The organism is Enterococcus sp. DIV0774 (assembly GCF_050539095.1).
GTDB classification, from domain to species: Bacteria; Bacillota; Bacilli; order Lactobacillales; family Enterococcaceae; genus Enterococcus; species Enterococcus faecalis.
Genome location: NZ_CP172923.1, coordinates 1,273,873 through 1,331,543, shown reverse-complemented (window position 1 = coordinate 1,331,543; position 57,671 = coordinate 1,273,873). Strand labels below are relative to the sequence as shown.

General features: G+C 37.7%; 51 protein-coding genes (1 of these 51 running past the window's edge). 31 read left to right on the top strand and 20 right to left on the bottom strand.

Annotated elements, in window-relative coordinates; genetic code table 11:
* From IGL86_RS06480 to IGL86_RS06390, 19 genes are all read left to right on the top strand, one after another.
* On the top strand, positions 1 to 517 hold the end of the coding sequence (locus IGL86_RS06480) for an ethanolamine ammonia-lyase subunit EutB (RefSeq protein ID WP_002357506.1). Its footprint begins 848 nt before the window's first position; the window shows 517 of its 1,365 coding nt (coding positions 849-1,365); its start codon lies beyond the left edge, outside the window; the stop codon is at positions 515 to 517.
* A 17-nt stretch (positions 518 to 534) separates the two neighbouring features.
* The gene (gene eutC, locus IGL86_RS06475) at positions 535 to 1,446 is read left to right on the top strand and encodes an ethanolamine ammonia-lyase subunit EutC (protein ID WP_002363986.1); all 912 of its coding nucleotides are present in this window, start codon (positions 535 to 537) and stop codon (positions 1,444 to 1,446) included.
* 13 nt (positions 1,447 to 1,459) lie between these two features.
* Positions 1,460 to 2,113 (top strand): ethanolamine utilization microcompartment protein EutL, encoded by a 654-nt coding sequence (gene eutL, locus IGL86_RS06470; protein WP_002357509.1) that lies wholly within the window; start codon positions 1,460 to 1,462, stop codon positions 2,111 to 2,113.
* Between the two features lie 13 nt (positions 2,114 to 2,126).
* A complete protein-coding gene (locus IGL86_RS06465; RefSeq protein ID WP_002357510.1) occupies positions 2,127 to 2,645 on the top strand; it encodes a BMC domain-containing protein in 519 nt (172 codons plus the stop codon).
* The gene (locus tag IGL86_RS06460; protein WP_033625903.1) at positions 2,636 to 4,114 is read left to right on the top strand and encodes an acetaldehyde dehydrogenase (acetylating); all 1,479 of its coding nucleotides are present in this window, start codon (positions 2,636 to 2,638) and stop codon (positions 4,112 to 4,114) included. The genes IGL86_RS06465 and IGL86_RS06460 overlap by 10 nt, the downstream gene beginning before the upstream one ends.
* A gap of 123 nt (positions 4,115 to 4,237) precedes the next feature.
* Complete coding sequence (locus IGL86_RS06455) at positions 4,238 to 4,528, top strand: BMC domain-containing protein (RefSeq protein ID WP_002357513.1); 291 nt, start codon at positions 4,238 to 4,240, stop codon at positions 4,526 to 4,528.
* A gap of 67 nt (positions 4,529 to 4,595) precedes the next feature.
* The gene (locus IGL86_RS06450; RefSeq protein WP_002357515.1) at positions 4,596 to 5,165 is read left to right on the top strand and encodes a hypothetical protein; all 570 of its coding nucleotides are present in this window, start codon (positions 4,596 to 4,598) and stop codon (positions 5,163 to 5,165) included.
* Positions 5,166 to 5,168: 3 nt separating this feature from the next.
* Positions 5,169 to 5,804: an ethanolamine utilization phosphate acetyltransferase EutD gene (gene eutD / locus IGL86_RS06445; RefSeq protein ID WP_002357516.1), complete on the top strand. Its 636-nt coding sequence runs from the start codon at positions 5,169 to 5,171 to the stop codon at positions 5,802 to 5,804.
* A 14-nt stretch (positions 5,805 to 5,818) separates the two neighbouring features.
* A complete protein-coding gene (locus tag IGL86_RS06440; protein ID WP_010823696.1) occupies positions 5,819 to 6,418 on the top strand; it encodes a TIGR02536 family ethanolamine utilization protein in 600 nt (199 codons plus the stop codon).
* A 12-nt stretch (positions 6,419 to 6,430) separates the two neighbouring features.
* Complete coding sequence (locus IGL86_RS06435) at positions 6,431 to 6,694, top strand: EutN/CcmL family microcompartment protein (RefSeq protein ID WP_002357519.1); 264 nt, start codon at positions 6,431 to 6,433, stop codon at positions 6,692 to 6,694.
* Positions 6,695 to 6,706: 12 nt separating this feature from the next.
* Positions 6,707 to 7,807 (top strand): ethanolamine utilization protein EutH, encoded by a 1,101-nt coding sequence (gene eutH, locus IGL86_RS06430; protein ID WP_002357520.1) that lies wholly within the window; start codon positions 6,707 to 6,709, stop codon positions 7,805 to 7,807.
* 12 nt (positions 7,808 to 7,819) lie between these two features.
* Positions 7,820 to 8,263, top strand: a complete 444-nt coding sequence (locus tag IGL86_RS06425) for an ethanolamine utilization protein EutQ (protein WP_002357522.1) — start codon at positions 7,820 to 7,822, stop codon at positions 8,261 to 8,263.
* Between the two features lie 87 nt (positions 8,264 to 8,350).
* A complete protein-coding gene (locus IGL86_RS06420; RefSeq protein WP_002363980.1) occupies positions 8,351 to 8,779 on the top strand; it encodes a CoA-binding protein in 429 nt (142 codons plus the stop codon).
* 204 nt (positions 8,780 to 8,983) lie between these two features.
* A complete protein-coding gene (gene parE, locus IGL86_RS06415; RefSeq protein ID WP_033625905.1) occupies positions 8,984 to 11,041 on the top strand; it encodes a DNA topoisomerase IV subunit B in 2,058 nt (685 codons plus the stop codon).
* 12 nt (positions 11,042 to 11,053) lie between these two features.
* A complete protein-coding gene (parC, locus tag IGL86_RS06410; RefSeq protein ID WP_002357527.1) occupies positions 11,054 to 13,516 on the top strand; it encodes a DNA topoisomerase IV subunit A in 2,463 nt (820 codons plus the stop codon).
* Positions 13,517 to 13,805: 289 nt separating this feature from the next.
* Positions 13,806 to 16,052 (top strand): formate C-acetyltransferase, encoded by a 2,247-nt coding sequence (gene pflB / locus IGL86_RS06405; RefSeq protein WP_002357529.1) that lies wholly within the window; start codon positions 13,806 to 13,808, stop codon positions 16,050 to 16,052.
* Between the two features lie 76 nt (positions 16,053 to 16,128).
* A complete protein-coding gene (gene pflA / locus IGL86_RS06400) occupies positions 16,129 to 16,893 on the top strand; it encodes a pyruvate formate-lyase-activating protein (protein WP_002357530.1) in 765 nt (254 codons plus the stop codon).
* Between the two features lie 95 nt (positions 16,894 to 16,988).
* Entirely contained in the window at positions 16,989 to 17,915 is a 927-nt protein-coding gene (locus IGL86_RS06395) for a manganese-dependent inorganic pyrophosphatase (RefSeq protein WP_002360265.1), read from the top strand.
* Between the two features lie 71 nt (positions 17,916 to 17,986).
* Positions 17,987 to 18,871 (top strand): DUF1803 domain-containing protein, encoded by an 885-nt coding sequence (locus IGL86_RS06390; protein ID WP_033625907.1) that lies wholly within the window; start codon positions 17,987 to 17,989, stop codon positions 18,869 to 18,871.
* Positions 18,872 to 18,929: 58 nt separating this feature from the next.
* On the opposite strand, the gene IGL86_RS06385 is transcribed toward IGL86_RS06390, so the two are convergent.
* Positions 18,930 to 19,481 (bottom strand): DUF2179 domain-containing protein, encoded by a 552-nt coding sequence (locus tag IGL86_RS06385; RefSeq protein ID WP_002361848.1) that lies wholly within the window; start codon positions 19,479 to 19,481, stop codon positions 18,930 to 18,932.
* Positions 19,482 to 19,661: 180 nt separating this feature from the next.
* Between IGL86_RS06385 and cls the strand changes: the two genes are divergently transcribed.
* The 4 genes from cls to IGL86_RS06365 all read left to right on the top strand — a co-directional run bounded on the left by cls (position 19,662) and on the right by IGL86_RS06365 (position 24,964).
* Positions 19,662 to 21,122 (top strand): cardiolipin synthase, encoded by a 1,461-nt coding sequence (cls, locus tag IGL86_RS06380; protein WP_010707571.1) that lies wholly within the window; start codon positions 19,662 to 19,664, stop codon positions 21,120 to 21,122.
* Positions 21,123 to 21,404: 282 nt separating this feature from the next.
* The gene (locus IGL86_RS06375; protein WP_033625909.1) at positions 21,405 to 23,285 is read left to right on the top strand and encodes a beta-glucoside-specific PTS transporter subunit IIABC; all 1,881 of its coding nucleotides are present in this window, start codon (positions 21,405 to 21,407) and stop codon (positions 23,283 to 23,285) included.
* Positions 23,285 to 24,694 carry a glycoside hydrolase family 1 protein gene (locus tag IGL86_RS06370; RefSeq protein ID WP_033625911.1) on the top strand — a complete coding sequence of 470 codons (1,410 nt, stop codon included), beginning with the start codon at positions 23,285 to 23,287 and terminating at the stop codon, positions 24,692 to 24,694. The genes IGL86_RS06375 and IGL86_RS06370 overlap by 1 nt, the downstream gene beginning before the upstream one ends.
* 108 nt (positions 24,695 to 24,802) lie before the next feature.
* Complete coding sequence (locus tag IGL86_RS06365) at positions 24,803 to 24,964, top strand: hypothetical protein (RefSeq protein ID WP_002361843.1); 162 nt, start codon at positions 24,803 to 24,805, stop codon at positions 24,962 to 24,964.
* 59 nt (positions 24,965 to 25,023) lie between these two features.
* Here IGL86_RS06365 and IGL86_RS06360 read toward each other — a convergent pair whose 3' ends face one another.
* Positions 25,024 to 26,004 carry a LacI family DNA-binding transcriptional regulator gene (locus IGL86_RS06360; RefSeq protein ID WP_002366709.1) on the bottom strand — a complete coding sequence of 327 codons (981 nt, stop codon included), beginning with the start codon at positions 26,002 to 26,004 and terminating at the stop codon, positions 25,024 to 25,026.
* An 18-nt stretch (positions 26,005 to 26,022) separates the two neighbouring features.
* A complete protein-coding gene (locus IGL86_RS06355; RefSeq protein ID WP_033625926.1) occupies positions 26,023 to 27,483 on the bottom strand; it encodes a sucrose-6-phosphate hydrolase in 1,461 nt (486 codons plus the stop codon).
* Positions 27,484 to 27,725: 242 nt separating this feature from the next.
* Between IGL86_RS06355 and IGL86_RS06350 the strand changes: the two genes are divergently transcribed.
* The 4 genes from IGL86_RS06350 (at position 27,726) to IGL86_RS06335 (ending at position 34,064) form a co-directional block, all read left to right on the top strand.
* A complete protein-coding gene (locus IGL86_RS06350) occupies positions 27,726 to 29,399 on the top strand; it encodes a glycoside hydrolase family 13 protein (RefSeq protein ID WP_002404311.1) in 1,674 nt (557 codons plus the stop codon).
* Between the two features lie 16 nt (positions 29,400 to 29,415).
* Complete coding sequence (locus IGL86_RS06345) at positions 29,416 to 31,344, top strand: sucrose-specific PTS transporter subunit IIBC (protein ID WP_033625913.1); 1,929 nt, start codon at positions 29,416 to 29,418, stop codon at positions 31,342 to 31,344.
* A 272-nt stretch (positions 31,345 to 31,616) separates the two neighbouring features.
* Positions 31,617 to 32,498: a helix-turn-helix domain-containing protein gene (locus tag IGL86_RS06340; RefSeq protein ID WP_002363971.1), complete on the top strand. Its 882-nt coding sequence runs from the start codon at positions 31,617 to 31,619 to the stop codon at positions 32,496 to 32,498.
* Positions 32,499 to 32,630: 132 nt separating this feature from the next.
* Positions 32,631 to 34,064: a cryptochrome/photolyase family protein gene (locus tag IGL86_RS06335; protein ID WP_033625914.1), complete on the top strand. Its 1,434-nt coding sequence runs from the start codon at positions 32,631 to 32,633 to the stop codon at positions 34,062 to 34,064.
* 212 nt (positions 34,065 to 34,276) lie between these two features.
* Here the strand turns inward: IGL86_RS06335 and IGL86_RS06330 are convergent, their stop codons facing one another.
* From IGL86_RS06330 to IGL86_RS06310, 5 genes are all read right to left on the bottom strand, one after another.
* Positions 34,277 to 35,713, bottom strand: coding sequence for a catalase (locus tag IGL86_RS06330; protein ID WP_033625915.1), 1,437 nt, complete (start codon positions 35,711 to 35,713; stop codon positions 34,277 to 34,279).
* Between the two features lie 302 nt (positions 35,714 to 36,015).
* Positions 36,016 to 37,026, bottom strand: coding sequence for a hypothetical protein (locus IGL86_RS06325; RefSeq protein WP_033625917.1), 1,011 nt, complete (start codon positions 37,024 to 37,026; stop codon positions 36,016 to 36,018).
* A 139-nt stretch (positions 37,027 to 37,165) separates the two neighbouring features.
* Positions 37,166 to 37,591, bottom strand: coding sequence for an 8-oxo-dGTP diphosphatase (locus IGL86_RS06320; RefSeq protein WP_002394459.1), 426 nt, complete (start codon positions 37,589 to 37,591; stop codon positions 37,166 to 37,168).
* 88 nt (positions 37,592 to 37,679) lie between these two features.
* Positions 37,680 to 39,458: an ABC transporter ATP-binding protein gene (locus tag IGL86_RS06315; RefSeq protein WP_002360293.1), complete on the bottom strand. Its 1,779-nt coding sequence runs from the start codon at positions 39,456 to 39,458 to the stop codon at positions 37,680 to 37,682.
* Entirely contained in the window at positions 39,451 to 41,199 is a 1,749-nt protein-coding gene (locus IGL86_RS06310) for an ABC transporter ATP-binding protein (protein ID WP_033625918.1), read from the bottom strand. The genes IGL86_RS06315 and IGL86_RS06310 overlap by 8 nt, the downstream gene beginning before the upstream one ends.
* Before the next feature lie 136 nt (positions 41,200 to 41,335).
* Here IGL86_RS06310 and IGL86_RS06305 point away from each other — a divergent pair, with 136 nt between their 5' ends.
* Positions 41,336 to 42,154 (top strand): helix-turn-helix transcriptional regulator, encoded by an 819-nt coding sequence (locus IGL86_RS06305; RefSeq protein ID WP_002357554.1) that lies wholly within the window; start codon positions 41,336 to 41,338, stop codon positions 42,152 to 42,154.
* 54 nt (positions 42,155 to 42,208) lie between these two features.
* Here the strand turns inward: IGL86_RS06305 and IGL86_RS06300 are convergent, their stop codons facing one another.
* Positions 42,209 to 42,736 carry a GNAT family N-acetyltransferase gene (locus tag IGL86_RS06300; RefSeq protein ID WP_002357555.1) on the bottom strand — a complete coding sequence of 176 codons (528 nt, stop codon included), beginning with the start codon at positions 42,734 to 42,736 and terminating at the stop codon, positions 42,209 to 42,211.
* A 19-nt stretch (positions 42,737 to 42,755) separates the two neighbouring features.
* Positions 42,756 to 43,256: a GNAT family N-acetyltransferase gene (locus IGL86_RS06295; protein ID WP_002382331.1), complete on the bottom strand. Its 501-nt coding sequence runs from the start codon at positions 43,254 to 43,256 to the stop codon at positions 42,756 to 42,758.
* A 176-nt stretch (positions 43,257 to 43,432) separates the two neighbouring features.
* Here IGL86_RS06295 and IGL86_RS06290 point away from each other — a divergent pair, with 176 nt between their 5' ends.
* Positions 43,433 to 44,041, top strand: coding sequence for an NUDIX hydrolase N-terminal domain-containing protein (locus IGL86_RS06290; protein WP_002363964.1), 609 nt, complete (start codon positions 43,433 to 43,435; stop codon positions 44,039 to 44,041).
* Between the two features lie 47 nt (positions 44,042 to 44,088).
* Here the strand turns inward: IGL86_RS06290 and IGL86_RS06285 are convergent, their stop codons facing one another.
* The 4 genes from IGL86_RS06285 to IGL86_RS06270 form a co-directional block, all read right to left on the bottom strand.
* A complete protein-coding gene (locus tag IGL86_RS06285; RefSeq protein WP_002369384.1) occupies positions 44,089 to 45,429 on the bottom strand; it encodes an NADH oxidase in 1,341 nt (446 codons plus the stop codon).
* 297 nt (positions 45,430 to 45,726) lie between these two features.
* Positions 45,727 to 46,170, bottom strand: coding sequence for a Fur family transcriptional regulator (locus IGL86_RS06280; protein ID WP_002397308.1), 444 nt, complete (start codon positions 46,168 to 46,170; stop codon positions 45,727 to 45,729).
* Positions 46,171 to 46,308: 138 nt separating this feature from the next.
* Entirely contained in the window at positions 46,309 to 47,241 is a 933-nt protein-coding gene (gene cysK, locus IGL86_RS06275; protein WP_033625920.1) for a cysteine synthase A, read from the bottom strand.
* A 228-nt stretch (positions 47,242 to 47,469) separates the two neighbouring features.
* A complete protein-coding gene (locus IGL86_RS06270) occupies positions 47,470 to 48,330 on the bottom strand; it encodes a glucosaminidase domain-containing protein (protein WP_002357562.1) in 861 nt (286 codons plus the stop codon).
* Between the two features lie 354 nt (positions 48,331 to 48,684).
* Here IGL86_RS06270 and IGL86_RS06265 point away from each other — a divergent pair, with 354 nt between their 5' ends.
* Positions 48,685 to 49,875: an MFS transporter gene (locus IGL86_RS06265; RefSeq protein ID WP_033625922.1), complete on the top strand. Its 1,191-nt coding sequence runs from the start codon at positions 48,685 to 48,687 to the stop codon at positions 49,873 to 49,875.
* A 50-nt stretch (positions 49,876 to 49,925) separates the two neighbouring features.
* On the opposite strand, the gene tkt is transcribed toward IGL86_RS06265, so the two are convergent.
* Together tkt and IGL86_RS06255 are read right to left on the bottom strand one after the other, a co-directional pair.
* Entirely contained in the window at positions 49,926 to 51,920 is a 1,995-nt protein-coding gene (tkt, locus tag IGL86_RS06260; RefSeq protein WP_010775843.1) for a transketolase, read from the bottom strand.
* 71 nt (positions 51,921 to 51,991) lie between these two features.
* On the bottom strand, positions 51,992 to 52,234 hold the full coding sequence (locus tag IGL86_RS06255; RefSeq protein WP_002382327.1) for a DUF896 family protein: 243 nt from the start codon (positions 52,232 to 52,234) through the stop codon (positions 51,992 to 51,994).
* 150 nt (positions 52,235 to 52,384) lie between these two features.
* Between IGL86_RS06255 and lexA the strand changes: the two genes are divergently transcribed.
* On the top strand, positions 52,385 to 53,005 hold the full coding sequence (gene lexA / locus IGL86_RS06250; RefSeq protein ID WP_002357566.1) for a transcriptional repressor LexA: 621 nt from the start codon (positions 52,385 to 52,387) through the stop codon (positions 53,003 to 53,005).
* A 13-nt stretch (positions 53,006 to 53,018) separates the two neighbouring features.
* On the opposite strand, the gene queG is transcribed toward lexA, so the two are convergent.
* The 4 genes from queG to IGL86_RS06230 are packed head-to-tail and all read right to left on the bottom strand — an operon-like array spanning position 53,019 to position 57,578.
* On the bottom strand, positions 53,019 to 54,188 hold the full coding sequence (gene queG / locus IGL86_RS06245) for a tRNA epoxyqueuosine(34) reductase QueG (RefSeq protein ID WP_002366694.1): 1,170 nt from the start codon (positions 54,186 to 54,188) through the stop codon (positions 53,019 to 53,021).
* Positions 54,189 to 54,211: 23 nt separating this feature from the next.
* Positions 54,212 to 54,706, bottom strand: coding sequence for a trimethoprim-sensitive dihydrofolate reductase (dfr, locus tag IGL86_RS06240; protein WP_002360302.1), 495 nt, complete (start codon positions 54,704 to 54,706; stop codon positions 54,212 to 54,214).
* Positions 54,707 to 54,723: 17 nt separating this feature from the next.
* The gene (locus tag IGL86_RS06235) at positions 54,724 to 55,671 is read right to left on the bottom strand and encodes a thymidylate synthase (RefSeq protein ID WP_002374843.1); all 948 of its coding nucleotides are present in this window, start codon (positions 55,669 to 55,671) and stop codon (positions 54,724 to 54,726) included.
* A gap of 17 nt (positions 55,672 to 55,688) precedes the next feature.
* Positions 55,689 to 57,578, bottom strand: coding sequence for an ABC-F family ATP-binding cassette domain-containing protein (locus IGL86_RS06230; protein WP_002366692.1), 1,890 nt, complete (start codon positions 57,576 to 57,578; stop codon positions 55,689 to 55,691).
* Positions 57,579 to 57,671: the final 93 nt, after the last annotated feature.

Below are 57,671 nucleotides of genomic sequence, written 5' to 3'. Positions count from 1 at the left end.
GATGTATTTTGAAACAGGTCAAGGCTCAGAACTTTCTTCTGAAGCGAACTTTGGCGCAGACCAAGTGACAATGGAAGCGCGTTGTTATGGCTTAGCCAAAAAATTTGATCCGTATATTGTAAATACCGTTGTCGGCTTTATTGGACCAGAATATCTTTACGATTCAAAACAAGTCATCCGCGCTGGTTTAGAAGATCATTTCATGGGCAAATTAACTGGAATTTCAATGGGTTGTGATGTCTGCTACACCAACCATATGAAAGCTGATCAAAATGATATGGAAAACTTAGCAATGTTATTAGCAACAGCTGGTTGTACGTATATCATGGGGATTCCTCATGGCGATGATGTCATGTTAAATTATCAAACAACTGGGTTCCATGAAACTGCGACGATTCGTGAAACATTAGGCTTACGTCCAATTAAAGAATTTGAAGAATGGATGGAAAAAATGGGCTTAATGGAAAACGGAAAATTAACAAGTCGCGCTGGCGATGCATCTGTATTTATTAAATAAACGAGGTGAGAATACAAATGAACGAAAAAGAATTAAAAGAAATGATTGCCGGAATTTTAACAGAAATGGTCGCTGACAATCAAGCGGTTTCGACTGCCACTGTGACTGCTGAAGAAAAACCAGTCACAACACACGTCACTGAAACGACAGAAATTGAAGAAGGCCTAATTCCTGACATTACTGAAGTAGATTTACGTAAACAATTACTATTGAAAAATGCCGTAGATCCTGAAGCACTATTAAAAATGAAAGCTTTCTCGCCAGCTCGTTTAGGCGTTGGTCGTGCAGGGACGCGTTATATGACTAGTTCAACATTACGTTTCCGAGCGGACCATGCGGCAGCACAAGATGCGGTCTTTTCAGACGTAAGCGAAGACTTGGTAAAAGAAATGAATTTTATTTCTACAAAAACAATCTGTAACAGTAAAGATGAATATTTAACACGTCCAGATTATGGTCGTCAATTTGATGAAGAAAATAGTGAAATCATTCGGAAAAATACGACACCAAAAGCCAAAATCCAAATGGTCGTAGGGGATGGCCTTAGTTCAGCTGCTATCGAAGCGAATATTAAAGAAGTCCTACCAGCAATTAAACAAGGATTAAACATGTACAACTTAGATTTCGACAATGTAGTTTTTGTTAAATATTGTCGCGTGCCAGCAATGGATAAAATTGGTGAAATCACTGACGCTGATGTTGTTTGCTTGCTAGTTGGCGAACGTCCTGGTTTAGTAACAGCTGAATCTATGAGTGCCTACATTGCTTACAAACCAACTGTCGGTATGCCAGAAGCACGGCGGACAGTTATTTCAAATATTCACAAAGGTGGGACACCGGCTGTTGAAGCAGGGGCCTACATTGCCGAAATTATCAAAAAAATGTTAGACAAGAAAAAATCTGGTATTGATTTAAAAGAAGCTGAATAAAGGAGGATTTCTCATGAAAAATGATCGTCTAGGCGCAAATGTCCTAAGTATGAAAGTCATTCCCAATGTCGATCCGGCATTAGCAAAAGAATTATCATTGAAACCAGAACATCGCTCATTAGGAATTGTTACTTCCGATTGTGATGATGTCACTTATGTTGCATTAGATGAAGCAACCAAAGCCGCCGATGTTACTGTAGTTTACGGTAAAAGTATGTATGCTGGCGCAGCAAATGCTTCAACCAAATTAGCCGGTGAAGTGATTGGCATTATTGCTGGTCCGAGTCCTGCTGAAGTCAATAGTGGCTTGAGTGTCATTACGCAAGTCATTGAAGAAGAAGCCAGCTTCTATAGTGCTAACGAAGATGACAGTATTGTTTATTTTGCACATGTAGTATCAAGAACGGGTAGCTTTTTATCTGAACAAGCGAATATTCCTGAAGGTGAAGCGATTGCTTATCTGATTGCACCACCGCTAGAAGCAATGGTTGGCTTAGATGCAGCAATGAAAGCTGCCGATGTTCAAATGGGTGTCTTTTATGGCCCACCTTCTGAAACGAACTTTGGCGGTGCCTTATTGACAGGTAGTCAATCTGCATGTAAAGCTGCTTGCAGTGCGTTTGAACAAGTCATTCAAAATATCGCTGACAATCCGTTGAGTTATTAAGGATGTGACCTGAATGAAAGCATTAGGAATGGTCGAAGTCAAAGGATTTTTAGGTGCCATTAGTGTGGCCGATGCGGCATTGAAAGCCGCCGACGTTACTTTGTTAAAAGCTGAAATTATTAATGGCGGTTTAACAACTGTGGAACTGATTGGTGACGTTGCCGCGGTTCAAGCTGCCGTTGAAGTAGGAACGGAAGTAGCTAAAGAATTAAATTGTTTAATTGCTCATCATGTGATCTCACGGGTTGATGCTCAAACGGAAGTGATTTTATCAGATCCAGAACCCAAGTCAGCACCTGAACCGATGGAACAAGTAGAAGTAATTGAAGAAGAGATTGAAACACCAGATTTGGAAGAACACACAGGCACACGCCAAAAATTAGAAACACAACGCGTGGTTGATTTACGCAAACAAGCCTACAAAATGAACCTAAGTAGTTTAAAGAAAAGTGAGATTAAATTTGCCAATAAAGAAGCTTTAATTCAAGCAATCATGGCTGAAATAGAAAGAAGTGAAGACGAGTGGAATTAGTAGATAAAGACTTACGTTCCATCCAAGAAACAAGAAATTTAATCAGAAAAGCCAAAGAGGCACAGCAAGTATTAGCAACATTTTCGCAAAAACAAATCGATGCGATTGTCCAAGCGGTTTCAGAGGCTACATTTAACCAACGAGAAAAGTTAGCGAAAATGGCCAATGAAGAAACAGGATTTGGTATCTATGAAGATAAAATCATCAAAAATGCTTTCGCTTCAAGAGTAGTATATGACGAAATGAAGGACAAAGCTACAGTTGGTGTGATCCATGATGATGCTGCCAAAAAAGTCACTGAAATTGCTGTCCCAGTGGGTGTAATTGCAGGATTAATTCCTTCTACCAACCCGACATCAACAGTCATTTACAAAGCATTAATTTCATTAAAAGCTGCCAACAGCATTGTTTTTTCACCACATCCCAATGCGTTGAAATCGATTATTGAAACAGTGGAAATTATCCAAAAAGCGGCTATTGCTGCAGGGGCACCAGAAGGTTGTGTCTCGGTCATCAAAACGCCAACCATGCAAGCGACCAGCGAATTAATGAAAAATAAAGAAACAAATTTAATTTTAGCTACTGGTGGAAACGCAATGGTTAAAGCAGCGTACTCTTCTGGAACACCAGCAATCGGTGTTGGGCCTGGTAATGGACCAGCCTACATCGAACGAAGCGCAAATGTTCCTCATGCAGTGAAACAAATAATGGATTCAAAAACTTTCGATAACGGTACAATTTGTGCATCGGAACAATCAATTATTGTTGAAACTGTCAACCGTGAAGCGGTCAAAGAAGAGTTAATTAAGCAGGGCGCGTATTTCTTAAGTCCAGCCGAAGCCGACAAATTAGCTAAATTTATTTTACGACCAAACGGTACAATGAACCCGCAAATCGTGGGTCGTTCCGTTCAACATATTGCTTCATTAGTTGGTTTATCTATTCCAAAAGATCGCCGCTTAATTGTTGCCGAGGAAACACATGTAGGCTTGAAATATCCATTTTCAAGAGAAAAATTGGCACCGATTATTGCTTTCTATACAGTTGAAAACTGGGAAGCAGCTTGCGCGTTATCAATTGAAATTTTGAAAGGTGAAGGTGCGGGTCATACGATGGGTATTCACACAGAAAACAAAGAAGTCATTCGTGAATTTGGCTTAAGAAAACCCGTCTCTCGTTTGCTTGTTAACACCTCTGGTACACTTGGCGGCATTGGTGCTTCAACTAACTTAGTGCCAGCATTAACACTTGGCTGTGGCGCAGTTGGTGGCAGCTCAACTTCTGATAATATTGGGGTTGAAAATCTGTTCAATTTACGTCGTGTTGCATATGGCGTGCGTGATTTAGAAGAGATTCGTCAAGAATTTGGTCAAACATCAACCACATCTGTGGCTACTTCTTGCGAAACAACCAATCAAGAAGAACTAGTAAATGCCGTGGTGGCTCAAGTTTTAGCTCGCTTAAACTAACAAGAAACGAGCGAGTAAGAGTAAAACAAATGAATTATTGGATTTAGGGTTTGGGACCTAAGTCAAATTGCTAATTGTCCCAAATTTTTAAAAATAAAACATACATCTTAGGAGGAAATTATAATGTCAAGTACAAATGCTTTAGGAATGATCGAAACTCGTGGTTTAGTAGGTGCTGTTGAAGCAGCCGATGCAATGGTGAAAGCGGCAAACGTTACTTTAATTGGAAAAGAACAAGTCGGTGGCGGTTTAGTTACAGTAATGGTTCGCGGTGACGTTGGTGCCGTGAAAGCAGCAACAGATGCTGGTGCTGCTGCAGCAGAACGTGTTGGCGAATTATTATCTGTCCATGTAATTCCACGTCCACATACAGAAGTAGACGCTATTTTACCACACGCAACAACTGAATTATAATTTTGATTTTTTGGGGCAGAGGTAGGTTCATTACTTCTGTCCTAAACTTTCATTGAGGAGGGGTGTTATGACAGTTATTACAGAAGATATGCTTCGCAACAAAAGGCTAAAAAAAGAACTAGAAGATGGCACGGATTTTGTGTTTCCTGTAGGCAGTTTTCTGACGCCAGCCGCCAAAAGCTATCTACGCGAGCATCGGATTAATAGCAGCTTCTCTTCAACAAACCCATTGCTTTCTGAGGTTCATTCAGTGAAGGCCTCCTCACAAAAACAAAAACAAGAACATTTATCAAAAGAAACAATTTATGAGATTCGGCACTTAAGCCATCTATTGTATTTGCCTTTCTTAACGAATGAAGCGTTATCAACAGAAGGTTGGTTATATTTCGAACAACAACAACAGTGGTTAGAGAAGTTTATTTTAGAACAGTCGATTGTAATGGAACCAGTCATTTTGGAATCAAAGGTAACTATTCTAACTAACCAACAGAGACAATGGCGCTATTCCTCAAAAGAAATTCAATTACAACTAGATAAAATTATTCTCCAGTTAAAAGGAGAATCACAACTGTTCGGCCTTTTTCAATCTTGGGCTACAGAATTAATTAGCACCATGGCTGAAATATCACGAAACTAGGAGATGAACAAATTGGATTCAATGAATGAAATTGTTGAAGAAGTTGTTAAACGAATTCAGCAACAACAACAAAATACTTTTGAAGTTGAAGCTTCTGGCCGACATGTTCATTTGTCTCGTCAAGAGATTGATGCATTATTTGGACCGGGATATCAACTAACAAAAGTGAAAGATTTATCACAACCTGGACAGTTTGTTTGTAAAGAACGAATTACGGTTGCTGGACCTAAAGGACTTTTTCAAAATGTGGTTATTTTAGGCCCTGAACGTAGCGAATCACAAGTCGAAGTTTCTATGACGGATACACGTATTTTAGGAATTAATGCCCCAGTTAGAGAGAGTGGAAAGACAGAAGGGACACCAGGCGTCACGCTGATGAACGGATCAGCAGTTGTGACATTAAGTCACGGTTTAATTGTTGCCAAACGTCATATTCACATGACACCCGAAGACGCCTTGAAAAATAAAGTAAGCAATAGTCAAATTGTGCAAGTCAAAGTGGAAGGCACACGTCCGTTAATCTTTGATGATGTAGTTGTGCGAATCAGTCCGCGATTTGCAACGTACATGCACATTGACTACGATGAAGCCAACGCTTGCGGCTTAACCAAAGGAGCTCGTGGCTATATTCTTAAGTAAAAGGAGGAAGGACAATGAACGTTTCTGAAATGGAAAATTTGATTCAACAGATTACTGATCGAATTTGCCAACAATTGCTGTCGTCGTCTTATTCAGTGGCTTTAGCAGAAGCAAAAGAAGCATTTCCTGAAGAAATGTTTGTTCGTTTTCCTGATGTAAATTGGGTAACCAAGGAGCAGAAGCTAGCACGAGGCTTGGTTGTAAAGAGGCTAACGATTTCCCAAGTAAATGCGATTGCGCATTTACAGGAAACGGATGAATTAGTCAAAAACATCTTAGCATTCTTATTTGAAGGTAAGCCGGTATTGGTTTTAACCCCAATACCTTCAGTGACTAAAAATTCACTATTGAAGTATCGTTTGAAACAAACGATTCAGGAAAACGTGGACATGTGCCAACAGTTTGGGCTGATTTTTTATCATGATTCAGAAAATTACGCTGTGTTTCAGGCGGCCTGTCAAAAACAACTTCGTTCTTTGGCTGAGACCAAACGAACCTACATTACTGAAAAACAATTGATAAGAATGACAGAATCAGGTGTTTCTTTAAGTAAAAACGCCTATTTAACCCCGTTAGCGAAAGATTATGCTCGGAAACATCAATTGCTGACGTAAGGAGGAAAAACGATGCTTTTAGGAAAAGTGACTGGTAGCCTTTGGTCAACAAGAAAAGATGAAAAATTAAATGGCTGGAAATTTATGATGGTTGATATTTTGAATCAAGAGGACGAAAAGCAAGGATTTCTAATTGCTGCTGACAACGCTGGAGCTGGTGTCGGGGACAAAGTGTTAATTAGTCAAGGCAATGCTGCCCGTATTTCGGCAGAAGATCCGAATGTCCCAATTGATGCAATGATTGTTGGTGTCATTGATTCTACAGAGGAAGAATAGGGAGGACGAGACATGAGCATTAATGAAATTATTATGTATATTATGGTTCTTTTCATGATTATTGGAGGAATCGATAAATGTATTGGCAACAAACTAGGTTTAGGGGAGCAATTTGAGGAAGGGATTATGGCTATGGGTTCTCTAGCGCTTTCTATGGTAGGGATTATCACTTTAGCGCCTGTCTTAGCCAATCTTTTAAGCCCGATTGTCGTTCCTGTCTATGAATTACTAGGGGCTGATCCAGCAATGTTTGCCACAACCTTATTGGCTAATGATATGGGCGGCTTTGCGTTAGCGCAACAATTAGCCAATGATCCACAAGCTGGTTTATTTGCGGGGGCAATCTTAGGTGCAATGATGGGGCCAACGTTAGTCTTTACAATTCCAGTAGCGCTTGGCATTATCCAAAAAGATGACCAACAATTCTTAGCAACAGGTGTTTTGAGCGGGATTATTACAATTCCTTTTGGTTTATTAGCAGGCGGTTTAACAGCTGGCATGCCATTGTCATTGATTATTCCTAACTTAATTCCAATTATTATTGTTGCCGCTTTAATTATTTTAGGTTTATGGTTAGCGCCAAAAGGCATGATTAAAGGCTTCCAAATTTTTGGTCAAGGCGTAGTGATTGTCGCTATCTTTGGTTTAGTTGTGGGGGCGATTCAACTATTATTAGGAATTACAGTGATTCCTGGTATTGCACCAGTTACTGAAGGAATTGAAGTCGTTGGCGGGATTGCTTTAACTTTAGCTGGCGCTTTCTGTTTAGTCGCTGTGATTACGAAAGTCTTTAATAAACCATTGATGAAACTAGGAAAAGTTTTAGGAATGAATGAAGTAGCGGCTGCAGGAATGGTTGCTACATTAGCTAACAATATTCCCATGTTCCAAATGTTAAAAGACATGGATAATCGAGGAAAAATTATTAATATCGCTTTTGCTGTTTCGGCTTCTTTCGTTTTAGGTGACCACCTTGGTTTTACTGCAGGCGTAGCAAAAGAAATGATTTTTCCAATGATTGTTGGCAAATTAGTTGGAGGGATTACCGCCATTTTTGTGGCTATCTTTATGGCAAATCGAATGCTAGGGAAACCCGAAACAGAAGTGAAATAATGAGGTGTAAATATGACAGAATTAAATCGTGAAATGATTGAAACGCTTGTTCGACAAATTGTCACAGAAAAATTAATGCCGACTAAACAAGTGGATCCAAGTGGAATTATGTCCATCAAATTACCCGAAATCGACGTAACAGAAGACGACCGCTTAGATACAGGCAACCCAGCAGACATTGTTTACACAAAAGATCTGTTTTCTTTAGAAGAAAGCCCGCGCCTTGGTTGCGGTTTAATGGTGATGAAAGATACCACCTTCGACTGGACACTAGAATACGATGAAATTGATTATATTATTTCAGGACAATTAGATATACTGATTGACGGACGTAAAATTTCTGCAACAGCCGGTGAAATTATTTTAATCCCGAAAAGTAGCAAAATTCAATTTTCAGTGACGGGTGATGCCCGCTTTGTCTACGTGACTTATCCAGCAGATTGGCAAAGCCAATAATTATTTTACCGGCAGTCAGAGAATAATTTTGCAAAAACCCTTTACTCAGCGTTATAATAAATAAGAACGAAAAAAGGGGTTGAGTGAATGACATTTGAGAATCCAAGTCAAAATCAAATTTTTGATATTTTAAAACAAGCAAAAAATATTGCGGTGGTTGGTTTGAGTAACAAGCCCGACCGCACAAGTTACAAAATTGCGGAAATTTTACAGCAACATGGCTATCGTGTATTGCCTGTCAATCCAGTTTTAAAAGGTGAAACGGTGCTTGGCGAAACGGTTTATGGGACATTAACAGAGATTCCTGAAAAGATTGATATTGTTGACGTCTTTCGGCGGAGTGAATTTTTGCCAGAAGTGGCCGCAGAAACATTGAAAACAGAAGCGCCTGTCTTTTGGGCCCAACTAGGTTTGGAAAATGAAGAGGCAGCGAACTTGTTATTAAATGAAGGTCGTCAAGTTATTATGAACCGTTGTATTAAAATTGAATTGGCAAAAATGGCAGATGCTGAATAAACACGTGTAATTTTATAAAGAAAGAGCGTCCTGAACGGAAAGCTCTTTTTTTTTTGACCCAGATAGAGTATTATTGTAATGATGGTTTTAGAAGGAGCGAACGGAAAACGCAAGAAACCGGCTCACTCTTCTTCTAATTCTTTAAGAAATAGTTAATGTACGCTTATTAACTAAACGAGAATCTAAGTATAAGGAGTTTTTTCTTTGGCTAAAAAAATTAACAATGAGTACAATGATGCCTCTATCCAAGTCCTAGAAGGATTGGAAGCAGTGAGGAAAAGACCTGGTATGTATATCGGTTCAACCGATAGCCGTGGACTCCATCACTTAGTCTATGAAATTGTCGATAACGCAGTCGATGAAGCGTTATCTGGCTACGGGAATGAAATCAACGTAACTATCCAAAAAGATAATAGTATTTGTGTTGCAGACTCTGGCCGCGGAATGCCAACAGGGATGCATGCTTCTGGTATCCCAACAGTAGAAGTCATTTTTACTGTCTTACATGCGGGTGGTAAGTTTGGCCAAGGTGGCTATAAAACTTCAGGCGGACTCCATGGGGTGGGTGCCAGTGTTGTTAATGCCTTATCTAAGTGGTTAGAAGTTCATATTGTTCGTGATGGCGTAGAATACATGGAACGATTTGAGGACGGCGGTAAACCACTTGGTACCTTAAAAAAAATCGGCAAAACAAAAAAACGCAACGGCACCTCCGTTACTTTTTTACCTGACGACACCATTTTCTCTACGACAAATTTTTCTTACGAAATTTTAGCAGAACGTTTGAGAGAATCAGCTTTCTTATTAAAAGGCGTCAAAATTACTTTAACGGATGAACGTGGGGAAGAACCCAAAGAAGAAGTCTTCCACTACGAAGAAGGCATTAAAGAATTTGTTGCCTATCTAAATGAAGAAAAAGATACATTAACACCCGTTGTTTATTTTTCAGGAGCCAAAGAAGGTATTGAAGTTGAATTAGCTTACCAATACAACGATGGCTATTCTGAAAATGTTTTATCTTTCGTTAACAATGTCCGCACAAAAGATGGCGGTACCCACGAAGTCGGTATGAAAACGTCAATGACGAAGGCGTACAATGAATATGCACGTAAAGTAGGACTATTAAAAGAAAAAGATAAAAATTTAGAAGGTAGCGACTTCCGTGAAGGCTTAGCAGCTGTCCTTTCAATTCGAGTACCAGAAAACTTACTACAGTTCGAGGGTCAAACCAAAGGGAAATTAGGCACACCTTTAGCAAGAACCGTTGTCGATAACGTCGTAGGCGAACAAATGGGCTTCTATTTACAAGAAAACAGTGAAATGAGTCAATCATTAATTCGGAAAGCGATTAAAGCCCGTGAAGCCCGTGAAGCGGCTCGCAAAGCTCGTGAAGAAAGCCGGAACGGTAAAAAACGGAAAAAAGGCGAATCGTTACTTTCTGGAAAATTAACCCCGGCTCAATCCAGAAATCCTAAGAAAAATGAATTATATCTTGTCGAAGGAGACTCGGCCGGTGGTTCAGCAAAACAAGGACGCGACCGGAAATTTCAAGCCATTTTACCGCTACGAGGAAAAGTCATTAATACGGAAAAAGCGAAAATGCAAGACATCTTGAAAAATGAAGAAATCAATACTATGATCTATACGATTGGCGCAGGCGTTGGTCCTGAATTTTCAATTGAAGATTGTAATTATGATAAAATCATCATCATGACCGATGCGGATACCGATGGTGCCCATATTCAAGTGTTGCTATTAACGTTCTTCTATCGTTATATGAAACCATTAATTGAAGCCGGCAAAGTCTATATTGCCTTACCACCTCTTTATAAAGTTTCTAAAGGAACTGGAAAAAAATCAGTCATTGAGTATGCTTGGACCGATGGTGAATTGGCAGAAGTGATTGATAAAGTTGGTAAAGGCTATATGCTCCAACGCTATAAAGGTCTGGGGGAAATGAATGCAGAACAACTTTGGGAAACAACGATGGATCCTGAAACTAGAACCTTAATTCGTGTTCGGATTGATGATGCAGCTCAAGCAGAACGCCGTGTGACCACATTAATGGGCGACAAAGTCGAACCTCGTCGAAAATGGATTGAACAACATGTTCAATTTACGTTGGAAGAAGATGGCAGTATTTTAGATCGTTCAGAAGAAGACACTTCTGCACCAACAGGAGAAAGTCTTTTAGATGCGGAAAAAACAAAAGAAGCAGAACAAACCGATGACACTGAAATCAGTTTGTTTGACATAGAGTAGGGAGTGACAATTTTGGAAAAACGCCAAGAAGTTCAAGAATTAACCCTTGAAGAAGTAATGGGCGATCGTTTTGGAAGATATTCCAAATACATCATTCAAGAACGGGCCCTACCAGATATTCGAGATGGGCTAAAACCAGTACAACGCCGCATTCTCTTTTCAATGAATAAAGACGGCAATACCTTTGATAAAGGCTTTCGTAAATCAGCAAAATCTGTCGGAAACATTATGGGGAATTATCATCCCCATGGCGACAGTAGTATTTATGAAGCGATGGTCCGTCTAAGTCAAGACTGGAAATTACGGGAAGTACTAATTGAAATGCACGGAAACAACGGAAGTATGGATGGCGACCCACCAGCGGCGATGCGTTATACAGAAGCTCGTTTATCACAGTTAAGTGGTGAGTTGTTAAAAGATATCGACAAAAATACCGTCGATTTCGTCTGGAATTTTGATGATACAGAAAAAGAACCCACTGTTTTACCAGCCAAATATCCTAATTTATTGGTAAATGGCTCAACGGGGATTTCAGCAGGTTATGCAACAGAAATTCCTACACATAATTTAGCGGAAATTATTGATGGGACCGTGTATTTAATTGATCATCCTAATGCAAGTTTAGAGAAATTAATGGAATACATTCCAGGACCAGATTTCCCAACAGGTGGGATCCTACAAGGAAAAGCAGAAATTAAAAAAGCCTACGAAACCGGCCGTGGTAAAGTAATTTTACGTGCGAAGACAAAGATTGAGCCCTTAAAAGGCGGCAAACAACAAATTGTCATTTCTGAAATTCCTTATGAAGTCAACAAAGCAACGCTAGTGAAGAAGATGGATGAAATCCGTTTAAATAAAAAAGTAGACGGCATTGCCGAAGTTCGTGACGAAAGTGACAGAACTGGCTTGCAAATTGTTGTTGAACTAAAAAAAGATGTCAATGCAGAAGGTATTTTAAATTATCTATTTAAAAACACTGAATTGCAAATCAATTACAACTTTAACATGGTAGCCATCGACAACATGACCCCGCAACAAGTGGGACTAAAACGGATTTTAGAAAGTTACATTACGCACCGCAAATCAGTTATCATTAACCGTTGTCAATTTGAGTTGGACAAAGCTCGCAAACGTGAGCATATTGTTGCTGGTTTAATTAAAGCATTGTCTATCTTAGATAAAGTGATTGCAACAATCCGTGGCAGTAAAGATAAAAAAGATGCGAAGAAGAACTTAGTATCCGACTATGCGTTTACTGAAGAACAAGCTGAAGCAATCGTTACTTTACAGCTATACCGTTTAACCAATACGGATATTACTGATTTACAAGAAGAAGCAAAAACTTTAGAACAACAAATTGCTGAGTTATTGAATATTTTAAACAATGAAAAAGAACTATTCTCAGTCATGAAAAAAGAACTTCGCGAAGTTAAAAAGCAATATGGCAATCCGCGCTTAACTCAAATTGAAGAGGAAATCCAAGAAATCAAGATTGAAACAGCCGTGTTAGTTGCGCAGGAAGACGTGGTCGTAACCGTGACGCACGAAGGCTATATCAAGCGGAGTAGTATTCGTTCTTATACAGCATCAAAACCAGAAGAAATCGGCATGAAAGAAGGCGACTTTTTACTATATGCTGGCGAAGTCAATACATTAGATCATCTTTTACTAGTGACAAATAAAGGAAATATGATCTATCGCCCCGTCCATGAGTTGCCAGATTTACGCTGGAAAGAAATTGGCGAACATATTTCTCAAACCATTTTAAATCTTGCTATCGATGAATCGATTATTGCTGTATATCCTTATAAAGAGTTAAGTCCGACAAAAACCTTTGTTTTCATTACAAAAGCTGGCATGATTAAACAAACCAAAATGGCTGATTTTGAGCCTTGGCGCACTTATAAGAGCCGCCCGACATCTTGTATGAAATTAAAATCAGACCAAGATGAAATTACCAATGTTTATTTAACAAATGATCAAGACTTATTGGATGTTTTCCTCGTTAGCAATCGCGGTTTTGGCTTACGTTATCCATTATATGAAGTACCTGTTGTAGGTAGTAAAGCGGCTGGAGTTAAGTCAATGAACCTCAAAGAAGACGATTATGTCGTTAATGGTTTACTGGTTCATTCTGAAGGGGATACACCGATTGTTATTGTTACCCAACGTGGCGGTGTTAAACGCATGTTAGCCCAAGAATTAACACAATTAGGACGAGCAAAACGTGGATTAATGGTCTTACGGGAATTGAAGAAAAATCCACATCGTGTTGTCTTTATGTCTGAAAGTACCGATTTAGATTTATTAGTTACTACGCAAAAAGGCACACAAGAAGTTATTCAGTCGAAAAACTATCCAATCAGCGAACGAACATCCAACGGTTCCTTTGTCATCGATGAACAAAAAGATGGCCAAGTAATGGAAGTCCACGAGATGCATTCTGCAGTAATTGAAGAAGAACAAACAAACTAAACTGTGTTATAAATATCTCGACAGCAGCCATCTGTATTAATACAGATGGCTGCTGTTTTTAATACAGAAGTACATTTTTCACAAGTGATAACAACTATAAATCGTTCTTATTTTCACAAGTATAAATGTTTATATATCAGCGTTTATAATCTTTGCTCCCCATTTATTTATTAAGAAAGTGCAATAAATAATAAAAAAACGCTTGCATCTAAAAGGTTATGTGTTATACTAATCACATAAAGCTGTTACATACAATCAAGTAGCAGTTAACTAAGGAGGCAAACACTTCATGAAACAATGGGAAGGCTTTAAAGGCGACAAATGGAGAACAAGCGTTGACACTCGTGATTTTATTCAAAACAACTACACAGAGTACAAAGGCGACGACAGTTTCTTAGAACCAATCGCTCCGAGCACTGACAAATTATGGACAAAACTACAAGAATTATTTGAAATCCAACATGAAAAAAATGGCGTTTATGACATGGATAGCGATATCCCAGCAACTATTACGTCACATGAACCTGGTTACTTAATCAAAGAAGAAGAAAAAATTGTCGGTTTACAAACAGATGTACCATTAAAACAAGCATTTATGCCATTCGGTGGTATTAAAATGGCGAACAATGCCTTAGTTTCAAATGGTTATGAAACTGACGAAGAAATGACAAAAATCTTCACAGAATACAGAAAAACACATAACCAAGGTGTTTTTGATGCCTACACAGCTGAAATGCGTTTAGCACGTAAAAACAAAATCATTACTGGTCTTCCAGATGCGTATGGCCGTGGCCGTATTATCGGTGACTATCGTCGTATCGCATTATACGGTATCGACTACTTAATGGAACAAAAGAAAAAAGATCATGATAACACTGGTAACAAAGAAATGACAGACGATGTTATTCGCTTACGTGAAGAAATTTCTGAACAATACCGTGCGTTAAATGACTTAAAACAAATGGCTGCTTCTTATGGTTTCGATATTTCTCGTCCTGCTGCAAATGCGCAAGAAGCAATCCAATGGTTATACTTTGGTTACCTAGGTGCCATTAAATCTCAAAATGGTGCGGCAATGTCAATTGGTCGTATCTCAGCATTCTTAGATATCTATATCCAACGTGACTTAGAAGCTGGTTTAATCACTGAATTTGAAGCACAAGAAATGATTGACCATTTAATCATGAAATTACGTATGGTTAAATTTGCACGTACACCAGAATACAACCAATTATTCTCTGGTTATCCAATTTGGGCAACATTATCTATTGCTGGTATGGGTATTGACGGTCGTTCATTAGTTACCAAAAATGACTTCCGTATCTTACACACATTAACAAACATGGGACCATCTCCAGAACCGAACTTAACTGTATTGTATTCTTCTCACTTACCAGAAGGTTTCAGAACATATGCAGCTAAAATCGCGAAAGAAAGCTCATCTATCCAATTTGAAAACGATGACTTATTACGTGAAAACTGGGGTTCTGACGACTGTGCAATCGCATGTTGTGTTTCTGCAACAGTTATGGGTAAAGATATGCAATTCTTCGGCGCTCGTGCGAACTTAGCGAAAGCTGTTCTTTATGCAATTAACGGCGGGGTCGACGAAAAAACTAAAATGCAAGTAGCACCAAAATATCGTCCAATGACTGGTGACAAATTAGATTATCACGAATTCATGGAACGCTATAAAGACATCTTAGACTGGTTAGCTGAATTGTACGTTAACACATTAAACATTATTCATTACATGCATGATAAATATGCATATGAAGCACCACAATTAGCTTTAATGGATACTGATTTACAACGGACATTCGCAACTGGTATTGCCGGAATCTCTCATGCGACTGATAGTATCATGGCAATTAAACACGGTGAAGTAGAAGTAATCCGTGACGAAGATGGTATGGCAATTGATTATGTACCAACAAAAGAATTCCCAACATACGGAAATGATAACGAAGAAGCCGATGCAATGGCTAACTGGATTTTAGATTACTTTATGACACAAATTAAACGTCAACACACATACCGTAACTCTAAACCAACGACTTCATTATTAACAATCACTTCAAACGTTGTTTATGGTAAAGCAACAGGGAACACGCCTGACGGACGTCGTGCCGGCAAACCTCTTGCACCAGGTGCGAACCCAAGTTATCAAGACGGTAAATTCTTAGGTGAGAAAAATGGCTTGTTAGCTTCATTAAACTCAACAGCTCGTTTAGAATATACAATCGCTTTAGATGGTATTTCTAATACACAAACCATCAACCCTAATGGTTTAGGTAAAGACGACGACACAAGAATTAACAACTTACGTAACGTATTAGATGGCTACTTCGATAAAGGTGGTTACCACTTAAACGTAAACGTATTTACAAACGAATTATTATTAGATGCACAAGCACATCCAGAAAAATATCCAAACTTAACTATCCGTGTATCTGGATATGCCGTGAAATTCCGTGACTTAACTCCTGAACAACAAGCAGACGTTATTTCAAGAACTTCACACGACAGACTATAAAAAACATTTACATTATTTAACTGAAAGGGTGACATTTAACGTGTCATCCTTTTCGTTTGAAAGAAGAGGGATCATTATGACAACACCAGTTACAGGTAGAATTCATTCAACAGAAAATTTTGGTACCGTTGATGGCCCAGGTGTCCGTTTTATCGTATTTACACAAGGGTGTCGCATGAGATGTCAATTCTGTCATAATCCAGATACTTGGAAAATTGGTTCCGGTGGTCGTGTGGTGACGACTGACGAAGTATTAGAGGAAGCATTACGTTTTCGCTCTTATTGGGGCGAAAAGGGTGGTATCACTGTCAGTGGTGGTGAGCCGCTATTGCAAATGGACTTTTTAATCGATTTATTTAAAAAAGCCAAAGCACAAGGCATTCATACAACCTTAGATACGTGTGGCAAACCTTTTACTCGGGAAGAACCCTTCATTAGTCAATTTGATGAATTGATGAAGTACACAGATTTACTCTTATTCGACATCAAACATATTGATAACGAGCAGCATAAACTGTTAACAACGCAATCAAATGATAATATTTTAGAGATGGCTACCTATTTATCTGAAATTGACAAACCTGTTTGGATTCGCCACGTATTGGTGCCTCAACGTAGTGATTACGACGAATATTTAATCCGTCTGGATGCCTTCATAAAAACATTAAACAATGTAGATAAAGTTGAAGTGCTTCCTTACCATACGATGGGCAAGTACAAATGGGAAGAACTAGGTATTCCTTATCCATTAGAAGGAATTGAGCCTCCTAAAAATGATCGTGTTGAAAATGCGAAAAAACTACTACATGTCGAGGACTATCAAGGTTATCTAGCACGTTAACAAACGAAAAAATAGAAAAGAAGACAATTTTTTTGTTGTTTCTTTTCTATTTTTTGTTATCATTAAGAGTGAATCAAAACCAAGGAGTGTGTATTATGTCAAAAATTTTAGTTTTTGGACACCAAAATCCTGATACAGATGCTATCGGAGCAGCAATTAGTTTTGCTTACTTACAAAAAGAATTAGGAAAAGAGACAGAAGCTGTCGCTTTAGGAACACCAAGTGAAGAAACTCAATATGCCTTAGATTACTTCAATATTGAAGCACCACGTGTTGTCACTGAAGCAGCTAGCGAAACAAACCAAGTCATGTTAGTGGATCATAACGAATTCCAACAAAGCATTTCAGATATCGCTGAAGTAAACATTTTAGCAGTAGTAGATCATCACCGGATTGCCAACTTCGAAACAGCAGATCCATTGTATTATCGTGCAGAACCAGTTGGGTGTACCAGTACAATCATCTATAAAATGTTTAAAGAAAATAACGTGACAATTCCAGCTCAAATTGCTGGTATGATGGTCTCAGCGATTATTTCTGATACATTATTATTTAAATCACCAACTTGCACACAAGAAGACATCGATGCAGCGCACGCCCTAGCTGATATTGCTGAAATCAATTTAGAAGGCTATGGTCTTGACTTATTAAAAGCAGGAACAAACTTAAGCGATAAATCAGCTGAAGTTCTTTTAGATTTAGATGCTAAGAGCTTCCCAATGAACGGCAAAACAGTTCGCGTTGCCCAAGTAAATACCGTCGACTTAGCAGAAGTTTTAGATCGTCAAGCTGAATTAGAAGCAGCTATGGCCGCAGAAAATGCAGCCAATAATTATGACTTGTTTGTCTTAATTATTACGAATATCCTAGACAGTGATTCTGAATTATTAGCGATTGGTGCGGAACAAGCCAAAATTGAAGCAGCGTTCAATGTAACATTAGTTAACAATCGTGCGTTCTTACCAGGCGTTGTTTCTCGTAAAAAACAAGTAGTACCACAATTAACAGAAGTCTTTAACTAAAACCGTAAGCGCCTAAGCAACGCGATAAATTCCTTGTTGCTTAGGCGCTTCAATAGTAAAGGGGCGTTAACATGAATGATTTAGCAATTTACTATCATTCTCCGCAACAAACGAAACAATACAATCATTTGCTCAACCAATCACTTTTTTTCCCTCTTGTTACTTTTATGTATGAACATCGGGAAGAAAGAATCATTTTAAGACAATTAAAAGCGGCCTTTGCAACACAAGCCAAGTTAGAACAATTTTTATCAGAAATGATTGATTGTCAGTTAATCATTCGGGAAAATCGTCAATATCGTTTGAATTTTCCTATTTATACGGCAGCTGAAGTTGCGAGTTTGACTTTGGCTGAAGACGAACTTCCTAAGTTTAAAGGAACTGTAACAGAGCAATTATTTTGGCTAGCTGAATCTTTTTGGCCACAAGTGTTTCCAGAAGAGGAAGACTATTTTTTTGGCGTGAGCGGTGGCCCCTCATTTTATCAAAAACAAAGATTGGCCTCGGCACAACTATCTATAATTACGCTTGAAAAAGAAAAGACAGAGGTTCCAACAATGCCTCGTTATTTTGATTACTTGGGCAAAGAGCAATCCTTGCCAGAAGCCTTCAGCGCTTTATATGACTTGCTAGGGGACGTAAATCCTGAATACTATCTTTCGCAAGCGAGAAGAGTCATTAAACAAGCTCTGCGAGGCCGCAAAGTCATTACTGTGCCTAATATTTTTCAAGAAAGTTTGCACTTGACCCAAGTGATTACGATTGACCAGGACCACTTAAAACTCCTTTTACCAGTAGCAACGGAACAAGCTGAGCGTTTAGAAGCACAGTCGGATATTCTAGCATTTTATTATGAAAAAATTGCTAACCGATCGGCCATCGAACGCTTAGTTTTTATGCAACAATTGATTGAGCAACTAGGTACGAACTCTCTAAGTTATCTTAGAATAAATTAAAGTTACGATAATTTTATTATGTAAACTAAAAATCAATAACAAGAAATGACGCCGCTTCTTAGTGAGAAATGGCGTCATTTCTTTTGCGAACTTTTTTCGTCCAAAAACCACCGGAAATGAACTTAGGCTCATAGGAAATGATAAATGCTCTCGGCTCTAATTGATTGATTAATTTGTACAATGTACGTTCGTTTTTTCTTGGGGAAAGGATTTCTAAAACCATTCGTTCTCCTTCGCGTCCGTAGGCGACACTTTGCGTAACACCATAGCCGTGTTCACGAAGTGTTTCTGGTAAATGAAATTGTTCAGTAGTAGAAGGGAGGATAACCGATACCATAATATAACCCAAGGCCAAATAGTCTTCGATTTTAATTCCTACACTAATGCCAACAGCGTAACCAAGCGCATAAACAAGTAAATTTAAAGGATTGTCTAACCGATTCAGAACCATACTTAGCCCTAAGACATAAATTGTTATTTCAGCCATACTAACCAGCGGTGCAATAACCCGATAACCTTTCATCGTTAACATAAAACGAATAGTATTTAAGGTAATATACGCAAAATTAATGATAAAAATCATAGCTAACATTTTCAAATCAACGACCATAAAATAAGTACCTCTTTTCAAAATCTTTACATCTAGCCCTCATTATAGTACAGAAAAACTGAGAATCAAAGGCGAAACACTTATAGAAATGAATTCTTTTTTGAATACTCGCTCATATTATTCGCCTAATTTAACTGTTATTTGATATAATCTTAGTATGAAGTAAGAAGGAGGTAAGCGATGAAAATTTTTGTTTGGATTTTGTTATTTTTATTAGTAATTAACGTTATTGCTGCCTTAATTACTGTTTTTAGAAAACCTCGTAGTATTTCCAGCGTTTTAGCATGGATGATGACGTTGATTTTCTTGCCTGGTATCGGATTTATTATTTACTTATTCTGTGGGCGGGGTATCGATGGACAAGAAGTTTTTAAATTGTCTGATGATGAAAAACAAATGGTTCAACGAATTAAAGAAAAAGTGGACATCGATAACAAAAAAGCAGGGCGCGATAAACGTTATGATTTACTTTATGATGCGAAAGTTTTAAATCGTTATTTCCGGAATATGGACGCATCACCGTTGGCCAAAAGAAATAGTTTACAATTATTCACAGATGGCCAAGAAAAATTCCAAGCATTATTTGAAGATATTCGTGCAGCGAAAGAAACCGTTCATGTGGAATATTATGCGTTTTTTAATGACACGATTGGCAATCAATTTTTAGATGTATTAATCGAAAAGTTGCATGAAGGCGTGGAAGTTTACTTAATTTACGATCCTTGGGGTTCACCCGGCGCAAATAAAAAGTTTTTTGCTCGTTACGTTGACGCTGGAGGAAAAGTAGCTCCCTTTATTACTTCTCGCGATATGATCCGTAAAACACGTCTAAATTATCACTTGCATCGAAAAATTGTTGTCATCGATGGGAAAATTGGTTGGACCGGCGGGTTCAATGTTGGGGATCAATATTTGAATGTCACCGAAAAATTTGGTTACTGGCGAGATACCCATATTCGTTTGGTCGGGACGGCCGTATTTTCATTGCAAGAGATATTTATCATGGATTGGAATGCTTCAGTCAAATATCCTGAAGAACGTATGACGTATCATGAAAAATATTTTAAATTACCAGAAGATCATGAAGTGGAGCATTTGTCCTTACAAGTTGTTTCAGATGGTCCTGATTCAGAAGAAGAAATTTTGAAAAGCGGGTTTGTTCGGATGATTTTTTCTGCAGAAAAGAGTGTCTGGATTCAAACACCGTATTTAATCCCTGACGATAGTATGATTAATGCGTTGTTAGTGGCGGTTCGTTCAGGTGTCGACGTGCGAATTATGATTCCTTGTATGCCTGACCATCCCTTTATTTACCGCGCAACACAATATTACGCGAATTACTTACACAAACGCGGCATTAAAATTTATATTTATGATAGTGGGTTTATTCATGCAAAAACAATGGTGATTGATGATGAATTAGCTATGGTTGGCACAACAAACCAAGATATTCGCAGTTATTCATTGAATTTTGAGGTGAGTACGTTTATTTACAATCCCGACATTGCGTGGATATTAGCGCAAATCTTTGAAGAAGATATAGAAAAAAGTGTCTTACTAACCGACGAGATAATTAAAAAACAAGGGTACTGGCTACGCTTCAAGCAAAACTTTTCACGCTTGTTGTCACCAGTCTTGTAATCAAATAAATCAGCAGTGAATGTAGTAAACTACTATTTTCACTGCTGATTTTAGCAACAAAACACTGAGTTGGTCTACTTAATTCATTGATAATCCCTCTAAATAATGGTAAATTAAAAATAAATTCAATCAGCTATTCTATCGTGAGAAACATAGTTATTACGTAGATCAGATCAAAGGGACATTCACGACGAGCAAATATTGAGTGTGTTTGCTGAAACGTGCATGTGTGATTTGGTCTTTTTTATTGAGCTGTTATTTTATAGATAAGGAGTGGTCACCATGGACTACCAAGCAATAGCAAAAGAAATTTTGAAAAACGTAGGTGGCAAAGACAATATCGTGGATGTCACACATTGTTATACACGATTGCGTTTCGTATTGAAAGATACGAAACAAGCGAACAAAGAAGCCTTACTACAAACAGAAGGTGTCATTTCTGTTGTTGAAAGTGGCGGGCAGTATCAAGTGGTTTTAGGCAATAAAGTTGCGCATGTCTATAATGCTCTAGAACCTTTGTTGGCTCAGCAACTTACGACCAAAACATCCACAAAAGAAAAAAATTCATTAGGTAATCGAATTTTAAATACTGTTGCCGCGATTTTCACACCTGTCGTACCAGCAATTGCCGCTTCAGGCATGTTAAAAGGAATTCTAGCCATTGCTGTGATGGTCGCAAACAATTTTTACCAGGTCGATTTAAAACCTTTGAATACGTATATTATTTTAAGCGCCGCTTCCGATGCACTTTTTTATTTTATGCCAGTTATTTTAGGTTATTCAGCTGCTAAGGTTTTCAAAACAAACGAATATATCGCTATGGTAATTGGTGCCACCTTATGTTATCCGACCATCGTTTCATTAATGACTGAAGAATCAGCGGTTACCTTGTTTGGATTACATGTGACCAAAGCCAATTATGTTTCCACGGTAATTCCTATTATTCTTGCAATTTTTATGTTAGCTTATGTGCAACGCTTTTTGGAAAAAGTGATTCCAGAAGTTCTAAAAATTATTATGGTTCCTACGCTATCATTACTTTTAATGATTCCAGCCACTTTATTATTATTTGGACCGATAGGGATTTATTTAGGTGACGGCGTAAATTGGTTGTATTATTATATAATGAATTTGAGTCCCATCTTGTTAGGCGGTTTTATCGGTGGAATTTGGTGTGTCTTAGTCATTTTTGGGGCTCACCGCGGACTTGTACCAATTGGGATTAATGATGTCGCTCGAACAGGGCGGCAAAATTTGCTAGCGTTTGCTGGTGCAGCGAACTTTTCTCAAGCGGGCGCCGCATTTGGCGTGTTTGTCCGCACAAAAAATAAAGGCTTGAAAGCCGTTGCTGCCTCTGCAACAGTGACTGCATTATTTGGTATCACAGAACCAGCCATTTATGGTGCAAACTTGCGGCTAAAAAAACCGATGATTTATGCGGTGGCTAGCGGAGCAGCAGGTGGGGCCTTAATGGGCTGGGGCGGCTCCTATGGGACAGCCTTCGCTAACCAAGGACTCTTGACCATCCCAGTTTATGCAGAAGCAGGAACCAAAGCCTTTATTTGTTATTTATTAGGTTGTGGCATTGCTTTTTTTGGTGCATTTCTATTAACGATTTTTCTAGGCTTTAATGATTTACCGCTTGACGATTCACGTCAAGAACCCGGCATAAAGACAGAGGCAACGACAGTCAAAGAAAAGCAACGGATTCAAGCACCTGTTCAAGGACAACTCGTATCTTTAGACCAAATCAACGATGAAGTCTTTGCTTCTCAACAAATGGGAAAAACGCTAGCTATTTATCCGACAGAGGAACAAATTGTTTCACCAGGAAATGGGCAAGTGACGGCTTTATATCCAACTCATCATGCAATTGGCTTAAAGTTAGACAATGGTGCTGAAATCCTCCTTCACATTGGAATCAATACAGTCGAATTAAAAGGGCGGGGATTTGAAACGTTCGTAAAAGTAGGAGAAAGGGTCAGACTAGGACAAAAACTGCTCTCTTTTGATAAACAAGTTATCCAAGCTGCTGGTTATGATCCAACCGTCTTAGTCATCGTAACAAATACTGTGGAAATGGCTATAATTGAGACAACCAAACAAACAGAGATTACACCACAAACAAATTTATTTTTCATGCAAGTAAAGGAGCAAAACTAATGGTTAAACAATTTAAGAACGATTTTTTATGGGGAGCTTCTTCCTCCGCTTTTCAAATTGAGGGAGCTTGGAATGAGGACGGCAAAGGCCTAACAGTTGCTGATTACAATTCTTTTAAAAAGTCAGCTGTACAAGCAGATACGAAAGTCGCCAGCGATTTTTACCATCATTTCAAAGAGGACATTGCGTTAATGAAAGAATTAGGCTTAAAAACCTATCGTTTTTCTCTTTCATGGGCACGAATCATTCCAACAGGTGATGGCGAAATCAATCAAGCCGGCATCGATTTTTATAATACCGTCATTGATACACTTTTAGAAAACGATATTTTGCCGTTTGTCACACTGTATCATTTTGATTTACCTTTTGCGTTGGTGGAAAAATACAATGGTTGGGCGGATCGTCGCTGCGTTTCCGCATTTCAACGCTATGCGCAAGTTTGTTATCAAGCGTTTGGTGATCGAGTCAAAAATTGGCAAGTTACGAACGAACAAAACTTAATGATTCGTGTTGATGAACGAATGAATATGTACGATGTTGCACCAGAAAATGTTGAAAAAATTCGTGCACAAATGGATTACCATATGTTTGTTGCCCATGCGTTAGCGACGAATGATTGTCACCAATTGGTTGCTGGGGGAAAAGTCGGTCCCTCTGTTTCCTCAACGATGACTTATCCTAGTTCCAATAAGCCTGAAGATGTTTGGGCGGCTCGTATGAATGATAACTTTAAAACGAATTATGCTCTAGAAATGTATTGTTTTGGCGAATACCCAGGTTACTATCAAGAGTATTTAACCAAATGCGGCATTTATCCCGAAACACAGCCAGAAGATCAAGCAATTCTGAAAGCCGCTAAACCAGATTTTATCGCCCTTAATTATTATCGGACGTTAGTTGCTAGCTATTTACCGACAGATGAGCAACACCCATTGGGTACGAAAGAAAAGGACATTGATTTTGATCTATACGGTTATTTCAAAATCGAAAAAAATCAACATTTAAAAACCTCTAAGTATGGTGCCCAAATTGATCCAACTGGTCTACGTTTAGTTTTAAATGATTATTATCGTCAATACCGTTTACCGTTAATCATTACAGAAAACGGCTTAGGCACACCAGATCACCTAACAGAGGACGGAAAAGTTCATGATGACTATCGAATTGCGTATTTGCATGACCATATTGCTGCTTGTCATGCGGCTATTTCTGACGGTGTTGAGTTGTTTGGCTATTGCCCTTGGTCGGTCATGGATATTTTAAGTTCTCATCAAGGATTCAAAAAACGCTACGGTTTTATTTACGTTAATCGTGAAGACCATGAGTTAAAAGATTTACGACGTATTAAAAAAGATAGTTTTTATTGGTACCAATCAGTGATTAAAAATAATGGGTTACCAGAAGAATAGTGCCCCAAAAGGATCATCCATTGCATAAGTGGGTGATCCTTTTGTTTTCAAGTTCTCTCATTCCGTGTTAGACTTAAGTTAACAAACCCATTAAAGGTGGTGAGAGAGATGAATAATTACGATTTATGGAAATGGGCTGCCGGGAAACGAACCGAAAAAGATAAAAATGAAACCTATAGCGCCAAAAATTGGTGGTATGTTTTACTAATGCTCGGTGTATTTGTAGGGATCATGTTGTTGTATTATTTAATCTCTGTGCTTTGGAATTAAGGGAAAATGGGCAAATGAGGACTTAAGAATAAAAAAAGACACCTTTTCAGGTGTCTTTTTTAACAGGATTCAGACAATGATAGCTGAATCGGAATAGGATAATTTTCCTCGAGTGCAACATCAGGATCCTTCATTCTACGAAGCAGTAAGTCAATCATAACGTCACACATCTCGTCGATCGGCTGCACAATGGTTGATAGTTGTGGGGCAATTCTTTTGATTAATTTTGTCCCATCATAACCAATTACTTTTAATTCTTCAGGAATGGCTATCTTCAATTTTTGAGCAATATTCATAACTGTAATTGCTGTCAAATCATCGGTACAAAAGATGCCGTCTACAGTTTTATTTTGAAGCAAACGTTCGATTTCTAGATTTTTTAATGTTGTTGAGGTTCCATTATCAATTTGTAGAATCGTTTTTTCTGCGCCATATTTTTCCATCGTTTGTTTATAACCAGCCAATCGATAATCGCTAGGTGCGCCTGTGTTATTAGCACCAGTAATAATTGCAATCTTTTGTGCACCACTTGCAAATAAGGCTTCAGTGGCTTTTTGGCCGCCTTGAAAGTTTTGCGAAGAGACAATTGGAATGCCAGGTGCCAAGAAACGGTCAAAGGAAACAATAGGTAGTGAAACATTTTCATATTCGTTAATAGCTAAGTTATGGCTACCAGTGATTACACCGTCCACTTTATTTGCAGCGAGCATTCGTAAATAGGCGCGCTCTTTTTCTGGATCTTTTTCACTATCACATAAAATCACTTTATATCCTTGAACAAAAAGCTTTCTTTCCAGTGTTTCAATTAGTTCACCAAAAAATGGATGACTAACAGAAGGGAAGACTAAACCAATCAGCTGCGTACTTTTTCCTTGGAGGCTTCTGGCTAATCCATTAGGTTGATAATTTAATTCTTCCATCGCTTGATGAACTTTATCAATTGTTTTTTGACTAAGATAACCATAATTATTAATCACGCGGCTTACCGTTGTCGGGCTCACCCCAGCAAGCTTTGCTACATCCGTTAATTTAACCACCATCAAAATTCACCATCATTCCTAATTATTCGTATTTTCCAGCTCATAAAAACAAGCTTTTGCCGTCTTGGATAGATGAAGATACTGTTGCGCTTTATCTGGAAAGAAGCGACCAGTCATCGTTTTTTCACCTTTATTTACATAGATTTCTGCAACAGAGCAATCAACAAAAATAGTTAACTGAACTGACTTATTTTTCCTAATTTTAGTTTCACGAATTGTGCCATACTTTTCAGCAAAAGGTTGGCCAGCAAATGTTCGATCAAGGGTTATTTTACCATGAATCGTATCAATTGTAATTAAAAGTCCTTTTGAACCCGTTTCGTTCGCTAAAAGCCGAATAAAAGCAATCTCATTTTTGGGAATATCCACTTCTAATTCAAAAGAAGCAGTAGATAAAAAATGGCAGCCATTTGATAAAGTAGTGGCGGATTGACGAAGCATTTCTGTTTCAGAAACTGGATATTGAAATAGTTTCCCGTTGTGAATTGTGAGTTCTTTAACCAGACTTAAGCCATTTGCCCAACCCTCCACATCACTTGGGTAAGTGATTTCTGGCAACCCAATCCAACTGACCGCAAGTGCACGACCATCTGGCGCATTAAAGGCTTGAGTGGCGTAGACATCAAACCCTTCATCTAAATTTTCAAAAGGTCCAGCCTGAACTAAAGAAAGATTCTCCAAATCAAACGTTTCAGCCAATGTGTACATATTCGGATAGATATTCTGATAACTTTTTACAGATGGAGATAGACCTTGTGGGCAAAATAATAAGACAGGCTGGCCATCAATAAATACCAAATTGGGGCATTCAACCATGTAGCCTAATTCTTGGTCGGTGAACGTCAATTCGCCAAGTTGATGAAAATTGTGTACGTTTCGATCTTTAGAAAAATAGACCACAATTTTTCCTTGTCTATTTAAATCGCTAGCACCAATTAATAAAACAAGTCCTTCTTGATAAGGAAATACCATCGGATCACGAAAATGGGAAGAATAATTGGGGTCAATAGGTAGGAATGGTGTTGATTCCTTTGTGATCGCACCTAAAGAATTCAGCCATGCAATATTTTGATATGCAAATCGTTGCCAAGTTTGATCACGAACATTTCCTGTATAAAATAAACATAGTTGGTTATCTATTGGTAAAGCTGAGCCTGAATAGACGCCATGAGAATCATATTCAGAGTCGGGATAAAGGGCAATTCCTTCATAATCCCAGTGAATTAAGTCGGAGGAAGTTAAGTGGGCCCAACTTTTTAGTCCGTGAACACTCCCGAAAGGAAACGCTTGATAAAATAAATGCCACTGGTTATTGAAATACGAAAAACCGTTGGGATCATTTAGTAGTCCTGTCTGTGGTTGAATATGATACTTAAAACGCCAACTAGATTGCGCGATAATAGAAGTTAGATTTTCGAGGTGAGCAGATGTCCAAGAAGAATAAGGCGCATAACGTAATTCATCCGTCCATTGGTTCATGATGCTTGACATAAGTAATGTCTCCTTTATTAGAAAATAGTAGTTAGTCTAATAGTATAAACAAATCATAAAAAAGTCAAACGTATAACATATATAAATCTAATTAAATCAAAATAATATCATAATTTACATTTATTTATGATAAACGTTTGACATATTACACAAAAACGAGTATCATACAAAATGTAAAAACGGTTACAGAAAAAATTAACAGGACTAGTTTAAGAGTGAGGAGAACCAGAATGAACAGAAATTGGTGGCAAAAAGAAGTGGCCTATCAAATTTATCCACGTAGCTTTTCGGATAGTAATAATGACGGAATTGGTGATTTACAAGGCATTATTCAAAAACTGGATTACTTAGAAAATTTAGGAATTACGCTGATTTGGCTGAGTCCAATGTACCCGTCGCCAATGGCTGACAATGGATATGATATTTCAGACTATTATGGTATTTCTAGCGATTTTGGTACAATGGCAGACTTCGATGAACTCATTGAAGAAGCAAAAAAACGAAACATAAAAGTTATTTTAGATTTAGTGGTAAACCATACATCTGATGAACATGCTTGGTTTCAAGATGTTTTAAAAAATCCTCAAAGTCGTTTTCGAGACTTTTATATTATAAAAGAAGGACGAGAAGCACCTACAAATTGGCGGTCTAACTTCGGTGGTAGTGTTTGGGAAAAATTACCTGGGGAAGATGCCTACTACTTTCATGCCTTTCATAAAAAACAGCCGGATTTAAATTGGGAAAATCCTGAACTACGCAAAGAAATCTATCAAATGATTCGTTTTTGGTTAAACAAAGGAATTGCTGGTTTTCGTGTAGATGCGATTAATTTTATTAAGAAAGATTTGACTTGGACAAACTTACCTGCTGATGGGGCAGATCAATTAGCCAAAGTAACAAAAGCTAGTAGAAACATGCCAGGAATGAGTGACTTTCTGAACGAATTAAAAGAAAAAGCTTTTGCTGGCTTTGATATTGTCACAGTTGCCGAAGCGGCCGGCGTCAATTATCCAAATTTATCAGAATTTATTGGAGAAACAGGGTATTTCGACATGATTTTTGACTTCAAATGGGCTGATTTGGATGTGAAATCAGGAAGCGAATGGTTTTATAGAATCGATTGGTCTTGGAATGATTTACGCACATTAATTTTCAAACAGCAAGAAGCCATGCAAGAGGCTGGTTGGAGTGCAAATTTTATTGAAAATCATGATCAACCTCGAGCGACAACGAAATATTTAAAAGAACAGGCTCAACAGCCAAATGCGGTTAAAACATTCGGCGCCATGTATTTCTTTTTAAGGGGTACGCCTTTTATTTACCAAGGACAAGAATTAGGAATGACCAATTTTGAAAGGGGTTCGATTGATGAATTCGATGATATTTCTAGCATTGATCAATACTATCGAGCAATAAAAGAAGGATTTACACCCAAAGAAGCCTTGTCACTTGTCAATTTGCGTAGTCGAGACAATGCCCGCACGCCTTTTCCATGGAATGATTCTATGTATGGCGGTTTTTCAAGCGTCAAACCTTGGTTAGGAATGGTGGATAATTATAAAGAAATCAATGCCGAAGCAGAAATAAAAAATAGTCAAAGTATTTTTCATTTCTATAAGCGGATGATTGCATTTCGTCAAAAGAGTCCCTATACAGACATCTTACTTTATGGAACATTTGAGGGACTATCAAATCTTCCAGATAATGTTATTGCTTATAAACGCAAATTAAATGAAAAAACGATTTACGCTTTTTTTAATTTTGGTGAGGCGGTTCCAATCCCTCATTATTTAGTTAATGGCACAGTTATTTTTGATACACAGTCTGAAGAACGAGAGCAATTAGTTCAGCAGGGAACATTATTAAAAAGCTATCAAGGACTATTGATTACTATAAATGAGTAGCTAGGAGGAGTATAACATGGCAGAAAATTATCAGCAGGCAGCCAAAGACATTATTCAATTAATCGGTATGGATAACATTATATCGGTCACCCATTGTCAAACGCGGTTACGTTTTATTTTGAAGGACCACGAACAAGTAGATGGTAAACAACTAGAAAAAATCGATTTAGTCAAGGGTGTTTTTTATAATGGTGGTCAATACCAAGTGATTTTAGGAACTGGTATTGTGACTAAAGTGTATGATGAAATAGAAAAACTTGGAATCAATGTTGTGTCAAAAGCAGAGCAAACAGCAATTTTAAAAAATAATGAAACGGGCATGCGCAAAACAATGCGCATTTTAAGTGAAATATTCATTCCAATTGTTCCAGTAATTGCAGCAACAGGATTGTTCCTAGGGTTAAAAGGTGTTATTTTTAACGATACTTTTTTACAATTATTCGGAGCAAGTGTAGCCAATATTCCTGAAAGCTTTCAACAAATTGTCTCTGTCATTACAGATACCGTCTTTGCCTTTTTGCCAGCTTTGATTGTTTGGTCTACCTTTAAAGCATTTAATGCGACACCTGTAATCGGGATTGTTATTGGTTTAATGATGGTATCACCCATTTTACCAAACGCTTATGCAGTTGCAACACCAGATTCTGGCGTGAAAGCTATTATGGCTTTTGGTTTTATCCCAGTTGTCGGTGCACAAGGATCCGTTTTAAGTGCAATTGCTGCTGGTATAATTGGCGCAAAGATTGAACTTTTTTTCCGAAAAAAGATGCCGAATATTCTTGATCAAATTTTTACACCCTTTATGACTATGTTAATTACTTTTTTAATCATGATTCTCGGAATTGGCCCAATTTTGCATACCGTTGAGTTAGGCATGGTAGATGTTGTCCAATGGTTGATTGGGTTGCCCTTAGGATTAGGTGGTTTCGTGATTGGTGCCTCATATCCTTTAATGGTTTTGATTGGTATTCATCATACACTAACTATGGTAGAAACATCATTATTAGCAAATACAGGATTTAATGCATTGATTACAATATGTGCCATGTATGGGTTTGCCAACGTTGGCAGTTGTTTAGCTTTTGCGAAAAAAGCGCAAGATAGCAAAGTGAAGTCGACGGCCATCGGTTCTATGTTGTCTCAATTATTTGGAGTTAGTGAACCTGTGTTATTTGGATTACTTATTCGTTGGAACTTAAAACCGTTGCTATGTGTCTTGTTTACGTCAGGTTTAGGCGGAGCAATTTTAGCTATTTTTCATATTCAATCAAATTCTTATGGATTAGCCGTTATTCCTTCTTTCTTAATGTATATCTATAGTGCACATCAATTAGTGATCTATTTATTAGTCGCACTTTTATCTGTCGGTGTATGTTATGCATTAACCAGTCTATTTGCAATTCCACAAGAGGTTTTAATTTCAGATAAAGTAATCGAAGAGGAAGAACGCGAAGTCTTTGAAATGCAACATAACACCTTAGATGAACAACTTTTTTCTCCGGTAACTGGTTACGCCATGAATCTTACTGCTGTTAATGACCCGGTATTTTCAAGCGAGATGATGGGCAAAGGTTTAGCAATCATGCCAACAGCGAACAAGGTTTACGCGCCTGCAGATGGTTTATTAAACTTGGTTGCAGAAACTGGGCACGCTTATGGTATCCAAACGGACGCAGGAGCTGAAGTATTAATTCATATAGGAATTGATACTGTCACATTGGGGCAGGAGGTCTTTCAGACACAAGTAACCCAAGGTCACCGTGTTAAAAAAGGAGATCTTTTAGGAACGTTCGATCGAAAAGCCATTAAAGAAGCTGGGCTTGACTCAACTATCATGGTTATCATTACAAACACTTCAAGTTATTTAAGCGTAGAACCAATGATGTCAGATCATAATGAAATTACGCCGGAACAAATCATTTTAAATCTAAATACACCTAACTAAACAAAAGAACAGCAAGAAGTAGTTATCACTTCTTGCTGTTCTTTTTCTTAATAAAAAACCAATGATTTTCGGTTGTATTTGTCTATCCGTTTGTAGTATGATTGAGTCAGTTTTAAAGGAAACATGCCAAGTATGGAAGACCATACTTGACACGCATTGACTAATTAAACATGGGGAACGTTGCCATAAGTTGATGTTCCAGTCAATAATGCAAGTAAATCAAACATAGCATGTACCTCCTTTAATTGATAATCAAAGTATAACATTTTTTAATGAATTTACATAATAATACAAGTGGAGGTCTGTTCGTGAAGGTAGCAGGAGACAAAATAAAACAAGCGAGAAAACTTAAAAAAATCACACAATCAGAGCTGGCTAACGGCATCTGTACGCAAGCAACAATTAGTAATATTGAAAACCGTAATCTATGTGACAGTTTAGATATTTTCTCATCTATTTGCCTCCGATTAGATTTAGAAGTAGAAGAATGCATGATGATTTCTGAAGAAAAGAAAATTGAAAATCTACTAAACAAAGTCGAGGATTTATCTTTACGGTTATTTCACTTAGAGGCCTACAATTTATTACAAGAAGTGCCTGAAGGTCTTATCTTATCTAATAATGAACTAACGACTAAATTGTTATATTATAAGGGAATTACTTGTTTATTAGGAAAAAAAGATAAAGCAGAGGCCTTGTTTTACCTATACCGAGGCGCAGAAATTGACCGTAAAGTCAATATTTACAACATTTTAAGCCTGAATGCGCTAGGTACGCTATACGAACTGGAAAAAGATATGAGAAAAGCGCAAGTGTATTACGAAAAATCATTACAAGAATTGGAACAATTTAAATTAGAATGTTCCTTGGAGCGTTGTAGAATTTATTATAATTCTGCTAAATTCTACTCGGAAATGAAAGACTACCAAAAAAGTGTCATTTTAAGCGAAAAAGGGATTCAGATTTGTCGTGACAAACACTCCATTTATTTGCTAGATTATCTTTTATATGAAAAAGCCTTTAACAAACAAATGCTCGGGGAAGACACAGCCGATGACTATCGTCAAGCCTATTATTTTACACAATTTTTTGGCAATACAGAAGTCCTACAATATATTGAGAAAGATATGAAAGCTTTTAATATTTCCTATTAATTTAATCAAAAAGCCGATAAAAGCTGAAAACCCAGTTTTTATCGGCTTTTTGAAAAGTCTAGGCAAGTTGCTTTTAAAAATCAGCAGTCACGGTTACGATAAGCAAGACGAAGTATTTAGGAGGATTTAAAAATGAAAAGAGTGATGTGGTTTAGACGTGATTTACGATTACAGGATAATAAAGCATTAGCACACGCGTTACAAAATTCTGCAGCTGATGAATTGATTTTATTGTTCCAAATGAATCCTCAACAATTTATTCAAGAAAGTGCTAATCATAACGCTTTTTTTGCAAGTTTAGCCTCGTTTAAAGAACGAATCGATCAAGAGGCACATTTACAAATCATGGTCGGCGAACCATTAGATTTATTTTCACGTTTGAAACGCAAATTACCCGATTGGCAGGCCATTTATTTTAATGAAGATACTTGTGGCTTTGGGGCAAAGCGGGACCAGCAAGCTATGCGCTTTTTTGAAGAAAATAATATTCAGTCTTTCTCTTTTCAAGATGCCTATTTGCATGGCTCTGAAGAAATTAAGAAGAACGATGGCAGCAAGTACCAAGTGTTTACGCCCTATTACAATAAATGGAAAGAGGCGCCTAAAGAAACACCGATTCCTGTTTCCTATACAGCTGAAAAAATTTTTAGTGCGTGTCTTTTTCCAGAAGAGGAAGCAGCTTATCGTGAACAGATTGCGAGGATTCCTTTAAAACACTATAGTGTCGGCGAAAAAACAGCCAGAAGGTGCTTAAATACTTTTATTGATCAAAAACTTCGATCCTATGAAAATAAGCGTGATTTCCCTTATCAGGATCAAACGAGTCATCTGTCTACTTTTTTAAGAACGGGAGAACTTTCGATTCGCACCATTTGGCAAGAGCTTGCATCTATGCCTTCTAGCTTAAGTAAAGAAACCTTCAAAAAAGAATTAGCTTGGCGCGACTTTTACAATATGATCTATAGTACGTTTCCACAACAAAAAGAGGAAGCTATTCAAGAAAAATTTCGTTATATTCAATGGACAAATGACCCAGAAATGTTTGCCAAGTGGCAAAAAGGGGAGACGGGGTACCCTATAATTGATGCCGCAATGCGACAACTGAATCAAACTGGTTGGATGCACAACCGCTTAAGAATGATTACTGCCTCTTTTTTAGTTAAAAATTTACACATCGATTGGCGTTGGGGTGAAAAATACTTTCAAAAAATGTTGATTGACTATGATGCTGCCAATAATATTGGTGGCTGGCAATGGGCTGCTTCGACAGGAACGGACGCTGTCCCGTATTTTCGGATTTTTAATCCAATTATCCAGTCAAAAAAATTTGATAATGACGGCCAGTTCATCAAAAAATATGTTCCAGAACTTAAGCAAGTGCCACAAAAGTATATTCATCAACCAAATCTAATGAACGAAGCTTTACAAACACAATATCATGTACATTTAGGAGAAAATTATCCAAAACCCATTGTCGATTATGCATCAAGTAAAAAACAAACATTGTTTCTATATGAAGCGAGCAAAGAAATTCATCAAGAAATGAACAATCCAAGGTTTCAATAAACAGTAAACCCAACTAGCTTAGCAAACAACTTGTAAGGTTAGTTGGGTAAATTAATTAGTCGAAAGAGAAGTGCAATTTATCGGCTAAAGTTTTTTATTTTATTCTAGTTTACATAATATACATTATACAAAGTAGAGTAAAAAGCATTGAAAAGCAAACAAAACCAGTCTTTAGTTTATCTAGACTGGTTTTGTCACGTACGTTATATAAATTATGCTTGTTGCTTGATGGCTTGTGCGACACGTGCTCCATATTCTGGATTTACTCTAGTGAACAAATCAATTTGACGCGCGCTGATTTCTTGATTTTTCACTTGACCTAAAGATGCCGCTATATTGTTAATTAAGTTTTCTTTTTCTTCGCTTGGCAGCAAATTATACAAAGCGTTTGCTTGTGTAAAGTGATCTTGATTATAGCTATAATTACCAACATTTCCCTCAATTTCAAAGGAACTAATTTTCGCCGTAGGATCTTCTTTTGGTGTTTCAGTATAACTATTTGGTTCGTAATTAATTTCGCTATTGCCATTGTCAAAACGCATATTACCGTCTTTTTGGTAGTTATTTACAGGTGCTTTTGCTTGGTTGATTGGCAATTGGTGACTATTAGCGCCCACGCGATGACGATGTGCGTCTCCATAAGCGAACAAACGTCCTTGCAATAATTTATCTGGAGAAGCTTCAATACCAGGAACGAAATTCCCTGGTGAAAATGTTACTTGTTCAACCTCTGCAAAATAATTCTCTGGATTTCTATTTAAAGTCATCGTGCCAACTTCAATCAGCGGATACTCTTTTTGAGAAACCGTTTTTGTTACATCAAAAAGAGTTTCTTTCATTGTTAACGCATCTGCATACGGGATAATTTGCACAGATAATGTCCAAGAAGGAAATTCTTGATTTTCAATTGCATTATGCAAATCTTCAATATGGAAATCTGGGTTTTTCCCAGCAATTTCTTCTGCTAATTGACTCTCTAGATTTTTGATTCCTTGATTCGTCTTGAAGTGATATTTAACAAAAAATACTTCTCCAGCAGCATTGACCCATTTGAATGTATGGCTACCAAAACCATGCATGTGACGGAACGACAACGGAATGCCACGATCACTCATTAAAATTGTTACTTGATGAAGGCTTTCCGGTGAATGAGACCAAAAATCCCAAACAGCTTCTGGACTTTTCAAATGCGTCCGTGGATTTCTTTTTTGGCTATGAATAAAATCTGGAAACTTAATTGCATCACGAATGAAAAAAATGGGCGTATTATTGCCAACTAAGTCGTAATTTCCTTCGTCTGTATAGAATTTAAGCGCAAAACCGCGAGGATCACGCAATGTATCTGATGAACCTAACTCTCCAGCTACAGTTGAAAAACGAGCGAATAAAGGTGTTTCTTTGCCAACTTCAGATAAAAAATCGGCTTTAGTATATTGTGCCATTGATTGGCTCACCTTGAAAATCCCATGAGCACCAGCACCTTTGGCATGAACAACCCGTTCTGGCACGCGCTCACGATTAAAATGAGCTAATTTTTCTAATAAATGAACGTCTTGGATTAGGACAGGACCAAATTCTCCTGCAGTTAGCGAATTTTGATTATCGCCAACTGGACTTCCTTGTGACGTAGTTAAATGTTGATTTTTCACCTAAAACACTCCTTCATCTAAAATTATACTCATTGTATAAAAAAACCACTCTGCATAACAAAAATAATGCTTAAAAACACTCGAAAACATTTGTTATTTAATAGAATGATTAAAAATAGCAGTAGAATTTAAATCAAAAACAAATGTATTAATTTTAAACTGTTTACACCATCTAAAATAACAACCAATAATTCAAAGAAAACTAAAATGCTGTTTTTTTATTCAAAAAAGACCTAGCATCCCAATCATGCTAGGTCTTTCGTTACTTTTTTTGAGCGGTCGTTTTTATTGGTCATTCAGCGTTATTGATTAATCGCAACAGTCGTGTCTTCAGTCGATAGACCTGTCATAGGGGTGCTATCGGAAAATATTTTTTCAACTTCTTGTTCTGATAAAATATTTTCTTTCTTAGGCATTGAAATCGTCGCTTTTTTGGCTTTTTGTGTAATACTAATTTTACTAGATAATGATTCAAGTCCCATATCAACGTTCTTGTCTTGCTGCGGTTTCACATTAATCAACATATTTGTTTTATTTTCTTTTGTATTAACAGAAACTTTGGCAGAAACATCTTTGACTTTTTCGAAAGGATCTTGTTCTTTACCTTTCTCAGATGCTTCTGTCGTAATTTTGATTAACTTTTGTAATTCTTTTTTTGTAAACGTATGGGTAATGGTGTCCCCTTTTTTCTCGAACGTATCCTTGTCTAATCCTTCTAAAAACTCTTTGTATTCCTTAGCAGACTGTTTTCGTTCTTTTTCCGATTCTTGATACTCTTTGATTGTATCTTGCCATTCTTTCGTACTTTCCTCGTTCATGGCTAAAAGATCAATGTATTTTCCTTTTAGTTTTTCTGTATCTAACTGAGAACTGTCAATAGCACCGTCAGTCATTGAGTCTGCGACAGCGACAATATATTCCATCATATCTGTTGCTAAATAGAGTTTTGGCTCTTTGCCCTCGTTATCTAACGATCCAACCAATGAAATCGGTACATCCATGCCCATCGCTTTTAATTTCATCTCTAAGTTGAATGCTTTTTCTTTTTTGGCATCTACTTGAATCTTCCCAGAAAGCGATGCGTCTTTGATTTGCGTGATGAGCATCCCGATCATAGGATTCGTTTGTGCACCATCTTCTTGTGAAAATTTCATGTCACTAATTGACATAGAGAAATCCCAAACCCCAGATTCTTGTGCGTTTTGATTGCCAATCCCTTGAATGAACTCATCTTTCGCACTTTTGCCACAGCCTGTCAGTAACAAAGCTGAACAGAAAACGCCTGCAATAATCCCCACTTTTCTTTTTAACACACTTTTTCCCCCTCATTATATAAAAAATTAATTCCCTTTTATTAAGAATAGCAAACATTGCTTATAAATAGCAATGTTTAATTTTAGATTTCCTCTCTTTTAATAAGTGGGATTGATTTAATCTTTTAGGTTTGAATCATTAAGCTGTATTATTTTTAAAATAAAATTGCTTTTCGCCAAAAAATACTGGGAAAAGTTCTGCTAAACTGCCAGCTAAAGGACCTTCTCGCAATTCTTTTTCAGTGACCCAAAACAAGGGTTGTTCCGTTTCTTCTGGTAGTTCATCCGCTGTTTCTGCAATGAATAATGTGGCTAATTCCCGCGCACCTGAACAATCATTCAGCCATTCTGCAACACCTACTAATTGTGGCTTCAGCACTAATCCTGTTTCTTCAAGGAGTTCGCGAACCATGGCTGTTTCCATGCCCTCGTTTTTTTCAACATGTCCGCCAGGGAACGTCCAACCAGGCCAATCCTTTTTTTGTCGTTCTTGCACAAGGATTTCATTTTTCTGATTTCTAATCATACATAATGTTGTTAATTCCACTTCAAAATTCCGTTTCATTTGGCACCTCATCATTTTTTCCTTTGTTAAGGTTACGATACAGAAAAACAGAGAAAGATTCAACTAAGAATTTTCTCTGTTTTATCATCTAGCTCTTTAATAAGTCGTATTGCGATTGATATAAATGATGATATAACGCATGTTTTGCCATTAGTTGATCATGAGATCCTTCTTCCACAATACGACCACCATCAATATAGAAAATTTTATCGCTATTTTTGATGGTAGAAAGTCGATGAGCAATAATAAACGATGTCCGTCCTTTTAGAAGTTGTTGTAGTCCTTCTTGTAACAATTCTTCTGTTTTTGTATCAATACTGGAGGTAGCTTCGTCTAAAATTAAAATTTTGGGATCTGCCAGTAAAGCACGAGCAAATGAAATTAATTGGCGTTGTCCTGCAGAGAGAGTACTCCCCCGCTCTTCCACAACTGTTTCATAGCCATCTTTTAAATCTTTGATAAAGTCGTGGGCACGAACAATTTTTGCGGCTTGGATGACTTCTTCCTCTGTGGCTGCTAAATTTCCGTACCGAATGTTTTCAATAATTGTTCCTGAAAAAATAAACGTATCTTGAAGCATTACCCCCATTTGTTTTCTTAACGAACGGAGTGTCACATCGCGAACATCATAACCATCAATTTTAACGGCCCCTTCATTCACATCATAAAAACGACTTAACAAATTGATGATTGTTGTTTTACCCGCACCTGTTGGCCCAACCAAGGCGATTGTTTGTCCTGGCTCAATATGAAAACTAACATCGGTCAAAATATTTTTTCCTTCTTCATAACGGAAATAAACATGCTGAAAGTCGACGGTTCCTTTAATTGGCGGCAACTCAATAGCGTGCGGCGCATCTTGAATTTCTGGAACAACATCCATCGTTTCAAAAATCCTTTCCAAATAAGCAGTTGCAGTAATCAGAGAATTGTAGAAGTTACCAATATTGATGACCGGATTCCAAAAGTTATTGATATAACCGATAAAAGCAATTAGCGTCCCAGTAGTAACGGACACACCTAATTGACGGATTCCTACGAAATAGATAAAACAAGTCGTAATGACGGATATATTTTGCACTGCTGGCCATAATAAATACTGGACACGCACAGCTTTCATAAAGGATTGACGATATTCTTCGCTTACCTCGTTAAAAATTTGGAAATTTTCATCTTCTCGTGCAAAAGATTGTGTAATTTTAATTCCTGAAATACTTTCATGAATATAGGCATTTAAGTTTGATTGTTTATTGCTAAGCTCTTGGTAAGCTTTCCGTTGTTTCCCTTGAATAAACAGAACCATCACGAATAACACAGGCAATAGCAGTAAACTGTATAAGGTTAATTTCACATCAATAAATAACATGAAAATTAAGGTGATAATCACATTAAATAAATCAGAAATTAAATTGATCAATCCGTTACTTAGTAAATCACTTAACGTATTGATGTAATTGACCACCCGAATTAAGATTTTTCCATGCGGCCGACTGTCAAAGTAAGAAAATGGTAATTTTTGTAGATGCTCAAAAATTGAAAAACGCATATCTTTTAAAATATCTTGTCCAATTTCTGTGATGGCATATATCCGATAACGCATACACCAACCAATAATTACCAAGGAAAATAGGAAAATAGCTCCTAGTATCAAGAGTAACGAGAGATTCTTTTGTGGAATTACTTGGTCAATCGCAATTTTAGTAAAGTAAGGGCCTAACATACTTGCCAGATTAGCTAATATGATGACAAATAATGTTTTAAAAACAGCTTTTTTGTAAGGCTTAATATAGGCGCCTAATCGTTTATAGTGGGACCAATTAAATTCTTTTTCTAAAGTCTCATCTACATCAAACGTATTTCTAGCCACGCGACTCACCTTCCTTTGTCAGACCTAATTGTTTTTGATATACGTCAAAATATTTGCCTTTTTGTTCGACTAATTCGCTATGCGTACCGCTTTCCACCACACGGCCTTTTTCCATCATCAAAATTAAATTGGCCTCTCTCACAGAAGAAATTCGGTGGGCAATAATAAATGTCGTTTTCTTTTCCGTCAAACGACCTAGTTCTTTTTGAATTTTTGATTCTGTTTCCATATCAACAGCGGAAGTTGTGTCATCTAAAATTAAAATAGCTGGATCTTTGGTTAAGGCACGGGCCAGTGAAATCCGCTGTTTTTGGCCACCAGATAGGCCAACGCCGCGTTCACCAACAATTGTTGCATAACCTTCAGGCATTCTGGAAATAAAGCTATGGGCATCAGCAATTTCAGCCATCATTTGCACTTGTTCCAAGTTAGCCAATGTATTACCAAAAGCAATGTTATCTTCTATCGTATTGGAAAAAAGAAAGACATCTTGCATAACCATGGAGATATTTTCTCGCAATTTACGAACAGAATAGCTTTTAGCATCTTTTCCATCAATATAAACAGTGCCTTTGGTTGGATCATAGAACCGAGCGATTAAGTTAACTAAAGTGGTTTTGCCTGAACCAGTTTCCCCTAAAATACCAATTGTTTCACCAGGTTTTGCTGAAAATGAAACATCCGATAAAATGGGGGTTTTTGGATCATCTGAAAAATGAAAGGACACGTGATCAAACGTCACATAGCCTTGGATTGGTTCTGCTTCTTTTTCCCGAGCAATGGGAATCTTCGGTTTCGTTGCTAATAACTGACGAATTTTAATGGACGATGCCGTAAAGCGTTGCACATCATTGATCAACCAGCCACTCATTCGCATCGGCATGTTCAACATCCAAAGAAAGCCGTTAAAGGCCACTAAATCACCAATTGTCATCCGACCTTGAATTACAAAGAGGCCACCAAGAACTAAGGCGATAACATTTAAACTACCTGCAAAACCGTCTAACCACGGTAAATATTTTTTAGAGACATCTGCGGAAGCCATATTCCATTTTTTATAGTCTTCATTGTGCTTGTTAAACTTTTCAATTTCATAAGGTTCTTGAGAAAAAGCTTTAACCACCCGATTTCCACCAATATTTTCTTCGACCATTGAATTTAACCGAGAAAAACTTTCCCGAATCTCAAAAAATACCGGATGCGATTCCTTCGACATTTTTTGTGTTAACAGAAAAATCAAAGGTGTAATTAAAATTAACGCCAGCATCAATTGCCAATTGATCGTCCCCATCACAATCACGGCTGCGATGAACCATAAAATACATTCTAAGAGGTTATAAGTGACCCAAGAAACGAAATGGCGGATAGCGTCTGTATCCCCTGTCATTCGCGCCATAATATCGCCAACACGTGTATGATTAAAGAAATCAAAATCTAATTCTTGAAGTTTGACATACATATCTTTTCTTAAGTCAAATAACGCAGATTGTCCAACCGATTCAAACAAGACTTGATAACTATAACGAACAACTGTCCGAATAACGGTCACCCCAATCATAACCCCAAGAATTGGGACAAGCTCTTCAGTTTTCCCCTGATTGATTACTTGGTCTACAATTCTGCCAGATAACAATGGAATAATAACAATTAAAATAGCGTTAATAACGACAAAAATAACAGCTAGCAGTAACTTATTCTTATTTTTTTTAGCATATTGCCAAATCCATTCAAAACTATTCATTTTCTCCCCTACTCTCTCTTGTTTTTATGGACGTGTATAAGATTACTGTTTTTTTATAGGAAAAGAAATGGGCATTCTTGTATATTTTGATGTACAATATAGTATAGAAAGCGGATACAAGTAGGAGTGATTTTTTATGAACTACACAAATAGTCGAACGTTTAATCCTGAAATTTTATATGCCTTTGATCCTTGGAACGAAGAGACCCACCCTTATAATTGTCATCATCATGAATTTCTGGAAATATCTATTCTTTTAGAAGGTGAATCTGAATATATTGTTCAAGGGCAACAGTACCATGCCACTGCTGGTACAGTGTTTCTTTTTAATCCACGAACGGAACATGGTGAGCAACAAAAAGCAGGAACTTACTCACATCAACTACACATTGGCATTTCAAATCTCTATTTAGAAGGCTTAGCGCGAAACGTATTTCCAAATAAATCAGCTTTATTAGATTTAAGTCATTTACATGGTGCTTTTTTAGAAAAAGCTTGGCAAATTGTTCATGAATTAAACCATCAAGAAGTTGAATCAGCGTTACAAATTAAAGCTTTAGTTATTGAACTATTGGTCTATATTTTAAGAAGCTTAGCAGTTGATCAAGAAAATAAAATTGAAACTCGGCTATCGAAAACGGAAAAAAGAAAAAGAAATTTAGTCAATCATACGATTTATTATCTGGAAACCCACCATGACGAAGAAATTACTTTGGAACAGTTAGCTGAAATGTTATATGTTACCCCGACTTATTTGTCGAAAACCTTTAAAGCGGCCACAGGCGTTGGGCCAATCAATTATTTAATTCAAATCCGCTTAAACCATGCGAAAGAATTGCTGAAAAATGATTCCCTAAGTGTCAAAGAAGTGGCAAAAACGGTTGGTTACGAAGATGCCTATCATTTCAGTAAATTATTCAAAAAATATTATGGAAAATCTCCTTCACAATTTTAAGATAAAAAAACAAGGAATCGTCGGCTTCATTGCGTCCGTTTCCTTGTTTTTGCTTTACGTTGACTCTTTTAACTGTTTCGTCATTGTATAATCGGTGTGGCGTTCATTTCCCATATAAAAATCATGTTCATCTGTTTTGACGAAGCCCAATGATTGATAAAATTTTTGCGCTGGATGATTATGTTCCCAAACACCTAGCCAAACCGTCTCTTTTTCTGCTTCTTCTGCTAATTCAATTGCTTTCGTAATCAAATGTTTGCCTAAGCCTAAACGCTTAAAAGATTTACGAATATAAATGCGCTCAACTTGTAACGCTTGTGGATGTTGATAGGTAATCTGAGCATCACCGTGATTTAATTTCACATAACCTGCAAGTTCATTATTATAAAAAGCAAAGAAATATTGCGAATCTTTATGTAAGATTTCGCTTTCTAAAACTGCTGGACTAAATTTCCTCTCATAATGTGCCTGTAAATCCTCTTCGTTTTCGCCATCTCCATAAGTATCTGCAAAAGTCTCTTGGCAAATGGCCTCTAATTCTGGTACGTCTGCGACGGTACACTCTCTAATAAATACTGACATACTAAAACTCCTTTGTAGATTAAATCAACTGTTTAATTAAAATTAAACAAGGATTCCAAGCGTCCCATAATGTCGGAAAAACCTCAAGGCGCTTAAAACCCAATGATTCGTAAAAACGAATAGTATGATCGTACACGGAATAATTTCCTTCGTCAACTGTTTTGACTTGAATAAAAAAATAGTTATTTTTAGAATACGTTTCCACGCTTTCTATCAATAACTTGCCGATACCTTTGCGATGATACCGCTTTTTAACTGCCATACAATGGATTTCTACTGTATCTTTACTTGTTTCTGAAAGTGTTATAAAACCGAGTATTTTATTCTCTACATCCTTTGCCACCCACATAGGTAAAGTGCTAGCTATATCGATATACTTGCGGGTCTCTTTTTCAAGGCCAAACCATTCTGGAAGATTAAACAATACTTCTTGTGCTGCCTGAGTCTTTTTATCTGCATTTTTTTCCCTTATAATTGTAAATTCTTTCAATTTACAACCTCCTTTTTGTTTACATAACAAAATTATTGTATACCCAATCTTTTTTATTAAATAATAGCATAGGTAGTTTAAAAATGTAAGTTAGTCATTTATTCTTTATTATTTCCTTAAAACGACGCCTTTTCTCGCTAAATCTGCCCTTTCTTTATTTTTTTCTGTTAAACTAAACGTATTAAGTCTATGAGGAGCGTGCGTATATGGATTATCTGAACACCTATAAGCGGTTGCTAGCATTGGCGGATGCAGGTCTTTTTTACGGGAAAGATGCTTTTGATCAAGAACGTTACCAAGAACTACGAGAACTTACGTTACAACTTATTAGCGCAACCGGACCCGAAGCGACTGTTTTGCCCGACTTAGAAAAAATCTTAACTAAAGAGGAAGGTTATCCAACACCGAAAGTAGATGTTCGCGGTTTGATAAAAAAAGAGAATCGTTTTTTATTAGTTGAAGATTTACGGACCAAAGAATGGTCATTACCTGGTGGCTATGCCGAAATTGGCTGCTCCCCTAAAGAAAATATTGAAAAAGAAGTATTGGAAGAAACTGGCTTAGTTGTTACAGCAAAAGAATTGCTTGCTGTTTATGATACAGATAAACGAAAAGACATTCCTCAACTATTTCAGTACTATAAAATGATCTTTTCTTGTGAGATTTTAGAAAATCATCCCTTTGAAAAAAACATTGAAACCTCGAATTGTGCTTATTTTTCTTTAGATAATCTCCCCCCTCTTTCTATCAAACGAACAACGAAAGAGCAATTAATGGCATTAATGAACCAAACAACTGGAGCGCTTAGTGACTAACAAAAAGGATGAAGAACTTCTGTTCTTCATCCTTTTTCTATTATTAATTACATATTTTCTAAAGCGGCTTGGGCTAATAAGTTTAAGTAGTTCCAAGGGCGATCAAAATGTGGTTGGAAGAAGAAATCAGAAATCGCTAAATCTTCGACAGTCATTTTATTTTGGACCGCTAATGATAAAGTATTGGCAGATTGTGTGATATCATATTTAGACATCAATTGACCACCAACAATGCGTTGTGTTCCTTTTTCATAGACTAATTCCATCAGAACTTTTTCAGTTGTTGGCATAAACTCTGGACGATAGTTATCTTCGAAAACAGTTGCTTCGACATCTAGTCCGTTTAATTTGGCACTTTCTTTTGTCACACCTGTTGAACCAATTTTCCAACCGAATAAATATAAGCCAGAAGTTCCCTGTGTGCCACGATAAGCCAATTTTTGTTCAGTCAAATTACGACCTACTAGCATACCTTGACGAACAGCATTCGTTGCTAATGGGATATAATTTTTTGTTTGACTTGGGTTGTAGTGAACAACTGCACTATCACCCGCAGCAAAAATATCAGGATTGCTTGTTTGCATATACTCATTGACTTCAATTGCACCATTTGGTAACATGTCAACTTTATCTTTTAATAATTCTGTATTTGGACGGAAACCAACACACATAATCACCATATCTGCTTCGAATTCTTGACTTGGTGTAATGACTTTTGCTACTTTTCCTTGCTCATCTGCTACGAATTGTTGGACATTTTCACCTAAAGCTAGATTAACGCCACGATCAACTAATTCTTTTTCTAGAACATCTGTGAATGGCTTATCTAAATATTTATTTAAAATGCGGTCTAACCCGTCAACTAAAGTGACTTCTTTACCTGATTCTACAAAAGCTTCTACTAATTCAATACCAATATAACCGCCACCAACGACAACGACACGTTTGGCATCTTTCGCTTTTTCGATGATCACGTTGGCTTGTGAATAGTTCTTACATAATAAAATATTTTCAGCATCAATTCCTGGAATTGGTGGAATAATTGGCCAAGAACCAGTTGTCATCACTAATTTATCATAAGAAACGGTCTCAGTTGCGCCCGTTTGTAAGTTTTTCGCTGTAACAGTTTTGTCGTCCACGTTGATTTCTTCAACATTGTGTTCCATCTTCACTGTTGCTCCTAAAGAAGCCAGTTCTTCTGGATTTGAATAAAATAAATCAGCAGCATTTTTAACTACGCCTCCAACGTACAAGGCAATTCCGCAAGATAGGAAGGAAATATTGTCATTTCTTTCATATACAGTGACTTCCGCCTCCGGGTGATTTGCTAAAATACTTTTAACTGCTGAAGTTCCAGCATGGGTACATCCTACGACTACGACTTTCATGTTGTAAATCCCTTCTTTCACAATCTTTGTTTTGCAGAGGTGACGTCTCCCTCTGTCTGTTTAAAATATATCAGAGGAATCAAGCTTATTCGAGTTCTATGCTTGTGAATCGCATATAAAAAAATTCACAAACTGTTGCTAATTCTTAATAATAGCTAGTTAATTTTTTGTTTTTAAGAATTTAAAAGTCAATAACCACACAAAAAAACAAGCATAAGAGTGAAAACTCTTACGCTTGTGAAATTTGCCTAGACAAGTGACTTATCTTTTGATAAATTTTTAACAGTATGTAATTTTTTACACATTATCCTGTTGTGCTTGTTGGCAATCTGGACATAATCCATATAATTCTAAACGATGTTCATTAATTTCGAAGCCTGTTAATTTACTAGCGGCCATTTCAACGTCCTCTAACCCTGGATAATGAAAATCAACGATTTTACCACATTTTTGACAAATCACGTGATAATGTTTTTTCGAACTAAAATCAAAACGACTAGATGCATCGCCATAACTCATTTCTTGAACGAAACCGATTTCAGTAAATAAACGTAGATTGTTGTAAACCGTTGCTACACTCATATTTGGAAAATGATCTTCTAGTGCGCGATAAATTTCATCAGCTGTTGGGTGTGTATGATTTTCGATTAAATATTCCAAGATAGCATAACGTTGCGGAGTAATTCGGATATTGGCTTCTTTTAATTCAGCAAGTGCATTTTTAACCAATACGTTGTCCATCTTTGTATCCCTCCCCTGTCTATCTTTCTTAAATAATACTATTTCTTATTACGATTGACAAGAATTATTGTAGGATTCTCGTGGAAAAAACGAGCATTTTACTAAACTAAGAGAAATGCTCGTTTTTTGGCGTGTTTTTTATTCTGGAAATTCGTAAAGAGCTGTCGAAAGATAACGTTCACCGTTATCTGGAACCAGCGCTAAGACACGTTTGCCTGCGCCTAATTCAACTGCCAAATCAATGGCAGCTTTAATTGCTGCCCCTGCTGAAATCCCCACAAGGATGCCTTCTTTTGGCCCCATTAAACGAGCAGTTTCTAATGCGTCTTCACTAGAAACAGCGGCAACTTTTTGATAAACGGTGGTGTCTAAAACGTCTGGGACAAAACCAGCGCCTATTCCTTGGATTTTATGTGGACCTGGTTCGCCACCTTCTAAAACAGGCGACTCCGTTGGTTCTACTGCAACAATTCCAATGTCTGGAAAAATCCGTTTCAATTCATGGCCAACTCCTGTAACGGTTCCTCCAGTGCCAACACCAGAAACAAACGCATCTAAGCCACGTTTACCAAAGACATCAACAATTTCTTTTCCTGTTTTTTGTTCATGTACCATTGGATTAGCTGGATTATTAAATTGCAAAGGCATGAAGTATCCGTGTTCTTCTGCTAATGCTGTGGCTTTTGCAATTGCCCCTTTCATTCCTTCGGCACCAGGGGTTAATAATAGATCAGCCCCATATGCTTGCATTAATTTGCGGCGTTCAATACTCATAGTATCTGGCATCACAATCTTAACTGGATATCCCAACGCAGCACCTACCATTGCTAACCCAATGCCTGTATTACCACTAGTCGGCTCAATAATCGTTTGTCCAGGTTTTAGGCGACCATCTGCTTCGGCTTGTTGGATCATGCTTAAAGCAATTCGATCTTTCACACTGCCACCAGGATTAAAGAATTCTAGTTTAACAAAAACATCTGCAGCTCCTTCTGGTACCATCCGTTTTAATTTCACAACTGGGCTTTGACCAATTAACTCTGTTACTGATTTTACATAACCTTTAGTCATAATCCTACATCCTCCAATTTTACAAACAATATAATAATTCTTTCTCTAAGCATAGCTCAAAAAAACGATTTCTACCAGAAAAACGAATTTTAGTTTGTGAAAAATTAAATAAAAAAACGGATTATGCTCATCAAATAATTGCTGCTAGCCCTACCTATTTTCACGATAAAGGACCTTACAAAAACTGCCGCTTTTGTAAGGTCCTTCTTCAACTAAATAATTGCAAAATTAACCGATTTGGATGGTTTGACCCACCGATAAAACAGAATCCAATGTTAATCCATTTAGTGACATTAAATTATCAACTGTCGTTCCAAAACGTGCAGCAATGTCCCACAATGTGTCGCCGTTTGCGACAGTGTAACTTTGACTAGCTACAGTTTCTGCTGTTGCTGTTGCAGAAGCCGCTGTATCGATTGTTGTATCAACGGTTCCCGTTGTATCTGAATAACTAGTGGTTTGAGCGACTGGTGCTCCCCAATCATATTGAGTTAAATTATATGCTTCAATTAACCAATTCAATTTTTCGGCATAGCCTGGATCAGTTGCATAACTTCCAGCTAAAGCGGCTGTTGCATCGCGATAACTGCTAGTATTACTCTTCCAAACGCCTGAATAATGGTATGTATCCCCAAAAGCAGTGGAACGAATAACATTGGCATGATCTTGGAACGATTCCGCATAAGAATTATAACTTCTAAATGCTGCTGTGACGGTCACCCATTGTCCGTCTAAATATTCTTTTGTTGGCATATAAACAGATTGTCCATTATAACTTCCTTTTACACCAAACAAGTTATAGTTCGGTGCAGATGCTAACCCAGAACTACCATAACTACTTTCTAGCAACGCTTGAGCAATCATGACGGAAGCATACATATCATTGCTATTGGCAACGGCTGCTGCTGAATTTCCGATTTCATTAATAAATGCTTGCTGGCTTGATTCTGCTTGGGCAGGTACCGCAGCACCAACCACAGGTGCTAAAATCATTGAAGTCCCCGCAACGGCGGTAGCACGTTTATAAGCTTTTTGCTTTTTAAGAGCTTTTTGAATATGTTTACTACTTCTTGTTAACTGTTCGCTCATTCATTTTTCCTCCTCACTGTCTCACTTTTCTATTTTACCGTTAATTTCCTATTGAAACAAGAAATAAACGTATTAAATTTTGAGTTTTAAAATTTCTGTAATGTAATTGAAATCTTGTTTGTATTTAATTAACCCTCTTCACACTTGTGAAAACAACCACTTCTTCTTTTCAATTTGATGAGATTTTTGTTATTTATCCTCTTACTTTTCTTTATTTATTGTGATAAAATTTTTAATGGACTTGTCACTTTTTGAACAAACTTTATAAGAGAAGTCTGTTTTTGTAATCAAAACAACTATTGCCGAGTAGTTGTTGTATTACAAAATGAATTACATAGAAATGTAGGTGGTTAGATGAAGAAACAACAATCGGGTTTAACAAATCAAGTGACGTTTTTATTAGCGTTAACTTGCGGGGTCGTGGTCGCCAATATGTATTATATTCAACCAATTGGCACCCAAATTGCTCAGGCCTTTCAAGTCAGTATTGGTTCTATTGGTTTTGTTACTATGCTGACCCAATTAGGCTATGCGCTAGGATTACTTTTTCTTGTTCCATTAGGCGATGTCGTTGATCGTCGCAAATTAATCATTCGAGTAGCTGCGCTCTCCTCGCTGTCTCTAAGTGCTGCGTTTTTTGCACCAAGTTTTCTCCTGTTTGCACTCTCTTCTTTTTTTATTGGGCTGCTCTCTATTGTCGCCCAAATTATTATTCCTTATGCTGCGGTCATGGTGGGACCAGCGAACCGTGGTAAAGTAACAGGTCGAATGCTGGGCGGACTATTGACAGGAATTTTATTGTCTCGAACGATCTCGGGTTTCATTGCTAGTGCAGCTTCTTGGCGAACAGTGTACCTAATCGCCGTAATATTCGTGTTAGCATTGGTCGTTCTACTTCAATTAAAATTGCCCAAAACAGTGATACATACTCAAACTTCAAATCGATTAACTTATTTAGGTTCTTTGAAAAGTATTCCTAAGCTAATCAAATCGCAACCTTTGTTAAGAGAAGCAACTGTCAATGGCTTTTTTATGTTTGCAACCTTTTCAATCTTTTGGTCTACATTAATTTTCTTTGTTAGTAGTCCAGCTTATTATTGGGGACCGAAAGAAGTCGGTATTTTAGCAATTTTTGGGTTATCAGGGGCTTTCGTAGCACCCATCATTGGTCGTCTATCCGATTATTATCCAGAGCGGAAGATTGTTTTGATTGGCCTGCTGATGCAGTTCGGTAGTTTTATCTTACTTTTTCTAGGTGGAACACATGTGGTCTTACTAATCTTAGCAATTATTGTTTTAGATATCGGTACTCAATTTGGGCAAGTAGCCAATCAAACACGCGTCCAAAATTTGGGAGAAGAAGCCAGCAATCGTAACAATACCGTCTTTATGTTTTTCTATTTCATCGGCGGTTCACTGGGTTCATTGATTGGTACATTAATGTGGCAAAACTATGGTTGGTCTGGTGTTACTTTAACTGGTATTGGGTTCCAATTGTTCGCATTATTTTTTCACTTTATGCTCTTTGCTCCCAAAAAGAAATGAAGCAAAAAACCTGAATGCTATCACAAGCATTCAGGTTTTTTAATGTTTATTTATAGTGATTTATAGGTATTAACCACATTTTCAGGAGTAAAGCCGAATTTTTCAAGAACTAGACCGCCAGGTGCAGAAGCGCCGAAGTGATCAATTGTGATTGTTTTGCCTTCTGTTCCTACATAGCGTTCCCAACCAAAGCTTGCTGCAGCTTCAATCGCCACACGTTTTGTCACAGCTTTAGGTAACACACTTTCTTTATATTCAGCAGATTGTTTTTCAAATAAATCAAAACTTGGCATTGACACGACAGATACATCGATGCCTTCTTCCGCTAATTTCGCTTGTGCTTCCACTGCTAGATTTACTTCAGAACCAGTCGCAATTAAAATCCCTGCTGGTTGTTCACCTTTTTGTGGTGACAATACATAAGCACCTTTTTGAACAGAATCAGAAGCGTGTTCTAACGTTCCTTCTAAAACAGGTAAGTTTTGACGACTTAGAACTAAAATAGTTGGTGTTTCCGTAGAATTCATAGCAATTTTCCAAGCAGCAACAGTTTCATTGCCGTCTGCTGGACGAATCACATGAACATTTGGAATGCAACGAACACTTGCTAATTGCTCAATTGGTTCGTGTGTTGGCCCATCTTCACCCACCGCAACAGAGTCATGCGTTAAGACGTAAGTTACAGGAACTTTTTGTAAAGCGGCTAAACGGATTGCTGGACGTAAGTAGTCAGTAAAGACGAAGAATGTCCCGCCATAAACATGGCTACCACCGTGTAATTGAATCCCGTTCATTGCTGCAGCCATTGCAAATTCGCGAACACCAAACCAAATATTACGGCCTTCGTATTGACCAGGTTCGAAATCTTTTTCTGCAGCAACCATTGTATTATTTGAGGCTGATAAATCAGCTGAACCGCCCCAGAAACTTGGAACAACTTTTGAAATAGCTTGAATCGTTTCTTTACTTGTTACACGACTTGCGGCACTTGTTCCTAGTTCATATTTAGGTAATTCTTGTTCCCAACCTTCAGGTAATTGGTTGGCAAAAGCTTCTTTAAATTGTTTGGCTAATTCTGGATGCGCATGTTCATAGTTCTTAAACATCTCATTCCAAGCCGCTTCTGCTTTTTGGCCTTCGTCAATCATCGTTTCTTTAAAACGAGCAGCGACTTCCTCTGGCACAGTAAAGTCAGGGTATTCCCAACCATAAACAGCTTTAGCCGCTGTAATGCCCTCTTCACCAATTGGCGCGCCGTGAACGGAAGAAGTTCCTTCTTTTGGTGCTCCGTAACCGATGACTGTTTTAACTTCAATCAATGTTGGTTTATCTGTTTCAGCTTTAGCCGCTTCAATCGCAGCCTCTATTTCATCTAAATCATTGCCGTCTTTAACTAAAATATGTTGCCATCCGTATGCTTCATAACGAGCCCCAACATTTTCAGTAAAGGCTTTAGAAGTTGGTCCATCTAATGAGATGTCATTTGAATCGTACAAGACAATTAATTTACCTAATTTCATATGACCAGCCATTGAACTTGCTTCTTGAGAAACACCTTCCATTAAATCGCCGTCACCACAAATTGCGTACGTGTAATGATCCATAATAGGGAAACTATCACGATTATAAGTTGCAGCTAAATGCGCTTCAGCCATTGCCATACCAACAGCCATAGCAATCCCTTGTCCTAGAGGTCCTGTTGTTGCTTCAACACCATCTGTGTGGTGCACTTCTGGATGCCCTGGTGTTTTACTATCCCATTGACGGAAATTTTTCAAATCGTCAATTGTTACGTTGTATCCTGATAGATGTAATAAGCTGTACAACATTGCAGAGCCGTGGCCTGCTGAAAGTACAAAACGATCACGATCAACCCAGTTTCTAGAAGTTGTTGGGTTCACCTTTAAATGTTTTGTCCAAAGTGCATACGCCATTGGGGCAGCACCCATTGGTAAACCAGGATGTCCTGAGTTCGCTTTTTGTACGGCTTCAATACTTAATGTCCGGATTGTATTAACGCCCAATTGATCTGTCTTGTCAAACAAAAAAATCATCTCCTAATTTAGGTTTTTTTTACCTTTATTCATAGTGTAGCTTATTTCGACAATGAAAGCAATTACTTTCTGTTGTGAAGTCCTTTTTCACGTTGAATTTTTTTTAGTTTTTCAGGAGTCACATCGGTCCCTTCTTGATCCACGACCTTCATTCCTTCAATATGGTGACGCATCCCTCCACGAAATGCTTCTAAATACTCTTTACGTAATTCTTGTTGTTCGACTTTTTCTTTCGCACTAAGTTCTTCCACTTTTGCTTTATTCGCTAATTCATTTATACGGGCAATTTTTTCTTTCGATAACATCAAAATCCCTCCTTACTCTCACTGTCTATATTATAAGAACTGCCTTAAAAAAACAACTATATTCTGATATTTATAAAACACGAACGCTTGTTTGATTTCGTTCGCATTTTATGGTACACTAATTTTATCAATTGAAAGAAGGTGCGGGTTTTGGCGAAACGTACAGAAACAAGACAATTAGAAGTACTTAAATATATATACGAACAAGTCGAATTAAAGGGCTATCCGCCAACCGTTCGCGAAATTGGGAAGGCTGTTGATTTATCCTCAACTTCTACCGTTCACGGACATTTAGCTCGTCTTGAAAAAAAGGGTCTAATCTTACGTGACCCAACAAAACCGCGAGCAATCGAATTAACACCAGAAGGATTGGAAAAGATCGGAATTCAACCGACAACTATTCCGATGTTAGGTGTCGTAACTGCTGGTGAACCAATTTTAGCGGTGGAAGAAGCATCAGATTTCTTCCCGTTACCTCCTGATTTACGTACAGAAGAAAATGCTTTATTTATGTTGACGATTCGAGGAGAAAGTATGATTAACGCAGGTATTCTAGACGGCGACCAAGTGATTGTTCGTAAGCAATCGAATGCCAATAATGGCGACATCGTAATCGCAATGACCGATGAAGATGAAGCAACCTGTAAACGATTCTTCCGAGAAGTAGATCATATCCGCTTGCAGCCTGAAAATGATGCATTAGCGCCTATTCTTTTAGATAACGTTACAATTTTAGGTAAAGTTGTTGGTTTATATCGCAATCATATTTAATAAAAAAAGGAAGTCACTCCGTTGAGCGGCTTCCTTTTTTGCTTGTTAACAAGTGAATAGCCTTTTGGGCTTCCTCGATAACCTCTTCTTCAGTTTCTACAGAAAGTAGATAATTTAAAGCTTCTAAACTTTGCTCGGGTTCTCTTTTTGCGAGCTGACCTAACGACCAAGCAGCTGTTCCGCGAATGACAGGACGCTGATCATTTAAACAGAGAATAATTTGTGGGATAGCTTCACGGCCGCCCAAATTCGCTAACGCAATTAAAGCATTCCGTTGCAATGGTTTTTTACCACGCCAAGAGCCTGCTAAGTGTCCGAATTGCTGTTTAAACTCTTTATTGGAAATAGTTAATAACGGTGCCAATTTGGGATAAACTTCCTCAATCTTTGGTTCCATCTCTTCATGAAAATGAAAATCTTTTCCTTTATTATAAGGGCAAACCAGCTGACAAATGTCGCAACCATAAATGACGTTACGCATTTTTTTCCGATACTCTTCAGGCATCATGCCTTTTGTTTGCGTTTGATAAGACAAACATTTTTGAGCATTCATTCGACCGTCCCCTAACAAAGCCCCTGTAGGACACCCTGTGATACAACGAGTACAATCACCGCAACCGTTTGGAACAGGTTCATCTGGCTCAAATTGAATGTTGGTGGTCACCTCACCTAAATATACAAAGGAACCAAATTCTTCGGTAATCAGTAGACCATTTTTACCAATGAATCCTAAACCCGCCCGCTGAGCAACAGCGGTGTCAACATATTCGCCAGTATCTACTTGCGGCCGAAAGCGCCAGTGTTCTTTTTCTGCTTCAGTGGCAGCTTGCTCTTCAATAAAAGCAATTAATTTTTGCAACCGATCCTGCAAAATGTGATGATAATCAATTCCCCAAGAGGCTCGCGCAAATTGGCCACGCTTTTCATCTCTAGGCATTTTTTCCTGAGCTTTGGTGGGATAAGCTAAAGCAATGGAGATAATACTTTTAGGATGCTCAAACGTTTTTTCTGGGTAAATTCGTTCTTCCACATTTTGATGTTCAAACCCCGAGTTATATCCTCGCTCTCGTTGTTCATGTAGAGAATCTTCTAATTCAATAAATGGTTCAGCATGAGTAAAGCCTATTTTATCGATGCCTAAACGTTGACTCTCTTGAATAATTTTTTCTTTCAATGTCGGCATTGCTCATGCCTCCCTTCATTTTATTATTTATCGTTTCGATGATACGTTTCATAGTCATGTGCATAGAGATTTTTCTCGTCCACGACGCCGGGAACAGTGGCAACTTTTTCCCAAACAGACCAGTCAATTTCTGGAAAGAAGGTGTCGCCTTCAAATGTTTCATGAATCATCGTCCGATATAAGACATCGCATGCGGGAATCAGTTCTTTAAAAACGACAGAACCTCCACCAATAACGGTCACGCCTTCATACTTGTCAGCATACGCAAGAATTTCCTCTACGGAATGCATAACCAAAACGCCTTCAGCTTGGTAATCCGGATTACTGGTAAGAACAATCGTTGTTCGATTTGGTAGCGGACGACATCCCATGCCTTCGAAAGTTGCACGTCCTAAGACCAATGTATTATGAATTGTTTTTTCCTTGAAAAATTTCAAGTCGTTGGGTAAATGCCAAGGCAATTTGCCTTCTTTACCAATCACTCCTTGTTCATCTTGGGCCCAAATGGCTGCTAACATAGCTTCTCTCTCCTTTTTTATACGGCAATCGGCGCTTTAATCGTTGGATGTGGGTCATAGCCTTCTACTTTAATATCTTCCATATCAAAATCAAAAACAGAAGCCTTGTCTGGATTCAAAACGAGCGTTGGAAAAGAACGAACTTCTCGTGATAATTGTTCTTGCATTTGCTCCACATGATTTTTGTATAAATGGGCATCTCCCAGTGTGTGTACAAACTCCCCAACTTCTAAACCTGTTTCATGTGCAATCAAATGCGTCAATAAAGCATAGCTTGCAATGTTAAAAGGAACACCTAAAAAAACATCGGCACTGCGCTGATAAAGTTGACAGCTTAATTTTCCTTCATTTACATAAAATTGAAACATAGTGTGACAAGGCGGCAACGCCATTGAAGGCACATCTTCTGGATTCCAAGCGGAAACAATTAAACGGCGAGAATCAGGATTGGTTTTAATCATTTCAATCACATTAGCTAATTGATCAATAAAGCTACCATCTTTGGTTTCCCAGTGACGCCATTGCGCACCATAAATATTCCCTAATTCACCATATTTTTCTGCAAACTCTGCATCATTTAAAATGGCGTCACAGAACTTTTGATGTTCTTCTTTGTATTGTTCTGCAAACGCTGGATCTTGTAAGACACGATGCCCAAAATCCGTCATGTCTGGTCCTTGATAATCTGCGCTTTTTACGTAACGTTCGAACGCCCATTCATCCCAAATATGATTATTTCGCTCTAACAAATAGCGAATATTCGTGTCGCCTTTTAAAAACCACAATAACTCACTTTTAATCAAGCCAAACGGTACTCGTTTGGTTGTTAGTAAGGGAAATCCTTTGGCCAAATCAAAACGCATTTGATAGCCAAATAAACTATACGTACCAGTTCCTGTACGGTCTTCTTTAAAATGACCTTCTTCTAAAATCTTTTTTCCTAGCGCTAAGTATGCTTCTTCCATCTTATTCCCTCCGTCTCTTAATCCGCGTATTCACTCAAGTATTCCCAACGATTCATTTTTTCTTCTAACAATTGTTCCGTTGCTGTTACCGCTTCTTGTAGTTCTTGTAAACGAACAAAATCATCACCCTGATGATTCATTTCTTCAGTTAATGTTTCTAATTTCGTTTCTAATTGTGTGATGTCTTCTTCAATTGTTGCCCACTCTTTTTGTTCCATATAAGTCAGCTTTGTTTTTTCTTTCTTTTCTGTCGATGCTTCTTTTACTGGTTTATTGAGTGGTTTTTCTTTGACCTTTTCTTGTTCTTTTTGGTTCGCCAAATATTCACTCATCGTGCCATAAAATGATAGGATCTGACTATTTCCTTGAAAAACTAACAATTTATCCATTGTTTTATCCAAGAAATAACGGTCATGAGAAACCGCAATTACCGCTCCTTTGAACGTTTGAATATAATCTTCTAAAATGGTCAACGTATCAATGTCTAAATCGTTGGTTGGCTCATCCAATAATAACACGTTAGGCTGACTAATTAATAATTTTAAGAGATATAACCGGCGTTTTTCTCCACCAGACAGTTTGCCAATCAGTGTGCCATGCATAAAACGAGGAAATAAAAAGCGCTCTAACATTTCAGCGACCCCAACGCTGCTTCCATCACTGCGTTTCACTTCTTCTGCTGCTTCTTGCAAATAAGCAATCATCCGTTGATTAGGATCCATTTCTTCGTTTTGCTGGGTATAATAGCCAATTCGGACGGTTTCACCGATACTATATAGACCACTCTCTAAAGGAATGCGGCCAGCTAAAATATTTAATAATGTGGATTTGCCTGCACCGTTTTTACCAGTAATGCCAATTCGATCGTTTGCTTGAATGAGTAAATTAAAGTCTTTCAAAAGCTGTTTATGATCAATGGCATAATTTCCTTCCTTGATTTCCAGAACTTTTTTCCCTAAACGCTGCGTGGCAAAGTCTACTTCTAAGGTGCCATTGGTTTGTACCTGATGCAAGTTTTCTTTTAAATCCTGAAACCGATCAATTCTTGCTTGCTGTTTCGTTCCTCGTGCTTGAACGCCTGCTCGCATCCACGCAAGTTCTTGTTTGAAGAGGCGTTTTCTTTTTTCTTCTTGTTCTACAGCGACACGTTCACGTTCGGCTTTTTCCATCACATACGTTTCATAGTTTCCTTTGTATTCATACAGTTTTCCAAAAGAAAGTTCGAAAATCCGATTGGTTACTCGATCTAAAAAGTAGCGGTCATGGGTCACCATTAAAACCGCGCCACGATAGTTATTTAAAAAGTTTTCCAGCCATTCAATCGTTTCATAATCCAGATGGTTCGTTGGTTCATCCAATAACAGTAAATCAGGCGCTTCAATTAAGACTTGCGCCAAGCTTACTCGTTTTAACTGCCCACCAGAAAGCTCACCTATTTTCTTTTCCAATGTGGGAATGCCTAATTTTTGTAAAATAATTTTTGCATTGGTATCTGCTGTCCAAGCATCTTGTTTATTCATGGCTTCTTCTGCTTGCGTGTAACGTCTTTGAACCCCTTCGTCTAAACCATTCTCACTTAAAGCAGCTAACGCTAATTCATAATTTTTGACCGCTTTTATGATCGGGCTGTCTCCCTGAAACACGGCTTCTGCAATCGTAATATTCTCGTCAAATGTTTGATTCTGGGAAAGGTACCCAATTTGATAATCACTTGGCTGCTGAATTGCAGCAAGATCACCATCACCGCTATCTACACCAGCAATAATATTTAATAAACTGGTTTTCCCTGTGCCGTTAATCCCAATTAAACCAATGCGATCTTTTTCATGAATCAAAAAAGAAAGATGATCAAATAGTGTTTTTTCCCCATATGTTTTGGTTAAATCTGTTACTTTTAATTCTTTCACCGACACTACCAACTCCTTCTATTTTGGTCTTGCTTATTGTATCAAAAATCAGCGTATGCGGCTACCAAAAAAATAAATTATAGACGTTCAGAA

Excerpts from the sequence above, each read along its gene's own strand:
- IGL86_RS06390 (WP_033625907.1), top strand. The coding sequence starts at position 17,987 with ATGAATGATTTAGCAATTTACTATCATTCTCCGCAACAAACGAAACAA.
- dfr (WP_002360302.1), bottom strand. The coding sequence starts at position 54,706 with ATGTTAGCAGCCATTTGGGCCCAAGATGAACAAGGAGTGATTGGTAAA.
- pflB (WP_002357529.1), top strand. The coding sequence starts at position 13,806 with ATGAAACAATGGGAAGGCTTTAAAGGCGACAAATGGAGAACAAGCGTT.
- IGL86_RS06450 (WP_002357515.1), top strand. The coding sequence starts at position 4,596 with ATGACAGTTATTACAGAAGATATGCTTCGCAACAAAAGGCTAAAAAAA.
- IGL86_RS06385 (WP_002361848.1), bottom strand. The coding sequence starts at position 19,481 with ATGGTCGTTGATTTGAAAATGTTAGCTATGATTTTTATCATTAATTTT.
- IGL86_RS06375 (WP_033625909.1), top strand. The coding sequence starts at position 21,405 with ATGGACTACCAAGCAATAGCAAAAGAAATTTTGAAAAACGTAGGTGGC.
- IGL86_RS06440 (WP_010823696.1), top strand. The coding sequence starts at position 5,819 with ATGAACGTTTCTGAAATGGAAAATTTGATTCAACAGATTACTGATCGA.
- IGL86_RS06305 (WP_002357554.1), top strand. The coding sequence starts at position 41,336 with ATGAACTACACAAATAGTCGAACGTTTAATCCTGAAATTTTATATGCC.
- eutD (WP_002357516.1), top strand. The coding sequence starts at position 5,169 with ATGAACAAATTGGATTCAATGAATGAAATTGTTGAAGAAGTTGTTAAA.
- IGL86_RS06270 (WP_002357562.1), bottom strand. The coding sequence starts at position 48,330 with ATGAGCGAACAGTTAACAAGAAGTAGTAAACATATTCAAAAAGCTCTT.
- IGL86_RS06340 (WP_002363971.1), top strand. The coding sequence starts at position 31,617 with ATGAATTTACATAATAATACAAGTGGAGGTCTGTTCGTGAAGGTAGCA.
- IGL86_RS06420 (WP_002363980.1), top strand. The coding sequence starts at position 8,351 with ATGACATTTGAGAATCCAAGTCAAAATCAAATTTTTGATATTTTAAAA.
- eutH (WP_002357520.1), top strand. The coding sequence starts at position 6,707 with ATGAGCATTAATGAAATTATTATGTATATTATGGTTCTTTTCATGATT.
- IGL86_RS06345 (WP_033625913.1), top strand. The coding sequence starts at position 29,416 with ATGGCAGAAAATTATCAGCAGGCAGCCAAAGACATTATTCAATTAATC.
- IGL86_RS06235 (WP_002374843.1), bottom strand. The coding sequence starts at position 55,671 with ATGGAAGAAGCATACTTAGCGCTAGGAAAAAAGATTTTAGAAGAAGGT.
- IGL86_RS06355 (WP_033625926.1), bottom strand. The coding sequence starts at position 27,483 with ATGAACCAATGGACGGATGAATTACGTTATGCGCCTTATTCTTCTTGG.
- IGL86_RS06335 (WP_033625914.1), top strand. The coding sequence starts at position 32,631 with ATGAAAAGAGTGATGTGGTTTAGACGTGATTTACGATTACAGGATAAT.
- IGL86_RS06465 (WP_002357510.1), top strand. The coding sequence starts at position 2,127 with ATGAAAGCATTAGGAATGGTCGAAGTCAAAGGATTTTTAGGTGCCATT.
- IGL86_RS06435 (WP_002357519.1), top strand. The coding sequence starts at position 6,431 with ATGCTTTTAGGAAAAGTGACTGGTAGCCTTTGGTCAACAAGAAAAGAT.
- pflA (WP_002357530.1), top strand. The coding sequence starts at position 16,129 with ATGACAACACCAGTTACAGGTAGAATTCATTCAACAGAAAATTTTGGT.
- IGL86_RS06350 (WP_002404311.1), top strand. The coding sequence starts at position 27,726 with ATGAACAGAAATTGGTGGCAAAAAGAAGTGGCCTATCAAATTTATCCA.
- IGL86_RS06370 (WP_033625911.1), top strand. The coding sequence starts at position 23,285 with ATGGTTAAACAATTTAAGAACGATTTTTTATGGGGAGCTTCTTCCTCC.
- IGL86_RS06285 (WP_002369384.1), bottom strand. The coding sequence starts at position 45,429 with ATGAAAGTCGTAGTCGTAGGATGTACCCATGCTGGAACTTCAGCAGTT.
- IGL86_RS06365 (WP_002361843.1), top strand. The coding sequence starts at position 24,803 with ATGAATAATTACGATTTATGGAAATGGGCTGCCGGGAAACGAACCGAA.
- IGL86_RS06300 (WP_002357555.1), bottom strand. The coding sequence starts at position 42,736 with ATGTCAGTATTTATTAGAGAGTGTACCGTCGCAGACGTACCAGAATTA.
- queG (WP_002366694.1), bottom strand. The coding sequence starts at position 54,188 with ATGCCGACATTGAAAGAAAAAATTATTCAAGAGAGTCAACGTTTAGGC.
- eutC (WP_002363986.1), top strand. The coding sequence starts at position 535 with ATGAACGAAAAAGAATTAAAAGAAATGATTGCCGGAATTTTAACAGAA.
- IGL86_RS06290 (WP_002363964.1), top strand. The coding sequence starts at position 43,433 with ATGGATTATCTGAACACCTATAAGCGGTTGCTAGCATTGGCGGATGCA.
- cysK (WP_033625920.1), bottom strand. The coding sequence starts at position 47,241 with ATGACTAAAGGTTATGTAAAATCAGTAACAGAGTTAATTGGTCAAAGC.
- IGL86_RS06395 (WP_002360265.1), top strand. The coding sequence starts at position 16,989 with ATGTCAAAAATTTTAGTTTTTGGACACCAAAATCCTGATACAGATGCT.
- IGL86_RS06320 (WP_002394459.1), bottom strand. The coding sequence starts at position 37,591 with ATGAAACGGAATTTTGAAGTGGAATTAACAACATTATGTATGATTAGA.
- IGL86_RS06310 (WP_033625918.1), bottom strand. The coding sequence starts at position 41,199 with ATGAATAGTTTTGAATGGATTTGGCAATATGCTAAAAAAAATAAGAAT.
- IGL86_RS06280 (WP_002397308.1), bottom strand. The coding sequence starts at position 46,170 with ATGGACAACGTATTGGTTAAAAATGCACTTGCTGAATTAAAAGAAGCC.
- IGL86_RS06360 (WP_002366709.1), bottom strand. The coding sequence starts at position 26,004 with ATGGTGGTTAAATTAACGGATGTAGCAAAGCTTGCTGGGGTGAGCCCG.
- IGL86_RS06255 (WP_002382327.1), bottom strand. The coding sequence starts at position 52,234 with ATGTTATCGAAAGAAAAAATTGCCCGTATAAATGAATTAGCGAATAAA.
- cls (WP_010707571.1), top strand. The coding sequence starts at position 19,662 with ATGAAAATTTTTGTTTGGATTTTGTTATTTTTATTAGTAATTAACGTT.
- IGL86_RS06455 (WP_002357513.1), top strand. The coding sequence starts at position 4,238 with ATGTCAAGTACAAATGCTTTAGGAATGATCGAAACTCGTGGTTTAGTA.
- IGL86_RS06265 (WP_033625922.1), top strand. The coding sequence starts at position 48,685 with ATGAAGAAACAACAATCGGGTTTAACAAATCAAGTGACGTTTTTATTA.
- IGL86_RS06425 (WP_002357522.1), top strand. The coding sequence starts at position 7,820 with ATGACAGAATTAAATCGTGAAATGATTGAAACGCTTGTTCGACAAATT.
- eutL (WP_002357509.1), top strand. The coding sequence starts at position 1,460 with ATGAAAAATGATCGTCTAGGCGCAAATGTCCTAAGTATGAAAGTCATT.